The following is a 57,036-nucleotide window of genomic DNA, read 5'->3' as shown; positions in this document are numbered from 1 at the left end:
TGTTTGCTATGCCTATTTTTATTACTAACTGCTCTCTTAACACAAAAATTATAGTTCGATATTACTTCATACAAATTCAAGTTTTACATATTAGTTTCCGTGACTACTCAAATCATCTATTTCATCATAAACTTGAACTTGATTATATTTTGGATTTAATTGGATATAGAATATAGCTACTGAAACAGCAAGTATTCCGAATCCAACAAGCGTAAATGACGTAAATGCTGCAATTGAAAAACCAACTAAGAAGAATGGCATTAAGTATTTTGCTTCCATCATGTTAATTACCATAGCATAACCAACAACAACGATCATTCCACCAGCAATCTGTAATCCTCTTGTTATAGGTAGAGGTATTGCTGCTAGCATAGCAGTAACTCCACTAGTACCAGCTACAGCTGCTACTAGTGCTGCTGGAATTGCAATACGAAGACCTTGCAATAGCAATGCTCCAAAATGAGCAATTTCTATGGCTCTAAAATTACTGTCTTCAGCATATTTATCACAACGATGTTGAAAAAATATTGTTATAGTCCTAACAAATATCGTTAGAACTTGCCCAGCTGCTGCGATTGGAATTGCAATTGCTATACCTGTCCCAATTGGCTGATTACCTGTTATTACCAAGATAGTTGCAATAACACTAGCAAGTGCACTATCTGGTCCCATAGCGGCCCCAACGTTCATCCAACCTAGAGCTAAAAGTTCTAATGTACCACCTAAAATAATTCCTGTTTTCATATCCCCTAGGACAAGACCAATTAAAGTACACGCTATAATCGGTCTGTGTGTTTGCATACTATCAAGCACACTTCCCATGCCTGTTATCATAGCGACAACAAGTACTAAAATAAATTGAATAGTAGTCATAAATAACCCTCCTTTTAAATTTATAAATCCTTTATTTTACTCATTACATCAATTTTCGAATCACTTGCAATTTTTCTTAGTTCAAGTTCAATTCCCAATTCATGTATTTTATTTAAGGCATCAACATCTTCAGGTCCAAGAGAAACTGCACCACTTATCTGTGTTCTTCCAGTTTTAAAACACATTCCTCCAAGATTTACCGATTTCATAACCATACCACCTTCAATAAGTCTTAAAACATCTCCAGGATTTACACATAATATTAATGCTTTAAAAGAATCATATTTTGGGTTTTTGTAAACCTCTAGTACCTTGTCAATAGGTAATACATACGCTTTTACTCCTGGAGGTGCAACTTTTAAAAGTAATGTTTTTCTTAATTTATCTTTAGCAACCTCATCACTACACACAAATATTTTATTACACTTTGTTTCTTTTACCCATATACTTGCAACTTGACCATGTATTAATCTGTCATCTATCCTCACAAAGTTTATTTCCATTTTTAATTCCTCCCGTTAATATTATAATAATTCTTCATCATCTGGCTGAGAAAGAACTTCTCTTAATGATTTTATTCCTTCAGCTCCTGCTTTTTTACCTATACTAACTAGCTCTTCAAGGTTAGAACACTCTCTAGATCCATAAATTTCAAGTAGCATCGGCAAATTAATACCAGTAAGAACATCCATGTTATCGTTTTCTATTACTATTTTACTTGCTGCATTAAATGGACTTCCTCCAAACAAATCCACTAAAAAAAGTATTCCGTCTTTACAATCTAATTTTTCTGATTCGCTTTTATACTTTTCTACAAGATCTTCAAGTCCTTCACCTGTCTCAAAAGTAACTGATGAAACATTTTCTTGTTTGCCAAATATCATTTCAGATGATCTCAATATTTGTTTTGAAAAACTTCCATGCGTTCCAACAATAATAGCTACCATGTTAACTCCTCCATTTCCTAATACAATTTTTTACTTAACACTTATTACTAGAGCAATTACCCCTAAACAATAATATTGTATAATTATATTTTATTACAATAAAAATGTTTTTTATCAATTACTTAAGCTATCTTATTCAAATATGATAACGTTATCAATTAAGGGTTAATGATCTATGTCTTAAATATATTATGAACTAATTTTACATTCACTTCACCTACATTTTGTCATTTAAATCATGACAATTGTCACCTGTAATGTTACATTTGTCATTTAGGCTTTTATGACTATATTATTTCAAAGCAAATAAAATTTTATAAAAAAAATATACCCATAGCTTTATGGGTACACCAAATTTGACTTATTAATTAGTTTTACAGGTACGTTTATATCTTTTTCAATTTTTATTCCTTTTAACTTTTTTAAAGCAGTATTTGCAGCACTCCTTCCAATCATATCTGGAGATTGAGAAACAGTTGCTGTGAGTTTACCTTTTCCAATCATCGCTATTGCATCATCAGATCCATCAATTGAATAAATATATGCTTTATTATCTATTTTATTGTTTTCAAAGGCTGCAATAACACCTAAGGCTGTTGGATCATTAAGACACATAACAGCATCTATGTGTTTATTTGTTTTAACTATACTATCCATAACTTCCATAGCAAGTTCAAGTTGACCATTTGAAGTCTTCCTAGCAATAATCTTAATTCCACTATATTTCTTTATTATATCCTCAAAACCTTGAATTCTTTGAATAGCTGATTTAGCAGTTGGATGTTCAATAATAACAACATTTCCTTTGCCCTTTAACTTCACTACTAAATCTTTCGCGCATAACACTCCTGCATTATAATTTTCAGAGGCCACCGTACAATCAACTAGATTATCATCAAAAACAGGAGAATCAATAACTATAACAGGTATTTTAGCTTTTTTTGCAGCTATTAATGCTGGCTTTATTCCTTTCCAATCTACAGTATTTAAAAATATAATATCAACTTTTTGAGCTATAAGATCATCAACTTGAGATATTTGTTTTGAAACTTCAAGCTGTGCATCAAGTGAAATGAGTTTTCCATTTTGAGCCTCGACAACCTTTTTTATACCCTCATTAAGCTTAACACAATATGCATTGTTCATATTCATATAGGTTGCACCAAACTTTAATTTTTTTTCTCCAAAAGGGAAATCTTTATTAAAGCTCATAAACACACTGAGTACACCCAAAAATAAAATCATGAAAATAATTAAGATTATTGCAATAATTTTTTTAGACATTTACTTCCTCCTAATATTTGTCTAAGGTTTAAGATATGTATTTAATTTATAATTCAGCTTACTTAATGTTTCTTGTACGTCTCCTCCACTATTAATTAATTGAAATATATCTTTATCCGCAATATCCATACTTGCCTCATATTTATGAAAACTTGGAGTTACAATAGATTGTTCTACTACTTCACTTAAAACCTTCTTATTAATAAAATTTTTTCCTTCTAAATTGTACTTAGAGAGTTCTTTGTCAGTTTCCTTTGATTCCACTACATCTTTTAATACGGGCATCCCATGAGAATATTTAAATACATCCAATTGAACATCTTTATCATTAGTTAGAAATTTCAAAAATTCCCAAGCTTCTTTTTCATGTTTTGTTCTTGAACTTATTCCCATAAGTAAACTATTAAGCTGTCCAGCATTTTTACCCTCTGGTCCTTTAGGTAATTTTATGCATTCCCATTCAAATTGTCCATATTTGATTACCTTATATGGATATACGTTATACGCTCTATATGTTGAAAATGGAAAAGGTTTAAAGGCAACGTTACCATTATCAAAATCTTTTAGGCTTACTACATAATTTTGATTTAACTTATTAAGCTTTATAATAAAATTTATTGCCTCCTTAACACCATCATTATCAAATATAGCTTTGTTTCCATTTGCGTCAAAAAGCTTTTGACCATTAGTATAAACAGCTTGTTTCCAGTCAAATCCTACAGCTCCAAATTGATCTATCTTACCATCTTTATTTTTATCTATGGTTACTTCCTTACATATCTTGTAAAAATCATTCCAGGTCCAATCCACACTAGGTAACTTTATACCTTGTTTTTTTAGCAAAGTTTTATTTACAAACATCAATTCAGGATCAACTTCCTTTGCAATTGCATATTGAGAATCTTTATATTTTCCTGACTTTATTGCAGTTCCATACTGCTTAGATAAATCTAAAGTTTTATCATTTTTGATTAAATTATTTAGATTCGTAAGTTCTCCAATAGATGCAAAAGTATTAAAATCACCAGGTAAAACGCAAAATAAATCTGGCTCAGTTCCTTTTAATATTCTTTGAGATAATTGCTCTGAGTAATCAGTTTTTAAAATACCACTTTTATATTTAACCTTTATATGAGGATTCGCCTTTTCAAACTTACATATTGCATCATCTAAAGCCTTATAAGATTGAAAGTCAGGTACATCATACATACTTCCAACAAATGTACCAAACTCTAATACTACCGTTTTATTTGTACATTTATAATAAGCAAAACAAACAGATATTATTATTGCTATAATTAGAAATATAACAAACCTAGACAGAATTACTTTTGCTATTCTAATTTTCAATCTTTTTCAGCTCCAATCTAGATTGAATTGCAAATATAGCTATTTGAGTCCTATCTCTTAAGTTTAGTTTACTTAAAATATTACTTATGTAATTTCTAACAGTCCCCTCACTAAAATTAGTTTCAAAAGCTATTTCCTTGTTTGACATCCCCCTCCCTATTAATTTCATTATTCGGAGTTCGTTTTTACTTAAATTACTAAATTCTAACTCATCTACATTTATTTTATAGTCCATCTTATCGTCCTCATGGAAAAATTCAACTACCTTCATTGCAATATTAGGGTTTATAAGAGCCCCTCCATTAAATACAGTTCTAATAGCCCCCACTAGTTCTATAGAAGAGAGACCTTTTAACAGATAGCCGCTTGCCCCATATTTTAGAGCATCAAATATATATTCATTATCATCAAAGGTTGTAAGTACTATAATCTTTATTTGTGGTAAAATTTTTTTAATAATCTTTATACACTTTACTCCATCTATTTCGGGCATACGGATATCCATTAAAATTATATCAGGAATTAATTTTTCAGCTAATCTAACAGCTTTTTTGCCATCCTCAGCAAGACCTACTATTTTTATATCAGATTTATTTCCAAGGATTATTTCAAGACTTTGCCTTATAAGTTCTTGGTCTTCTGCTATTAGTATTTTAATCATTTTTTGATTTCCTCCTTATAGGTAGGTTTGCAGAAATAATAAATCCTCCTGCGCTATTCCCAGCAAAATTAACTTCTCCCCCTAGCATATTTACTCTCTCCTCAATATGCCTTAATCCAAAACCTTCTTTAATTTCACCAACTCCTATTCCATCATCAATTATTTTGATTTGCAAATTATTTTCTGCAAATTCTAAACCCACAATAATTTCACTTGCCTCTCCATGACGCACTGCATTTGTTATTCCCTCTTGAACTATTCTATAAACAGTTTCCTCTTCATCCGCTCCCATTTTAGGAGCTTGTCCTGTAATTTGAATCTTTACCTTAGTATTTGTACACTCATTTATATCTTCAGACAACTTAGAAATTGCTTCAATTAGCGAAAATCTTTCAAGTGCATCTGGTCTTAGCTCATTCATAGATCTTCGAACATCTAAGAGTCCTTTTCTTGCAAGTTCTGATATTTTCAACATCTGGATCTTCATCTTACTAATATTGAATTCCGATAATTCTATACATGCCTCCAGACCAATAGCTATAGCCGTAAGCGTATGTCCAATAGTATCATGAATTTCCCTTGCCAATCTATTTCTTTCCTTAATTTTAGCTGCTTCTTGAGATTTTCTAGCGTAATCTTGTAATTGAATATTTATAACTTTTAATTCTTCTGAAGATTTGTATACCTCGCCATATAGCTCAGAAATTTTCTTGTTTTCATCCTTCGCACTTTGTATAACTTGAATCATAAACAATATAAAAATAATTTCATTCGTAGAATTAAGTATATTTTTAATACTATAATAATAAATTCTTTGCAATGATGTATAGTACTGAGCATAATCATTTATATTAAATATATTAACTTTAATAGACAAAATATTATAGTCAAGTATTATATAAATAATAATTATAACTAAAATGAAGACACTTTTTCTTTTTTTACCATCAATATAAGTAACTATATTAGCTATTGCTATAAATAATATTCCTTTATAATCCATATTAAGATAACCCATTATTAAAATGCATAATAAAATGTCATAAATGCAAAAAATATATAGTACGAATTGATTTTTCATAAAAAATTTTTCTCGAGCAATAACACCTAAACTAAGCATAAATAAAAGCAACATAGCAAATACAGGCATCTTCCATGCAACTGTGGGAACAGTTCTGATTTTTTCAATAAATTCCCTTGCCATGCTATTTTCACATATAAGACCTATTGTATTAGAACTAATTATAGACATAAATACAATCATTAAAAAATTTATAACAAACAATGTAATCCTAGTTATAGATGTATTTTCCCACCTTTTTGTATCTACTTTCACCATAATTTTACCCCCGTAACAATTGTTTATCCTTTTATTAAGTCTTCTAATACGGCTTTTATAATGTTTCAATATCCTACCTTGATTTACAATGTTACACTTTTATTGTAACACCTTATATTAGTTATTTCCACAAAAAATAATTGCATATAAGTGATAATTCATAATTTTCTTTCTAACTCAAAAAAGCACCTAATATAATATTATTAGATGCTTTTTAATATTTAAAAATGGAATAATTTCTTAAGACATAACGAATTTTTCTATAGCCGCAGCTACACCATCATTATCGTTTGATAAAGTTACGTAATCCGCATATTGTTTAACTTTGTCTGGAGCATTCCCCATAGCAACTCCAATACCTGCAAATTCAATCATATCGATATCATTATAATTATCACCCATAGCAATTACCTCTGATTTTTGTATATTAAACTTTCTCATCAAAATCTCTATAGCTGAAGTTTTTGAAACATTATTGGGCATTATTTCTAGATACGTAGGCTTTGAAGGATATACATTTAAACCGTTTGAGTGAATACTTTTAATTTTTGCATCCAATAATTTTATATCATTAGGCTTTCCCATACATAAAATTTTATTAGGTCCTGAATTTTCACATTCCCATTGATTAAACAAGTCAGTAAACCCCTTAATATTTGGCGATATATTAGTTATTTCGCTCTCCTGTTTTGCCCAATCATCTAACTCTTCAACATACCATTCATCGCCTTTATACAAACTCATATGCACATTTAATTCTTTAGCAAAACTATATGCCCTCTTCACATCTGAAGTTGCTATACCGCTATTTGATAAAATATTAGCTTTTTCATCTATAACTAAAGCCCCACTATAGCAAATAATTGGTTCATTTATATTAAGCTCTTTTTGCAAAAATAATATTCCCTTTGGCATTCTTGCAGACACTAGTATTACTGGAATTTGTTTTACACTCGCAACTATTCTGATTATATCATTTGTATTTTGTGAAATCTTATGTTGTGAATTAAGTAATGTACCATCAATATCTAAACATATCATTTTAATTTTATTCATAAATTATATTTCACACTCCTTATTCTATAATATCTAACTCAATATTATGCTCTCTAATAATGTCTAAATATAAAGTTGGTGGCAAACAATCAGAAATAATGATATCTATTTGATCCCAGTTTAATCCTTTGTAATAGGTAGTTTTCCCATATTTATAAAAGTCTGCAAGCAAAATCACCTTATCAGATTGTTGTGCGGAGGTTTGTTTGATAAAAGCATCTTCCTTGTTGGCGTAATAAATTCCATCAACCGTTATGGCAGCTGCGCCTAAAAAAGCAATATCAAAATGAATTCCAGAAAGCGAATTCTTACAGTCTATATCATAAAAAAAGCGATTATTTTTATTAAGAGAGCCACCAATACAATAAGCAGAAACCTGTTCATTTTCTGAAAGTATCTCAATATTATCAAGAGAGTGAGTAAATACTGTAACGTTTTTGTTTAGTCCTTTTGCTAGGTAACTTACAGTTGTAGATACATCGAAAAAATAATGTTCATTTTCACTAATATACATTAAAGCTCTTTTGGCTATTTCTTTTTTTTCCCCTGAATGTGCTTCAAGTCGTTGCCTGTAATTTCGAATTGTATCTATTAAACCAGGCCGAGTAATCCCTCCATGAGTACGAATTACAGTACCTTTATCTACAAGTTTCACAATATCTCGCCGCGCTGTATCCCTTGATATAGCAAACATCTTACATATTTCATGAACAGATAGGTTATTTGCATAATCTAAGTATTCAAGTATTTTTACAAGCCTCTCTTCTTGATACACATAATCACCTCTAAAATAATTATAAGTATATGTAAGTATTTTGTCAATATATTAAGTATATGTAAGTATAAAATATTAATGCCCTAGTTATGTGAACACAACTAAGGCATTTAAATTTAATTTTTAGTGATTAGTTCAATAAAACAACCTCCCACTTTCCATTATTATCTTTTAGAACATTTATATTTACTAATCCATCTTTATTAAAGTCACACGTAAATTCATTACTAAGAGTACTTTTGTTGTTTTTATCTTCAAATTCAACTTTATAAGTACAATTTTTCTGCACACCCATATCAAAATAACAATGCTGATTCTGCTTCAAATCATTACCAATAATTTCACTCTTGCCAACTCTTTGAATTGCTATATTACTAATGATTTCAGAACTTTTATTTCCTATAATGAGATTATTTTTAATATTTTTTTCACCACAAGCAGATATGAAAATTGCAGTAATTATGCAACCCAATAAAATTATATATGGTATTCTTTTCACCTTAAATCACTCCTTGAATTAAATCATTTCCCTTTAGATAATACCTTAAGTAATAGTTTAGATATAAAATATCCAATAATAGTGAAAATAACAAACCCAATCCCAAATCTTCTTAAATGATCACTCCCAAAAATAGCACCAGCCAAAAGCCCAGAACATATAGCAACGCCCCATATAAATACAGGTTCTAAATTTTTAAAGACTATTAGTCTTAAATTATATTCTATGTTTCTCTTTTTATAGGCAACATAAGCTAAAAACAAAAATAAACAAGTTAATAGAAAAAGTACTAATAACTTTGATTTATAATAACGATAATAATAAAACGTGCCTGCCACTTCATTTATTGTTATATTAACAAAGTTTTGCTGAGGTAAATTATAGCTATAAATACTTAACCAAGTGTAAAGTTTATCAAAAATCATATATCTGCCTTGAATATATCCATAGCTTCTTACAGTTAAATTCTGTACTACCATTGTTATAAATAAGGGTACCACAAGGATTATTCCACCTACTATAGTAGAGACTATGCTATTTCCCATTACTGCCTGAATAAGCATCAGAAAAGTGAAAATGCAAATATACTGGAATGTGTCCATAAAAAACCATCTAATTATATCAGAATATGGACTTAACGCTCTATCAATGCCTTTAATGTTTGCAAAATAAAATAGGCTTAGAAATACATATGTTACTAGAAAACTTATTAGTAAACCTGATACTCCAACAAACCATTTATTAATTATTATTTCTTTCCTTGTAAAGGGCATAGAAGCCATAAAGCCTTGAGTTTCACTAGTTTTTTCACCTATAAATAAAGTTATGGCGAGCAATATTATAACAAATAACATTATAAAAATATAGCCATCTTGTGAATAAAGCCCATTATTAAACCAATAATGACTATCTACTTCTCCTTGAACTTTTTTGTAATTTAACGCCCACATAACCCCATAACCCTTAGTGATTAAAATCATAGCAATAGTTAAAAGTGTTACCCAGCGTACGTTTATCCATTCCTTATAGAAAAGAGCCTTATTTACAATCTTATTCATTTTTATCCTCCTCTTCTACGAAATATATAAACATATCCTCGAGACTCATATCTACAATTTCTATAAATTCAGCGCCCATGTCATAGAGGTTTTTTTCAAGATCTTTCGAGTAATTTTTAGTAATTATATAATTCACCCTACCTATAGTTTCGACCTTAATTACACCATTAATAGAAGCTAATCTCTCATTTATATTAGCTACATCTTTAAACATCACTTGAAGTTTTTTCATACTATTCTTAGCGTCTTCCATAGAGCTTTTAAGTTTTATTTCGCCATTTTTGATGATCGCGATACTATCACATATTCTCTCAATATGATCCAAATGATGTGATGAAATAAATACAGTTACATCTCTTGATGCTACTTCATCCACAATAATAGACATTATTTCTTTTTTAATCACCGGATCAAGTCCAGATGTTGGCTCGTCAAGTATTAATATATCTGGCTTTATGCTTAAGTTTAAAAGAATAGAGGTTCTCATCTTCATACCTTTGGAAAGTTCTCGTACTCTGCGGTTTACAGGGATTTTAAATTTTATATTAAGTTCATCAAATCTCTCTTGTGAAAAATTAGTATAAGTTTTCTTATAAAATTCTAAGAGCTCCTTTACTTTAAAAGATGAAAAGAATTGATTCTCATCAGACACATAACCTATCCTCTGTTTTATTTTGTTATTATCGAAAACTTCTTCACCATCTATTAAAATACTACCTTCATTAACTCTGTAAATACCAGTTAGGCATTTAATAAGAGTAGTTTTCCCAGCACCATTTTCACCAATTATTCCAAATATACTTCCCTTATTTACATGCAAATCTACATTTTTTAAAATGTATTTATCATCTATCTTTTTGCTCATATTTTTTATATCTATCAAGCTAACACCCCTATTTTAGTATTTCTATTCTAATCATTTCCTTTTAGATAATACATTAAGTAATACTTTAAATATAAAGTAGCCTATAATGGTAAAAACAACAAACCAAATTCCAAACGAATTTATGCTTTCCCCCGCAAAAATAGATCCACCCAAAATGCCTAAACATATAGAAATGATGATTATAAACACAGGTTCTAAATTTTTAAAGACTATTAATCTTAAATTATACTCTAAGTTTCTCTTTTTATAAGACACATATGCTAGGTACAAAAATAAGCAAGTTAATACAAAGAAAATCAATAATTTTGATTTATAATTTGTATAATAAAAAGTCCTATACATCTCCTTGCCACTATTTGATTCTGTATTAACCCAGTTCTGCTGAGTTATATTATACATATAAATACATAACCATTTGGTAACTTTACTCGAAAAGAGCCTTGTTGATTGGATAGCCTGGTATTTTAAAGCTAATGAGTTTAAAAATAATGGAACTACAAGTACTACTCCACCTACTATGCTAGAAACTATGCAATTTCCCATAATGGATTGTGCAAACATCATAAAAGTAAAAATGCTGATGTACTGGAAGGTATCCATAAAAAACCACTTAACTATATCAGAATATGGATTTAATGCTATGTCAAGGTCGTTAATATTTGCGAGATAAATCAGGCTTAAAATAATAAATGTTACTACAAAACTTATAAGTAAACTTACCACTCCAACAAACCATTTATTAAGAATTATTTCTTTCCTTGTAAATGGCATCGAGGCTATAAACCCTCCAGTTTCACTTGTTTTTTCACCTAAAAACAAAGTTATGGCAAGTAATATTACAAGAAATAACATAAGGTATAAATAAACATCCTTGACATATAGTCCATTATTGAACCATCTATCAGTCCACACGGTGCCATTAAGTCTCATAGAGGTTTTATTATGATTTAGCTCTGTTATAACCCCATCAACCTTAGCATAGAAAAGTATAATAATAGTCAAAAGTGTTACCCAGCGTACATTTATCCATTCCTTGTAGACAAGGGCCTTATTTATACCTTTACTCATTTTTATCCTCCTCCTCTACGAAATATATAAACATATCCTCAAGGCTCATATCTACAATTTCTATAAATTCAGCCCCCATATCATAAAGTTTTCTCTCAAGGTCTTTAGTGTAATTTTTAGTAATTATATAATTCACCCTACCTATAGTTTCAACTTTAATCACTCCAGCAATAGAAGATAATTTCTCATTTATATTAGATGCATCTTTAAACATCACTTGAAGTTTTTTTATACTATTTTTAGCATCTTCCATAGAGCTTTTAAGTTTTATTTCGCCATTTTTGATTATTGCGATACTATCGCATATTCTCTCAATATGATCCAAATGATGTGATGAAATAAATACAGTTACATCTCTTGATGCTACTTCATCCACAATAATAGACATTATTTCTTTTTTAATCACCGGATCAAGTCCAGATGTTGGCTCGTCAAGTATTAATATATCTGGTTTTAAACTTAAGTTTAAAAGTATAGAAGTTCTCATCTTCATTCCTTTAGAAAGTTCTCGTATTCTTCGATTTAATGGGATTTTAAATTTAATATTAAGCTCATCAAATCTCTCCTTAGAAAAGTCATTATAGGTTTTCTTATAAAACTCTAAGAGTTCCTTTACTTTGAAAGATGAGAAATATTGATTTTCATCTGATACATAACCTATCCTCTGTTTTATTTTGTTATTATCAAAAACTTTTTCACCATCTATTAAAATGCTTCCTTCATTAACTCTATAAATACCAGTTAGGCATTTTATAAGAGTAGTTTTGCCAGCACCATTTTCACCAATTATTCCAAATATACTTCCTTTATTCACATGCAAATCTACATTTTTTAAAATGTATTTATCATCTATCTGCTTGCTCACGTTTTTTATATCTATCAAATTAATCCCCCCTTTAATATTTCTAATTCCTAAAACTCACTATAAATCTCATTTAATATATCAATTAACGTATCTTTATCAAGACCTATATAATGTGCTTCTATAATTATTTTCTTCATATGTTCTTTAATTTCTTTCATTTTATCTTCGTCCATAACAGGTTTAAAATTTTCTGATACAAATGTCCCTTTTCCCCTTATAACCTGGATTGTCTTCATTCGTTCAAGCTCCATGTATGCTTTACTTATAGTATTAGGATTGACCGTTATAACTGCTGCGAGTTCCCGTACAGAAGGCAGTTTATCTCCTGGTTTTAATATTCCTTTTATTATGTTCTCCTTTACCTTCTCAATAATCTGTTCATAAATAGGTTTACTGCTTCTGCTATCAATATTTATCATAGCATCACCTTCTTTCAGTCCATTAATTTTTTTACTACTTGCATAATGTGCACTATGTGTACTACGTCGTGTAGTACACATATAATATAATGCTTTTTATTTATATTGTCAAGTTATGGTTTAAGATTTAATATTAGGAAATATATTTCCAATATATATTGACATTTTATTAAATAATGTTATTATAATACATAGATTAACTATGTATAGTACATCTATGTATAAGGAGGTTTAAAATGCCAATAAATAAAGAACTTTTAAAAGGAAGTACTGTAATTCTTATTTTAAAACTAATAAATAAAAAACCAATGTATGGGTATGAAATGATAAGAGAAATGGAGGAAAAATCAAAAGGGGTATTTGCATTAAAGGAAGGGACTCTTTATCCAATTCTCCATACATTAGAAGCAAAAGGATTGGTGGAGTCATATTGGGATGAAGGCTGTTCAAAACGTAAGAGAAAATACTATAGGATATTGGAAGCTGGTAAATTATCTTTAAAAGAAAAAGAAGAAGAATGGTCTACCTTCAGATCAGCTGTTGATAATATGTTATTGGAGGCAGTGATATGGGCATAAAAAACAATTCTAAAATTAATGAATATATAGACAATATATGTTTTTATGTGAAATTTAAGGGAGCTCATAAAGAAATAAAAGATGAATTATTATCACACATAGAAGATATCGTAGATGAAAATAATGAAAGAGGATTATCAGAGGTGGAATGCTAATAAGTATATTTAAGAGAAGACATAATAAACTTCTCTTAATTTAAATTTTATAAATATTTAGATCCTATCTATTCCGTTAGTTTAATCTCATACATATTAAGCATTTTCTCAACTTGCATTTGTTGTTTTAATACCCACTCAATCACATTTATGAACTTGTTACCATTTGTAGCTTCTATATATTCTAAATAACTTTGACTAATTTTCTCTAAAAAATCTTTACTTACTCTATCATAAAAAACAAACTCTACATTTAGTCTTTTTAGTTCACGCACTATAAATTTTAATTTACTTTCTAAAGTCTCTCCATAACCTAATGAACAATCTAAATTTTCTCTATACCTTGATGATGCAAATAATGATAATCCATTATCATACAATCTATAAAGTTGTAAAATTCCATTTGATTTATAAAAAGAAAAATTAGTATAATTTCTATCCATTTGCCTTGTAATGACATCAAATATCCCCATTTTTAACACATCAAGTTTGGTTTTTCTAGGTGATGGAATTTTTAGAAATATCTTATAAAAATCTTCAAAACTCCCTTGATCTAACCCAATTAAAGAATTTGCTGGAATTAAGTCTTTAGTTTCATCTATTACTGAGAAACATAACCCATTTGGCAATACTCCTGCTGGCGAACATTCAATACCTAACCGCTTTGATATTTCGTAAACTAATTCTTCTGATATATTATCATATGAATTATTTTGTAATCTTTCTTTAACCACACATAAATTTCCTTTAATTCTTGCTAAGTCCTTATTACATGCTCCATCAATATTTAATTTTGTCTTTGTAGCATTTAAATTTATTAAATCAAAAGAATGGTTTATCACCTTACCATCATCTATGATTATCGATGCCCAAGGTGAGCATTCCTCATAACTTTCATCTTCATAAAATGCTAACCATAGTTTGTCTTTAACGTTTATTCCTCTAGTTGCTACAAAAACCTTAAAATATAAATCTTCTTCATCTTCTTTTAAGGCAAGTGATGTTAGAAACGAATTAAATCCAACTTGACTCACAGGCCTTATTCTATTCATAATCCATTTATTAAGCTCAACAGAACTCATTATATTTTTATTTATTTTATCAAAAAACAAATCTAAATTTATAATTTCCATTGTTTTATTATCTATATCAATTTCAGCAACTGTTTTATCATAATATTTTAGGAAATAGTAATTACTCATAACATATATCACTCCTTTTACAATCATTGTATTTATTTCATATATTATATTTTGTAAAATAAATCAACTTAGTTACGCTTCAGATTTAAAATACAACTGTTGAACCTGCCTTACAATTTTATCTGTTTGGTTTGTAATTTGAGAAATAGAAAATCCTATAAATAATGGAGATGTAATAAATCTAGGTATAACTTTACAAATTATTTTACCCTTCCAATCATAAAAGAAAAGATTGAAACTACTACATTTCACATAAAAATCATTTAATATATAACGAACAATTTTTTGTATATTATCAGCCATTATATCTAATTTATTAATATTATTTATTATAATATTAAATTCAGTAAAATCTACCTTGGGTTTGGTTGAAATATTAAGTACACATCCATCCAACTCGTTAATTACTATTCCCTCAAAATACTCATCCCTTAAAGATTCTTTATAATCTATAGTTTTTAATCCTACAATCTGCATATGTGCATGATTAATAGTCCCACCTGAATAAGGACCATGATTTTTATAAAAAATTACAGATTTAAAATCACCACTTTTATCCATATCAATCCAATGACGAACTCCGAATTTTAACAAGTTTCTCATATATTCTTTATCATACATTGCAATATCAACATCGCAACTACTTGTTTCTATTAAAACTGTCATAAGTGTATTTTCTAATGTAGGAAATTTGTTTTTAACTAAAATAAATGGTCCTTCTTCATCTATAATACCTGTTAATCCCTCTCTGTTACAAAATGGACATGGAGTCTTCTTGTTTTTAATGCTGTTTGGTTTATCTTTACTTATATTTGCTAAAAACTTTAAATATCTGTTAGAACTCATTTTATTCACCTGCTCCAATGTATATTTTTCAATCAAATTTAAAGTTAAATATCATTTTCAGTTTTATTCTTATCTGGCTTGTTTTTAAATCCACCCATTTTTGAGCTTACTTTGGATACTAGTCCTGGCACCATTTGAATGAGATTTTCAAGATTACCTTTGTCTTTTATAGAAAGCATTGTTACATTTCCATCTTTTATAACTAAAATAGCAGTTGGAGTTATCTTAGCTCCTGCACCAAGTCCTCCCCCATTACCTTCGCCATCCTTAATAGTATTCCCTGTTCCGCTACCTGTTCCGCACCCAAATGAAACTGTAATAAGTGGTATTAGTGTTGTTTCTCCAACAATTATTGCCTCACCAACTACTGTTTCTGTCTTTAAGAATCTTTCAAGGTTTGTAAATAATGCATCAGCATTTTCTGTCATATTCATTGTAATTTATTCCTCCTTATATTTTAAATTTAATTGTTTATTTATTTATTACGTAATCATTATTAACTTTACACTTAACAATACACATAAACCATTAATAAGTTTCAGGATTTTTATATTTTTTTAAATATTTTTTCTCTACTATTTTTCTTGAGTATAAATTTTAGTGTTTTTATTATAGCTGATAGCAAAGAAATCTTGCCATGAATATCACACTCGATTTCAATTATTTCATCATCAAATACTGGTTGCAAATTAATATTACTTTTAGGAATAAGACTTGATATTAGAGGTATAATCCCACAAATCATACCCGTAAGTGATGGATCCTCAAATCCGTAAAAACCATTTATTTTGACTATTTTTGGCTTTACGATGTTTATTATATCTTTAAAATAATTTATTAAATCATTTATAAATACCTTCTCGATATAATCCCTTATATTAAAATTACTCCGTTTCTTTTTCTTACTCTTCTTATTACTCTTTTCGTTTTCATCTTTTTCGATTTTTATATCAGGGCTTTTTATTTCTTTTCTAATAACACCTAGTCCCATAAATTTTAACATAAATACTTCTTTAGTGTCTTCATGTTTCACCATTATCTTTATAATTTTTTTAAAAAATAATAAGGTTATATCTACGTTAATTGTTTCATCAATTTTTGAGCTTATATAATACTCCAAAGGAATTATTAAAAACAATAAGATAACACCAAATATAAATATTAATAAATATAGGAGTATCTTTAATATTAAGAACAAAATAAACAAACTAATACCTCCTTTCACTCCCAACATAGAAATTAAAACATCTTTTTATAATATACACATAATTATTGAATAAAATTTCAATTTAATAATATTATACTACAAATAAAAAGCTAATGATGCTTCCGAAAGTTACCCTTCGTAGGACATCATTAGCTTTTACGTTTAAGCTCCTAGTGATACATTATCTTTCTTTTTATCATCTTCAGCTTCATTTTTAACAATAGTATTTACGAGCTTCTCTCCATATGGGAGGCATAATTGTATGCACGGACCTGTAAGCAATGCAGATATTATTGTACCAATACCAAATACTCCACCGAGTATAAATCCTATTATTAAAAAGCTAATATCTAATGCCATACGTATCCAACGATACTGAAAATTAGTTTTATCTTTTATAATAAACGGAATAATATCATTTGGCGCAACTCCTATATTACTTGCTGAAAGTATAGAAAATCCAATTGCAATTAGGACACATCCAAATACAATTAAAAGCATTTTTGTACCAATATTCAAAGATGATATTGGGAAAAACGAAACAGCCTTTACCCCAAGGTCTATAATGGGACCAACTCCAACAACGCATATAATCGTTCCTATCTTTATACGTTTTCTGTCAACCAAAAGTATTATGCAAAATAATACAAATAATATAATCATATTAGCATTTCCAGGTGTTTTATTTAATAAAAACGCTAGTCCTTGAGTGAATAAAGTAAAGGGATCAGACCCAATATTAGTCTTTAAAAACAAGGCTACTCCAAACTGTATTATGCTCATTCCTACAAAAAACAGAATTACTCGTTTAAATAAATTTATTTTCTTAGTCATATTTTCATCCTTTTCTTTAGTTTTATAGTTGCTCTTTATAAGGTTTTCATAATCTCTATTATAAACTGACAAAAGAGCAACTTTAATTATACTATGACACGAATTTTTATACAAGTATATATTATTTCATTATTGTTTCTTACCTTAGTATTAATAACAAATAAACATGAATCCTTAAATATAGACCTCATGTTTATTCCATTAATTACTTTTTTTTAGATGAAAATTACTTTCTATTGTTGTTTGAATTCTGACCAAATTGAATCGTACACCTTAGATGCACTACCAGCATCCTGTAAATGTTTAGCTTTACTAAATTCAGCTTTAGGTATATAGATGGCTTTGTTATTAAGCACCGCTTGTGGCATGAATTTTTTGGCTGCTGTATTAACATTGATATATTCTATACTAGTTGTAATATCACTGCTTGCTTTGCCCTCTAATACAAAGTTTATAAATTTCTGCGCATTTTCCTTATGTGGTGCATTAACAGGCATTATTAAATTATCCTCTTCAAATTGCATCCCCTCTTTTGGGTAAACAATTTTCAACTTTTTATTACCTTTAAGTGCTGCCGATACCTGCGATCCCCACATAACTCCAATATTTGTATCTCCATTGATGAGGCTTGTCATTGGTGTATCTGCATCAAATACTTTAACATTTGGTCTAAGTTTTGCAAGTTCTGCTTTCGCTTCGGCAAGTTTTGCTGGATCTGTCTCATTGATGCTATAACCAAGCTTTGTTAATGCCATACCAATAACCGATCTTGGGTCTTCGAGTAAAACCTCGGAACCTTTCAATGAAGGATCCCATAAATCACTTATTCCTTTAATATCTATCTTAATTTTATCTGGATTATAAACTATCATTTCACTTCCAAGTGAATAAGGCACTGAATACTTATTCGTCTTATCATAATATTGACCTAAATAAGCTTTATCTATATTTTTATAATTAGGAATAGCAGCTTTATCTATAGGTTGTAATAATACGTTTTTCTGTTTAGCCATGATCTGTACCATATAATCCGCACAAATTATTACATCATATGTTCCACCTTTGGCTGCCTGTAATTTTGAAAGCATCGCTTCATTAGTAGAAAAGTTACTATAATTAACCTTAATTCCTGTCTTATTTTGAAAATCTTTAACAACATTAGCTGGGACATAATTTGCCCAGGTGTAAATGTTAACTACTTTTTCAGTATTAGTCTTTGATGCATTTGATTTTCCGCACCCTACAAATGTTGAGCCTATAACTGAAACTGCAAGTAAAATTATTAAAGCTTTAAATCTTTTTTTTAACATATAAATCCCCCCTAATTTTTATCAAGTAAAATCTATTCTAAATGTATTCTATTTTTCCTTTTTTAGTTTTATGACCTGTGACAATATTAAAAAGGCAAAAGTTATCACTAGCATTATTGTACACAATGCGTTTATTTCAGGTGAAAGCCCAAATTTTAGCATTGAGAATATTTTAATTGGAAGTGTAGTACTTGCTGGTCCACTCAAAAAAATATTTATGATTATATCATCCAGTGACAGTGCAAAAGCTAGCATAGCTCCTGAAAGCACTGCTGGAAAAATCATTGGAAATGTAATTGTTCTAAACACCGTAAGTTTTGATGCGCCCAAATCCATCGCTGCTTCTTCAATTGACAAATCAAACCCAGCAAGTCTTGATTTAACATTTATAAATACAAACGGTGTACAAAAAGTTGTATGTGCCAACACTAATGTAAGTATTCCAAAATCAATTTGAAGAGTTGAGAACAAAATTAGAAGTGATACTCCCATAATTATCTCTGGAATTACTATTGGAATATAAACTAGTAAACTTATTACCGATTTACCTTTGAAATTATGCCTCTTTAGTCCAATTGCTCCAAGTGTTCCAATTATTGCTGAAATTATTGTACTTAAAGTTGCAATAGTTAAACTATTTACAAGTGCTGTAATTACATCCTCATCACTAAATAATTTAGTGTACCAATCAAGAGTAAAACCACTAAAAACTACGTTTGATTTAGCATGATTAAAAGAGTACATAATAATTATTGCTATTGGAACATACAAAAACGCAAATATACAAACCATGTATGTTCGTTCCAGACCTTTTGATAATTTTGAATCCATTAGAACACCTCCGTGTCTAACTTTTTATCAATAATTTTTACGTAAACCAAAATTAAAATTAAGGATATAAAAATCATTACTATTGATAGTGCTGCTCCGAAAGGCCAATCATTTGATTCCATGAATTGATTTTCAATTAGATTTCCAATAAGCATAACATTACTGCCACCCATTAGATCTGGTATGAAAAAGAGTCCTACAGAGGGTACAAATACTAAAATACAACCAGCAACTATTCCTGGCATAGTTAGAGGCACCGTAACGGTTCTAAATGTCTTCCACTTACTTGCCCCAAGATCTTTAGCTGCTTCAATATAAGCTTTATCCATTTTATCTATAGAATTATAAAGTGGAAGTACCATAAATGGAAACATTGTATATATCATTCCAATCATTACTGCTCCATAAGAATATAACATCTTTAATGGTTCTTTTATAATTCCAGTTATAAGTAATGCATGATTTAATATCCCCTCGGTACTTAGAATTACAATCCACCCATAAGTACGTATTAATGAATTAGTTAAAAATGGTGCCATTATTAAAAGCATTATTAAAATTTTATATTTCTTTATTTTAGTAGCAAAATATGCAAACGGATATCCAAAACCCAATGTAAATATTGTTGTAGTAAAAGCCACGAGTATTGAATCCCAAAACACCTTAACATATAGAGGCCTAGCCATTCTTGTATAATTTGAAATTGTTGCCACATAGACTATACTACCATCATCACCCCTTTGCATAAAACTAATAAATACAATATACAAAAGGGGGATAGCAACGAAGAATAACATCCAAAATGATATTGGAACTATCGTCAAAACCTTTGAAATATTTTCTTTCATGTTTTTCATTTTCTCACCTAACCTTCTTCAACTATAACTACGTCTTCTGGTTCAAAGTACATCCAAACATCGTTACCTATACCTATTAAGTCTTTTTTCTTATCATAATCACAAACTATAATTTCCTGTCCGCTTTCAATTTCCATAGTAGTTTTAATAATCGATCCAATATAACTATGTTCTTTTATTGTTGCTTTAATTCCAAACGTCGGTTTTACCCTAGTATATTTTGTGTTTTCCGGTCTGATTAAAATATAGCTTTCTTTGTTTTTAGAATTATCATAATTTTTATAATTCAAGTTCATCTCATATTCACCAATTTGGACTGATATTTTTTCTTCATCAATTTTTTTTATTTTTGTCTTAATTAGATTAGACTCTCCAATAAACCCTGCTACAAATTTTGTCTTAGGCCTTTCATATATGTCTTCCGGACTTCCTATCTGCTCTATAATTCCGTCGTTCATTACGGCTATTCGATCGGACATATTAAGTGCTTCCTCTTGATCATGAGTAACATATACAAAGGTGATTTGTAATTTTTTTTGTAGTCTTTTAAGCTCAACTTGCATTTGCTTTCTAAGTTTTAGATCAAGTGCACCTAACGGCTCGTCCAAGAGTAATATTCTAGGTTTATTTATTAATGCCCTTCCTATTGCGACTCTTTGCTTTTGACCACCACTTAATCCATCTATTTTTCTTTTCGCGTACCCTTCGAGTTGCACTAAACTAAGCATTGCAATAACTCTCTTTTTTATTTCCACCTTATTAACCTTTCTAATTTTTAACCCATATGCTATATTATCAAACACATTCATATGTGGAAACAATGCATAATTTTGAAATACTGTATTTACATTTCTCTCATTTGGCTGCTTATTTTCAACATGTATACCTTCAAGTAGAACACTACCACTTGTTGGCTTTTCAAACCCTGCTATTATTCTAAGAGTTGTTGTTTTACCACAGCCACTTGGCCCTAGTAATGTTAAAAACTCACCTTTATTTACCGCGAGCGATATATTCTTGATTACTTCCTTATTTTCAAACTCCTTTATTATATTATCTATTTCTAATATAATTTCTGACAATTTTAAAAAACTCCTCTCATTTATCTAATACTAAAAAAATATTCTTAAAAAATTTCTATTCTAATTATACCATAATGTTCATTATTATAATGATATATCCTAATTATACAATGCGATTGCCTCCCTTTGTTTACATTATTTTTCTTATTTGTCAATCACCTTTTCTTTATTAACCATCCATATACCTATACATACTAATCCAAGCGCAACTATATTTTTATATTCAAATATATTTTCATTTAAAAATATTGCTGAGAGTATTGATCCGAAAATGGGTATTAAAAAATTAAAAATAGATACTGGACCTACCTTATTATATTTTAGAAGTAGATTCCACAATGAGAATGCAGCTGATGACAATAAAGCAAGATAAATTAATAAAAGTGAAGAATGCATTGTAAAATGATAAACTCTACCACCTAAAATAATGCCAATTACTGTTAACATTAATCCTCCTATAAAAAGACTATAACCTGTTACTACCATTACATCCATGCTTTTAGTAAGTTTTTTAGCATATATAGCACCTACTGCAAAAACAAATGCCGCAATCATTAAAAATCCTTCGCCATTAAACCTAAAAGAAAAATCTAATAGATCTAAGCTAAAATTCACAATCATAACCCCTATAAATCCTATAATACATCCCATTATTTTCTGCGTATTCAATTTATCATTTACATATATATAATGAGCTAAAATAACACTAAAAAATGTACTAGTAGAATTCATTATAGATCCTTTAACCCCTGTGGTATTGGAAACTCCAATATAAAAAAATATATACTGAACCGTAGTTTGCATTACCCCCAAATAACTTAAATCCAGAGCATCTTTTCTAGAAATATTAAATATTTTCTTTCCAGAGCTTTGAGCGATAACAAGTAAAACTAGCCCTGCTATAATAAATCTATAACCTGCAAAAACAAGCTTTGAAGGTATGTCACCTGCAGAAATATTAAACATTATATATCCATTTTTAATCGCTGGAAATGCACTTCCCCATAAAAAGCAACAAAATGTTGCAATAATAGCTACAACTTTTTTATTTGTAAAAATGTTTTCGTCTTTCAAAATAATCAAAATCCTTTCTTATCTATTTATTTAACAACATTTTGGAAGCTTCAAGTCTGCCATCTTCTATAAGTGGCAGTTGTCTAGCCTAGAAAAATTGCTTTGGTGGCAGTCTAAATCTGCTTCCAAAGTTGTTAATATTTCAGCTCCGCAGGAGATGATTTAACACTAATCATTATACATTTATACTCCATTCAATACCAATGTCAATTCTCATTATCTTATTTAATAATAACTTTAACAAAATGACCCTATTAATAATATTATATAGTATGTTGCTTTATATATATTAAAATCTAGAATAAGAAATAAAGGAGGAGATTATATGCGAATAACTAATACCAATGACTCAAGTTTTTCTAAACTTGCGTATTTACATTCCAATTATAGGGACATAGCCTATCCTGCTTTAAAAGACATGTTTGAAAGCTGCATATCAAGCCGTGAATTAAGTGACGAGCATGATGAAATTTTGGACGTTACTGCTTCACTTTTAATAAAGACTCACAATGATAAAACAATTTTACCTACTATAGTAGATACTATTTTTTCTAGAAACAGAAAAGGTCTATTTAATCATGACCTAATATGGGCTTTTTTTCAAGCAAGAGATCCACACAGTTTAATGTTAATTGCAAATTACTTAGATTCAGAGGACATAGCTGATGTTAAATTAGCTGGAAAGCTTCTAGACTTTGTGCCTTCCATTGATATTACGCGTGGAGAATATATCAAAGACAACTATATATCTTTCGTTTGCTATCTTAAAGAAAACTATCCCTTTTTATATTTTACAGGAGAAAGTTTTCAAAGAGAAAGTAATCCTAAGCCTTATTGCCTAGCAATCGATGCCAAATATCTATGCAAACGGGTATCAGTGAATACTGGTATTCCCTTCATACCATTAACACAAAAGGAAACCAGCTTATCTAATTATTTTAATAAATTAGATTATGACAACAAACAACTATTATCAAACTTCTCCCTTAAAATTCATTATGAAAATAAATATTTATGGAGATCATGGATTAACCAATCTATAATTAAGCAAATAAACACGGCGGAGGTTAGGTTTGGTTTTTTATAATTTAATAACAAACCCAAAGATAGTGTTAACACTATCAAGAATCTTAAGGAGGTTAGTAGATGATAATAATTTCTGGAAATGTTGTTAATGTTAATACTTTTATACAAGATTATAATCCAAATGATATTGAAAAATATATTATAGCTAAAATGGATTTAAGTAAATCCACATATGAATATGGCTCATTGACTCAATTTAAATTCGAGTTAAATCTTCGATATAGTATTGTTATTGCTGCTAAAAATATGAATAAAGGATATATGGAATTCAGAACCTTTCGTAAATCGATGTGTAATCCTAATTATTGGAGACGTACTAATGAAGGTGGTTTTATATTAAAAAAAGGAGTAACTCCTAGTGATGCTATTAAGGATATCTCTATAAATAGTGCTAAATATGGCACTGAATGTGCAACAGCAATGATTATTATTTATTATCAAGCATTACTTAATATATATGCTCCCAGTCTTTTTAATAAATTGTTTCCAACTATACAATTAATGAATTGGCATTATATAGATACCCTTCTTGAGGATGTCGGATATATAAAAAAAAGGAGTGATTATTTCCCAGGAGATAGAAGATATTTTTATAATCCAGATGTAGATCCAGTAGAACCAGAGTGGCAAGGGGAAAATGTTATAGACCTAAGTAATGGTCTTTATTTTGGACATGGCATTGGAATCGGAGATGCTGATGAAATGATTAGTGAATTAAATAAATTTAGAATAAAAGACGCAACTACATCAGCTTACTTACTAGACTCAGCTGCACGCCCAGATTTTAAAACTTTAGCTGACATAAAATAAACTGCTTCTAAAGGTAATTATTTACCTTTAGAAGCAGCCATCACTTAAAATATGTATATTAAATTCATATTAATAGAAGCTATAAGAATTACCACCTTTTTTCTTAGTAAAATACATGGCACTATCCGCATTATGAATTAACCCTTGCGTATTGTCTGACCCATCAGGATAAATAGTAATTCCTATGCTTATATGTACATTCAAATTGACATTATTCCATTTTACAGGTTTAACCACAGACTTAAGTATTCTATCTGCAATCATTAAAACATCCTCTTTGCCTTTTATAAAAGGTTGAATCACAAGAAACTCATCTCCACCAAGTCTTCCAACTATATCTGTATTTCTTACAGCTTCTTTTAGCCTTTTTGCTACTTTTTTCAAGACTTCATCCCCTTCATTGTGGCCATGCATGTCATTTATTAATTTAAATTTATCTACGTCAAAAAGTAACACTGCAAATTTAGATTTATTTATTTTTGATTGGTTTAATATTTTTTCAAATTGATACATAAAAAAACCTCTATTTGGAATCTCTGTTAAAGCATCATAATTTGCAAGGTACTTAATTTTTTCTTCAGATTCTTTCCTTTGCGTAATATCACGAATAATATGAATTCGAAACAATTCACCATTTATTTCTGTAGTTTGTGAGCTTACTTCTACAGGGAAAATTGTACCGTCCTTTTTAAGATTGAGACCTTCATACATTATTCCTTCTGAAGCTGACATCTCCATTTGTGCATTATAATTTTTCATTGTTGAAGGCTCTCTTAATTGTTGTAATTTCATATTCAAAAATTCTTCACGTGAGTAACCATATTTTTCTACCGCAGTTTTATTTGCATCAATAATGCTTCCATCTGATTTAAGATAAAAAATTATATCCTTAGCATTCTCAAACAGTATAAAGTATTTTTTCAACACTTCATTAGCTTTCACAATGTCTGTAATATCATTAAATAAAACAATAAACTGACCTTTAATTGGACTAATAATATTAGCCTTAAAATGCTTGTCTAGAGTTTTAATATATATATTATGTTGTACACTTTTACCACTTAGTGCGACTCGCCCACATGTTTCAATCCATTTTGAATCTATATCAGGGTATACTTCATTAATTGTTTTACCTCTAATATCATCTCTTCTCACTCCAAATATATCTTCAAAAAAATTATTAGCTTCTAATATTTTAAAGCTTATGGGTATCCTATCACTTCCCAAAATAATCTCATTCATCAGAAAACCCTCATCCAAAGAGTTAAACAAATTATTAAAATATGCTTCGCAATCACCACCGCATACGTAACGTTTAAACATTTCTATACACTGCTCCCTTCATCATAATTATGTCTTAAATATATTTAAAATCAACAGTTTAAATTAGAAAAGGCATAACAAAACATCGTTATACCTTATTTTCTAATTATGTATGATATTAACTACCTAGTTCTTCCACTCTGTAACATATTCCTTAAGTATCTTATGTAGTACTCTTCCTATTTCACTGTAGTACTCATCATCAAGATTTGCGAGCGATATTCTAATTGACCATTCTGGTCCATGAAATCCACCACCACTAAGTAACACTATAGAAGATTCTTGTGCTAAACGAAAAAGGATATCCACAGGTTTATATTTTTTTTGTAAATACTGTGCAAACTCATTACCATAATAGTGGCGTGCCCACTCTAACAAATCAAATTCTGTATAATATGCTGCATCCAGTGGATCTCGCCTAAGCTCTAAACCCAAACCTTTGTATAAAAGCCCTTGCCTACGGTGGCAAATATCTTTAGTAAGCTCTTTATATCTATTTTCTTTATCCAGCAATGAAAATACAGAGAAAAATGCCATTTGTATTTGTTGAGGCGTTGATAAACCAGCCGTATGGTTTAGTGCTACTTGCCTACTATCTGCTACTATTCTATCAATAAAGGGAATTTGTTCAGGATTAGTTGATAATGTAGAATAACGTCTCATTGCCCTTTCTTTTTTGTCTTCAGGTAATTCTCTTAATAATTTATCAAATACATTGTCTTCATAAAGAGCAATAGTACCAAGGCGCCATCCTGTTACTCCGAAATATTTAGAAAAAGAATATACACCTATTGAATTATATGGCATATCAGCTACTAATGAACGGAAATTATCAACAAAAGTACCGTAAACGTCATCTGAAATAATCATTAAATTAGGATTATCTTTTTTAACTATGCTTTTTATAAGTTGAATTGTTTCAGGTTTCATTGCTACAGATGGCGGATTGCTAGGATTTACTATAAACAAAGCTTTTATAGATGGATCCCTAAGTTTTTCAATTTGATCATTAGGGTATTGCCAGGTATGCGCTCCATTAGAAGTCATCTCAGAAGCTAAAAGCTCCACAACATCAAAATTATAACGTGGTAAATGTGGAATCTCAAGATAAGGAGTAAATATAGGTGCCATTAAAGCAACTTTATCACCAATAGATAGTATATTATTAGCTATTAAGCTATCAAATATATAACACATTCCAGCCGTTGCACCTTCTACAGCAAATAGCTTGAATTTTCCAGCTGGTGGAGCCTTATAGCACAACTCTTGAACTAGGTAATCATGAACAACTTTCTCTACATGCTTAAGCATTCTATCAGGTTGTGGATAGTTATCTCCAATAATCCCATCTGCAAGTTCATGTACCCAATCATCCGAATTAAACCCTTTGGATATTATTCCATAATCAATAATTTTTTTGAGAAGCTCAGATCCTGGATAACTAGAATTTTTCTTAATAAAATCTTGAAATCTATCTGCAATTCCAGATTTTTCTGGCATCCCAGCAAGGTCGTCATTATTCCACACTCTACGTGTTTCTAAAACTGAAAAAAGACCAAAGGTAAAAAAAGCTTCTCGAGGAGTTGCTGCTGTCCAATTAGGATTACCTCTACCTGCATCTAGTAACGTATGTGTACCTTTTTCTTTTGAATCTTCTGCAAGGTTAATTAATTTATTTTTAAGTTCAAACGGACTTACCTTGCCATAGATATGTTCTATTTCTTTACGTTTAACATCGATTTCATCCATATTTTTCCTCCTAATGTAACAATAAAATAGTATTTTAAATTAATACTATTTTATTCTAGTATTTGTTATACTATTTTTTCCTTTGCTTTTTTTTAGTAGCCTTTACCTGCTTTTTTTTATTTTTACTTTTGCCTTTATTTAACTTACTAACACCTAACATAAATTGAGATTTAGGACTGTTATCTTTTTTAGCAAAACAATCCCAGCATCCTAGTTCTGCTATAGTATCATTAAAAAACGAATAACCTTCAGCCTTCAAATTCGCGAATTTTGTTATATCATGGATTTTAATAGCGCCCTCTACTTCCTCAAGTGATATACAATCCTCATCAACTAATTCGGACCCATAAGCTTTTTTTATATGTTCATATAATTCACTAGGACCTGCATCACACGAATCGTATATAAGCTCATTCCAAACTTGTGAAAATTCACGTTCAAGTTTTCCTTCAAATAAAGTCTTATAATATTCAATAACATCCTCTTGAGATATAATTTCTTCACCGAGTAGCGCAATAAAAGATTTAATAGCAGCACATCTAACATATTCATTAATGCTACTATCTTCCACTATTTTTTTTAATGGCTCTGTATCGCTACCACAAACAGATGCTAAAATTCTATGTAAATCCTCAGTAAGGTACTCACGATAAATATCATTTGATATTTCATTTGGTATGCTAATCAAATCTATAATTGGTTTAAGACTCCTCTTTTCTTTAAACTGTGCTAACAAAAATATTGCATATATATGTGCAAAATAATCAGGTTTTTCTAGTATTTCTTCATAATTTTCTTTAGCATTTTTTAATATTTCAAGTAAGTCAGGTATAAACTCATCCCTACGATTTATTATCTCTTTTAATTGTGCCTCTGGAAACTCACCATTATTATACTCAATTTCTTTAAGTAATTCTTTCATAAAATAAAACTCCTTCATCATTTAATTTGTTCACTATATTATATCTTATTTTCGACTAAAATTTTTAATAATATATACAAAGATGTTACCTTGTTTACACCTTATAAAAATTGTAGTATATTATATACTAACTACAACAATTTTTAATTATTAAAAATTTATACGAAGGGGTGATAACCATGGAAGATTTTACAACACAAAACTATACTCACCTTGAGGATACTAACTTTACTATATCCGACCTAGAAGCATCATATTACGGCGGCAGTCAATATTGGTTCCCCAAAAAGCTTAATCAGCTTAGTGGTTGTGGTCCAGTTGCTGCTGCTAATATAACTGCATATCTAGCTAAAACATCCCCAGATAAATACGGTAATCTATACCCTTACACGGGTATTATTAATAAAAACGATTTTATCCTGCATATGATTGAAATCAGGAAATACGTAAAGCCAGGAATCTTTGGGCTTACTTCTGTTCAGCAATTTTCAGATAATGTTTTAGCTTTTGCTAAAAAAAGAGATGTTTCTTTAACCCCTCATATTTTAGATTACAGTGCTAATAGTATTGATAAAGCTGTGAACTTTATTTTAGATGCATTATCTCAAAGACTTCCAGTAGCCCTCTTAGTTCTTAAACATCCAATAAAGGAATTTAAAGAATATACTTGGCATTGGATGACTATAACAGGTCTAGAACTAAGCTTAAAAGACAATATATATTACATCTCAGTATCCACCTATGGTGAGCATCGAAAAATAAACTTAGATACGCTTTGGAATCAAAGACGTACAAAAGATATAATTAGACTTGCATATTTCAACTAAGAGTTAAATTTAATAATCTCATAAGACTTATAACTTAAAATAAGTCCTATGAGATTATTTTTGTGCTATAAATTATTATTATCTATTTTCATGTAATATCTATTTATCGTTAATCTTACTTTTAGAAAATGTTTTTGTTAAATATGATATAAAGAATCCAAAAATTATAAATGCTACTGGTCCACCATAATTCTTTAGTATTGGGACTATTGCTTCTGAGAAATTCTTAGCTCCTGCAATATTTCCCCATCCAGCTCCAAAGAATGCAAGTATACCTAATATAAAAACAACAATTGAAGCTACCATGACAGCTGCCTTTGATTTTAACATTACAAAGGGAGGTACATTACCTTTAAGTCTAAATACTAAATATGCAGCTGCAAGAACAATATAAGGTATTGCAAGGCATAGACCTGATAATGTAGTTAATGTGTTAAAAAGAGTATCTATAGAATTTAATCCTATAAGTGGTACTATTATTAATACACATAGAATGATGCATTGAATCCAAAGTGCATTAACTAATGTTCCATCTTCACGTTTTTTTGTTAAAAATTCAGGAAATGTTCCAATGGGAACCTCTGAGAACATAGCTCTAATTGGAGATTCAAGCCATACTACAAAGGCTGCTATAGATGATACAGTTAAAATAAAAGCATATATTCGAACAAATATTTTACCATTTAATCCCCAGTTTTCTGCTAATATTTTATAAACAACATAACCGGCATCCTTGACTCCTGCTTCATTTATTAATTCAGGTGATGCAACTAAACATATTGCAAGTGATCCAAGTATGTATGCTCCAGCTATAAATGCAGTTGCTATAAGAACAGCCTTTGGAAAAACTTTTTTAGGATTTTCCACATCCTTAATATAAGTTCCTGCCACCTCAGCCCCTGCAACAGCAAGAATTAACCATGAAAATGTTGAAAAATAGTCAGCATCAAATTTTGGTATAACTGTGCCTGCTGTGAAAGATGTAGCAGATGCTTGTTTTCCAAGCAATACTCCAACAATTGCAAAGAATATAAATATAACTGTAACTGCTAAAGTTAATTTTCCACCTAAATCACTGATTTTCGAAAATCTTTTAACTCCAGTTGTAGCTATGTATGTTAGTGCTATTGCCAGGCCAAAGCCTAACCAAGGCAGTAAATATGCATTAGCATCGTTGAATCTATTTTCTCCAAAAAGAGTCCAAGATATCATTACTGGTATTCTTGCAAAAACCATTTGCAAATAAAATAAATTAGCAACAAAGTAAGACCAAGTACCAATAAATGCCCATTTGGGTCCAATTGAGCATTCTATCCAAGTGTATAAACCTCCCTCTTTGTCTTTATTAGCAGAAGAAAGTTCTGCTATCATTATTGATAACGGTAAAAAGAATAATAATGCAACTATAAGCCATGACGGAATAGCAGCGGGTCCAAGTGTCACTGCATTTGAAGCAATGTTTCCAAACCCGAATGTTGGAACAAAAATTAACATTACCAACGTCCATAAACCAAGTTTTTTTGTATCTTTCATAATTTCACTCCTTAATTTTTGCATCACCCTATATTATTCTACAAAATAAGTTAAATTCCTCTAATTAAATACACAAAATAAGAACAGGTGAATTCTAAGAATTAGCCTGTTCTTATTATAATTTATAAGAAATTTATAATCTTATATGTTCCATCACTATTATCTTCCACCTTATCTTTTTCACTTCTACCTTTACTCGTATTTTCTAATGAATCATTTTCAGAACGCTTTTTAATAAGTTGATCTTTTATACTATGACTTTCTGCTATATTATTTAGAAACTCTATTGCATTATCCTTTTGGATTTTATCACTGTCTTCACTATTATATACATTGATGTTATGTGGCATATAAATTCCTCCTCATTTTTTAAAATCAATAGTATTATTTTGGCCTTTTTTCTTTCTGTAATACTATGAAATATTTGGATTTTATCTTAAAAAAATAATAAAGGCAATAAATTATTAATAATAATTTATTGCCTTTATACTAATTGTTTGATTTTTCCATAAGTGAAATTAATTTCTCCATACTGGGTATAATATAATCAGGCTCATACTTTCGTATGACATCTATTGGCAGTGCACTCCACCCAACAATTGCTGAGATAATCCCTGCATTTTTTGCACATAAGATATCAAACTGAGTATCTCCCACAAGCATAGTCTCCTCTGGTTTTCCATCCATTATCTTTAAAGCCATAAATGCTGGTGTAGGATCTGGTTTATGAAGCTCAGTATCATCAGCAGCTATAATCACATCGAAATAATCCATAAGTCCGAAAAGTTTTAGACCCTTAATCGCAGAATATCTAAAACGCGAGGTTACAATTCCAAGCTTATAGCCTAAACTATGAAGCTCCTTCACCCCTTCTTTGACTCCCTCATTAATACTAATCAACTTATCAAAGTTTATATTTTGAAAATCTCGATAGGTTTTAATTGCCACCTCACTTTTATCACCAAATTCTTTATCCATTGTATCATTTAAAATTTCTCCAAAATGCTTAATAATATCTTCACTATCCACCAGTCTATTTAAGTGTTTTTTATAAGTATATTTAAATGATTGTATAATTAGTTCATTTGTATCAAGTAATGTTCCATCCATATCAAACAAAATATTCTTAACTGCCATGAAAACTTCCCCCCTCATCTTCAACAGAGTGCGAACTCACAAAATAGAATTCACACTCTGTGAAGTTATTATAATACTTTCAATTTTACCAAAAAAATGCTTGTTTTCAAAGTAAAATAATGGTAGGAAGTTAATTGATTATTTTATAGTTTATAAATTTTTAGAAATTTTCTCTTCAGGTAACTCGCCATCTATTCCTAAATAATAGTGACGAATTGGCTTTAAATTATCATCTAATTCGTATACAAGTGGTACTCCGGTAGGTATATTCAAACTTACAATATTATCACTTGATATATTATCAAGATATTTTACTAAAGCCCTTAAAGTATTTCCATGTGCAGAAATTATTATCTTATTACCTGCTTCTATTTGAGGTAATATCTCTTGAAACCATTCTACCATAACCCTCTTTATAGTATCCTCTAGACTTTCTGTTGTAGGGATTTCATCTTCTCTTAATTCTTTATATTTAGGCTCTGATCCAGGATACCGCTCATCAGTAATTGAAAGTTCTGGTGGCCTTACATCTACGTATCTTCTCCATTTATGGACTTGTTCATCTCCATATTTTTGCGCGGTCTCCGCCTTGTTTAAACCTTGAAGTGCTCCATAATGTCTTTCATTTAACTTCCATGACTTATATACAGGAATCCACATTAAATCCATCTCATGCAAAGTAATCCAAAGTGTTCTAATTGCCCTTTTTAATACAGAAGTATATGCTATATCAAAAATATACCCATTCGCCTTAAGTATTTGGCCCGCCTTTCTGGCTTCAATTAGTCCATTCTCTGATAAATCCACATCTGTCCAACCAGTAAACCTGTTTTCTTTATTCCAAACGCTTTCACCATGTCTTATTAATACAAGTTTAATCAATATAATCACTCCCTACTTAATTAAATCTTTCTATTTTCACCCTATGATAAAATCCATCCTACTGCCTCTTTTTATTTTAAATATAACATAATATATTATGCTTATTATAACACCACTTGCTTATGACTTTATATGCAAAATATAATATAGTAAAAAAAATAAGCCAAAAGTTTTGACATTAAATAAATGCCATACTCTTAGCTCATATATTTTTACATTTAAATTATTAACCCTTAACACTACCTACTGTAAGCCCACCAACAAGATATTTAGACAAACAAATAAATAATATCATTACAGGGACAGCTGTAATTAAAGCACCGGCAGAATATATACCCCATGCAGTATTGAATTGTCCTTGCATACTTACAAGCCCAACAGGTAGCATTAATTTTCCCGCATCATTTATGATTACACTTGCTACTATATACTCAGACCAAGCTCCCATAAATGAAAATAATGCAGTTAATGCAACAGAAGGTTTTGCAAGTGGTAATATTATCTGATAAAATGATCTAAATATTGAAGCACCATCTACATAAGCACTCTCCTCAAGTGATTTTGGAATGGTATCATAGAATCCCTTCATCATCCAAATGTTAAATGGAATTGATGTAGATACGTAGATTACTGCCAATGCAAAATAACTATTTGTCATATTAAACTTAATTAACATTAAATATAAAGGTAACAAAGTCATAGCTAATGGAAACATCTGAGTAACTAATAACAAAGATAATCCCATCTGTTTACCTTTAAATTTAAATCTAGAAAAAGCATATCCGGCAGTAACTGAAAGCATTACACTAAAAATACAAGCAACACCTGATACAATCAAACTATGAATAAGCCAATTTAACATATCATATTGTATAAATGCTTGCTTGAAGTTATCAAATGTTGCATTCGCTGGAATTATACTTAAAGATTTGGTATATAATGCATCTGACGGTCTTAAAGATACTGTTAATATAGTTAAGATTGGATAAATGGAGCATATGCATGCAATTATTAAAATTGCATATATTAATGTTATTTTTAATGGAGAATCTCCTCGACTAAATTTTTCTTTAAATTTATTACTTTTCATGCCTTTCACCTCTAATCTTCTGATTTTTGAGCTTTAATAAAGAAAGTACTAAACGCTAACAAAATCAAGAATATAATTACCGAAAGCGCTGCTGATTGGCCATACCTAAAGTATTGAAACGCTCTCTTAAATACCATAGTTATTAAAATTTGAGACTCATCTGAAGCTGAACCACTAGTAATTATGTATATTACATTAACCATATTAAATGTCCATACTGTTCCAAGTACTATAGCAGGAGTGAGTATTGGTTTTAAAAGTGGTAAAGTTATACTTTTGAATTTTTGAAAACCCGTTGCTCCATCAAGATCCGCAGCTTCATATAATTCTTCTGGAATACTTGAAAGTCCACCAAGTGATATCATCATCATAAAAGGAATTCCAAGCCATATATTAGTTATTATACAACCTACAAATGTCCAACTTGGTACAGATAACCATGGGATGGCTGCCGCATTACCAAAAATATGTGTTAATATAATATTAACAGAACCGTATTCAACATTATACATACCTTTCCATGTCATAGCAGCAACATATTGTGGTATTGCCCAAGGTAAAATGAGTAAAACTCTTATAAATGCTTTACCTGGTAATTTTCTATTTAAAAGTACGGCGAAAAACAATCCAAAGGTAACATGGAAAAATAAATTAATAAACGTCCATAATATTGTTCTTATTAATGTAGAATAAAATAGACTATCAGAAAGTATATTTTTGTAATTATCAAGTCCAATCCAAGGATAAATCTGACTTTTCAAGTTTAGTAAAGTTACATTTTTAAATGAAATTATAATTTCATATATAAGTGGATAAGCAACAACAGCTAATAAAACTATAACAGCTGGTGCTAAAAAAAAGAAAGGTGTCATCTTACCCTGGCCTATTCCTAAACTAACATTACCTTTTTTCTTTTTTGTTTTTTTAACAGTTTGCATCATTTTGAACTCTCCTTTCTTTAAAATAAAAGAGGATTTCTCCCCTTTTATAAAGATATTTTATAATCCTAAAGCTTTAATTCCTTCAATAGCTTTTTTCTGCATAATTGCTCCTGCATCCTCAGGTTTTGTTTTTCCTGATAATACATCTTGCTGAACTGGTTTAATAGCATCCCAAATAGCTCTCATTTGTGTAATATTTGGCATTGGTGTTGCTTTAGACAATTGATCCTTTTGACCTACTATTAATGGGTTTCCAGTAATCTTAGCATCTTTCATAGCCTCTAGATTAGTTGGATATTGTTGATGTGCATCAACCATTTTAAGTTGTGCATCCTTTGAGTTCACAAACATAAGGAATTTTTTAACTGCAGCTAGTTTATTTGCATCCTTTACTCCTGCAGATACTGTATATCCTTTAACAGCAGAATAAGGTGCTGGTGATTTACCATTTATTGTTGGAATTGCCATTATACCTAAATCAATTCCTGCTTTCTTATAATCTGCAAAACCCCATGGTCCGTTAATTATAAATGCTGCTTTTCCACCTTTAAATAAGTTATCAGCAACTGTTGCATCAGATTCTTTAGCAATTAGACCTTCACTGTGTATTTTCTTCATGAAAGTCATCCACTGAGTAACTGCTGGTGTGTTTAATGTTGGTTTAGGTGAAGTCGCATTAACATCATCAAATACCTTACCACCAAAAGCCCCTAAGAATCCAATTGAGAAAAATGGTTCAACTTCATTAAATACTAAGCCGTAATCAACTTTACCTTCTTTTTTAAGTTTTAGTCCCATTGCTTCTAATTCCTCAAAAGTTTTAGGTGCAGTGGTAACTAGTTTTTTATTGTAAGAAATTAAAACTTCATTACCATTTCTATCTGGAATCATATATTGTTTTCCTGTAAACTTACCAGCTTCTAATGTTTTTTCATCCAAAGTTTTCATGAAATCTTCTCCAACAATAGTATCAATAGGTTGTACTAAACTACCTGGAACAAATACTCCAAGGTTATCATTTGGTGATAATACAACATCCGGTCCTGTTGTACCTAGTGATGCTGTTGAGAAATTCTTTCTTAAATCTTCAGTCTCATAATGTGTTCTTTTAACTGTTATAGTAGGGTTTGCAACGTGAAAATCAGCAATTAATTTATCAAGTGTCTTTTGCGCCGTCGGATCATCCTGTTCCCAAAAAGCTAAACTTACTGGCTTACTTGAATCTACTGATGATGTTGTTTTCGTAGGCGCCTTTGTACCACACCCTGCAAGCGTTCCTACTACCAATGTTGATATCATTGCAATAGCTAAAATTGATTTAATCTTTTTCATTTCTTTACCCCCCTAAATAATTTGAGAAATTTTAAAATCTATTAATGTTAATCTTGAAAACGTTTATAATTCTTATGCAACCGTTTGCCTAAATTTAGTTTACTATTAATTTCTTTATATGTCAAACTGAATTTCAAAAATTATAATTTTATTTTTTAAACTAACTTTACCTTGTTTAACTGTAACCATTGTACCATCCATAATATTAATATATTCACCATCAACTACGTCTAATTTTATCTCTCCCTGCTCAAGGCCAACATTAAATATTCCAATAAGTTTTTTATTTTTCATAAAATAGGATACCCAAATAACATCTTTATCATCAAGGGTGCAAATTTCATAAAAACCCTTTGCCATAATTTCTTTCTTCTTTATAGCCCCAAGCGTTTTTATTAACTCTACAAAGTCTTCATTTAATCCATTCCAATTAATCTTATCAATGTCAAAGAGGCTTGGTGTGGTAACATTTTGTGCCTCCTGGCCTGCATATAAGAGTGTACATCCCTTTTGGAAATACGAAAAGCCTGTCCAGATTTTTAATGCACAATCATCATGTATAAGGCTACTAGCCCTAGGCTGATCATGATTTTCTAAAAACCTTAGCTTAACATAATTATCTGGATATATTGATTCTTGAATCGATACTCTATCTATATATTGCTTTAGTGAATTTTGTCCACTAAAATATCCCAAGTATTCTTTATTAATATCATAATCATAAGTTATGTCAAAAGCCTGATATATTTCACTGTCTGATAGTCCAACAAAACCATTTTCTCTCATAGTAAGTATAAAGCTTGGATGTACAGTCTCAGAGAGCCATAAGGTGTTTGAATTGATTTTTGCTACTTCCTCTCTTGCACTTAACCAAAACTCTAGTGGTACAAGTGAAGCTACATCACATCTAAACCCATCTACTCCAAGGCTTACCCAATATTTTAAAGTTTCAATTTGATAATTCCATAATTCTTTATTATTATAATCAAGATCCACCACATCAGACCAATCTCCTACCTTGTTTCCAAGGTTTCCATCTGCCTTTTTATAAAAAAAGGATTTGTGGTTTTCTACAAGAAAAGAATCTGGCGAAGTATGATTATATACTACATCTATTATAATTTGCATTCCTAGGGAATGTATCTTACTAATCACCCTCTTAAAATCCTCTAATGTACCATACTCAGGGTTTATTTCCCTATAGTTTTTTATTGCATAAGGGCATCCGAGTTCACCTTTTTTATTTTTGATTCCAATAGGATGAATAGGCATAAACCATATAATATCTGTCCCTAAAGATTTAATTCTTTCTAAATCCTCTTCAACATCTTTAAAAGTTCCATTAATTCCATGATTCCTAACGTATATAGAATACATTACCTTGTTTCTCAAAGACACTTTTGTATTACTTGCCATAACTACCTCCACCTTTTTATTATCATTTTCGATCTTTTGTGCAAACGGATGCATCTAATAATAAAACACAACCCATTTTATAACAATTGGAGTATAAATAGCAAGGTTTTTTTAATATAGATATAAAAAAACTCTAGATTTCTAGAGTTTTTGGGTTGAGTCTCTTTCAACTAATTTTGTATTAATAATATAATTATTGATATCTTCATTCTCATTTTCTAATTTGTCTATTAATAACTTAACTGCATAGTAACCTAATTTTTCAGAATTGATATCTACTGAGGATAATGTTGGCTTACGAAAGGCTGCAATTGGAGTGTTATTAAAACCGATAATTGAAATATGCTGGCCCTCCATTTCACTTATGGCTTTTGATGCACCAAAAGCAATTAAATCATCAGTGGTAACAACAGCTGTAGGACTCCCTTTGCTTAATATTCTTTTCATAGCATCATACCCACTATCTTCAGTAAACTCTGCTACTTGAATCATGTTTTCATCTAATTTTTCACCAATATTCTCCATAGCTCTTGAGTAACCTTCTAATCTATTTATAGTTACATTAAGCGTAGGTGATCCTCCTATAAATGCTATTTTTCTTTCACCCTTTTGTATAAAATAATTAACAACACTGTACATGGCATGAAAGTTATCATTGTCAACCCATAAAACCCCGCCTGCACTTTCTGGTTTACCTATCACTACAAAAGGATAATCCGCTTCTTTCAAATAAGCAATGCATTTATCATCCTTTCGAGCTACAGCCAAAATAATTCCGTCAACTCTTCCACTATTTATTAAACTTGCTATGTGCTCTACCTCTTGATCTTCATTATTACTGTAAGTATACATAATATAATATCCCTTTTTCTGAGCATAATGGCTTATTCCTCTCATAATTTGGATAAAAAAAGGATTAACAAATAAATCCTCATCAGTATTAGGCAGTATAAGTCCTATAGTCTTTGTTGTTTTACTAACTAGGCTCCTAGCTATTGCATTAGGATGATAATCTATTTCTTTCATTGCTTTGTAAACTCTTTGTTTTGTTTCATCACTAATTCTAGGATTATCTGCAAGTACTCTTGAAACCGTAGATGGTGATACATTTGCAATCTTTGCTACATCTTTTATAGTTACTGACATAAAAACTTCACTTCCCAATTCATAAAAATATATTACGTTTATTATATTATTAATTTTGATATTTATCAAGGTTACTTATGCAACTAGTGCCACATTTTAAAACAAGTAAACCACAAGATATTTTATATATATTAAAGTAATAATCCCGCTAATAAAAAATAATTTAAATTATTTTGTGCAAACGCATTCACAAATGCATGATTTTATATTATTATATAAATATAGATGTCATTAAAGTAAAAATAAAGGAGAGCTATATGAAAAACATAGAGAGTTATATGCATAACATTAAAGCAATTATATTCGATTTAGATGGCGTATTAGTTGATACTGCTAAATATCATTATTTAGCATGGAAAAGACTAGCACAAGAATTAAACATTGAGTTTTCTATAGAAGACAATGAGAGACTAAAAGGTGTAAGTAGAATGAATTCACTAGAAATCATTCTTGAGATAGGTAATATTACATTAGACGATGATACAAAAATTAAACTAGCTGAGAAAAAGAATATCTGGTATGTAGAATATATTTCCAAATTAACTCCCGCTGATATTTTACCTGGAGTTATAGACTTTATAGAAAGCATTAAAGCAAATGGGCTGAAAATCGCCTTAGGATCTGCAAGTAAGAATTCTATGCTTATTCTTACTAACTTAAAATTAACTGATTATTTTGATGCTATAATTGATGGCACAAAAGTTTCTAGCGCAAAACCAAATCCTGAAGTTTTCTTAAAAGGAGCTTTGGAACTAAACATACCGCCTTGTCAGTGTATTGTATTTGAAGATGCACAGGCTGGCATCGATGCTGCTATTAATGCTGGAATGTATTGCATTGGGATAGGTTCTAAAAATAGACTAAAAAAGGCTAATTTAGTCCTTTCGGGATTTTCTAATATGACTTTTGATAAATTAGGACTATAAAGTAATCAAAAAGAAAGCTAACAAGGAGGATTTTAATGAATCATTATTATGAACTTAATGAGTGGAACATTATTGAAAAAGGTTTTAATTCTGATAATAACGAAATATCTGAGAGTATCTTTAGCTTAGGTAATGGTTATATGGGTCAAAGAGCAAATTTCGAAGAAGATTATAGCGGTAATTCTCTTCGAGGAAATTATATAGCTGGAGTTTATTATCCTGATAAAACAAGAGTTGGTTGGTGGAAAAATGGATACCCAGAATATTTTGCTAAGGTTTTAAACTCAACAAATTGGATTGGAATAAATATTAAGATTGATGACATTAGTTTAGATCTTGCTAAATGTGATGTTCGCGAATTTAAAAGAGTTTTGAATATGAAAGAAGGCTATCTAAAAAGAAGTTTTGTGGCTACACTAGAAAATGGGAATGAGATTGAAGTAAATACTAAAAGATTTATAAGTATGACTCGCAGTGAAATAGGCGTTATAAAGTATTCTATTAAACCCATAAATTTTAGTGGTAAATTAGAAGTTTCCCCGTGCCTTGATGGAAACGTTGTGAACAGTGATTCCAACTACGATGAGACATTTTGGGATGAAATCGCAAAAGGTGTTAAACCATATGAAGCTTATGTGATGTTAAAAACTAAGAAATTGGATTTCCACATATGTACAAGCATGACCTTCGAGTTAACTAAAAATGGTGAAATAATTGAACCAATTGTAACACTTAATGAAAGTGAAAAATATGTTTCAAATACCGCTTCAGTGAACTTAAATAAAAATGATGAACTTATAATTTATAAATATGTTGCTAATACCTCATCCAGATACTATAAAATACCAGAATTAATTAAAACAACTAGAGAACTTGCAAGCATTGCTAAAAAAGATGGATTTGAGATGCTTCTAGCGGAACAATCTAAGGCTTGGAGTAAAAAGTGGAAAGAAAGCGATATAGTTATAAAAGGCGATGTATCCGCTCAGCAAGGTATTCGATTTAATATATTTCAACTAAACCAAACCTATACAGGAGAAGATTCGAGGTTAAACATAGGACCAAAAGGTTTCACTGGTGAAAAATATGGTGGTGGCACCTACTGGGATACTGAGGCTTATTGCATTCCTTTCTATTTAAGTACAGCAAATGAAAAAGTATCAAAAAATCTTTTATTATATAGATACAATCAATTAGACAAAGCAATAGAAAACGCAGAAAAATTAGGTTTTAATAATGGCGCAGCATTATATCCAATGGTTACAATGAATGGAGAAGAATGCCACAATGAATGGGAAATAACTTTTGAAGAAATCCATAGAAATGGTGCCATAGCTTATGCTATATATAATTACGTAAACTACACTGGTGACAAGTCTTGCCTTTGCGAATTTGGTCTTGAAGTTCTTATAGCTATATCAAGATTCTGGGCTCAAAGAGCAACTTTTTCAAGCAGTAAAAATAAATATGTGATTTTAGGTGTTACTGGTCCTAATGAATATGAGAATAATGTAAATAATAATTGGTATACTAATAAAATTGCCTGTTGGACAATGCAGTATACCCTAAAGGTTATAAATTATTTAAGTGAACACGAAAGTAAATCATTAGATGAAATAAAATCAAAGGTTAATTTTAAGGATAGTGAAGTAATTAATTGGAAAAACATTATTAATAACATGTACTATCCGCGTGATGAAGAACTTGGGATTTTCCTTCAGCAAGATGGTTACATGGACAAAGAGCAAATATTAGTTAAAGATTTAGATGAAAAAAATATACCAATAAATCAAAACTGGTCATGGGATAGAATACTTAGGTCATGCTTTATAAAACAAGCTGATGTACTTCAAGGTATTTATTTATTTGAACAGGAATATGATGTAGCTACAATTAAAAGAAATTTTGATTTCTATGAACCAAGAACTGTACACGAGTCGTCCTTGTCCCCTTGTATTCATACAATACTCGCTGCTAAAATTGGGAATTATGAAAAAGCTTATGATATGTATTTAAGGGCATCTAGACTTGACCTTGATAATTATAATAATGATACAAAAGATGGTTGTCATACAACTAGCATGGCTGGGACTTGGATGGCAGTAGTACATGGTTTTGGTGGGCTTCGAGTTATTGATAATAAATTAATTTTGAACCCATTTATTCCAGAGCATTGGTCTTCATTTTCCTTCAAAATAATGTTTAGAGGTGCACTTTTAAATATTAATTTTACTAAAGAGTCCCTCAAAATACAAAACGAGAGTGAAATACCTGTAAACTTATTAGTATATGAAAATGATTATTATTTAAATGGAAATGATGTATTAGAAGTTAATGTGATCTAATATATATAATTTGATTTTTATAAAACAGATTTCATCAAAGAAAGGTATAGCAAACCTCTGCTATACCTTTTCTTTAATTTTACTTCCCTTATTAATCTTATATTAAAATTTTAGTGCTACTTTTCTTGCTTCGTTTATAGCATTTATCTTTATTTCCTCTGCTTTATCTGGAGTAGCATTCATACCTTCTACAATAATTGATTGTTTGTCTGTAATCCCAATAAAACTTAATATTGTATTTATATATCTGTCTCCTAATTCATAATCCATAGCAGGTCCAACAGAATACACTCCGCCTCTAGCTTGAATATGAACTGCTTTTTTATCTGACAAAAGTCCAACTGGTCCATTTTCTGTGTATTTAAACGTCTTATTAACTATACATATATTATCTAAATATGCTTTCATCATTGGAGGTATTGTGAAATTCCAAAGTGGTGTAACAAATACATATTTGTCAGCAGCTAGAAACTGATCTAATAGATTATTCATAGCAACCACTTTAGTTTGTTCTTTTGAATCTAATTGCTCAAAGGTAACTCCAGCTCCAAGCTTTCCCCAAGCACGCAGTACTACCTCATCAATAAATGGAACCTCTGTTTTATACAAATCTAAAATTGTTATCTCATCATTTGGATTAGAACTTTTATAAGTTTCTAGAAATTCATTTCCTACAGCTAAACTAAATGAATTTTCCTTAGTCTTTGGATTTGCAGTTATATATAATACTTTTGACATTTTACATTCCCCTTTTCATTCTTAATATATTTTTTTAATTTAAATACATAGTGTTGTTTTAATGTTAATTTTATATACTCTGATAACTTGTTACATAAAGTAACTTATATACTTTTTATAATTCAATTACTTTATGTTGTTATAATACATTAACATACTTACTTTTGTCAAGTAAGTATGTTAAAATAATTATAGGAGATGATTTAGTATGGATAAATTTCATTTATGTCCAAGATTTGAGGCAGCATTTCAAATTTTAGGAAAGCGATGGACCGGATTAATTATACGTTCCTTATTAAGTGGTTCAAAAAGATTTTCAGAGCTACAAGAAATTATTCCAGCTCTAAGTTCTCGTGTACTTACAGAAAGGTTTAAAGAATTAGAAGAACTAGGCATTATTACTCGTAGTGTTTACCCAGAGATGCCTGTACGTATAGAATATGGACTTACGCAAAAAGGCAAAGACCTGGAAAAAACTATGGATGAAATTCAAAAATGGGCTGAAAAATGGTCTGATAAGTAATTGTTTTTGATGTACCCTCTATAAAATTAGAGGGTATATTTATTTTTTGATTATATAAACATACCAAACATATCATTTTATTAACAACTTTATATAAAAAACATAATTTGTTATTGACTTCATTAAATTAACAAAGTAGAATGGTTTTGATAATCATTATCAAATAAGAGATTAACAGAGGAGTTTTACATGATTTTTGTCTATTCTTTAATTTTCGCATTAGTTTTATCGTTATTTTTTACATCGAGCATTAAAAAAAATTATATAACTTATTATTTAGTCTCCATATTTATCGGATTTATTACTACTGTTTATGAAGTTTTGAGGATTACTTCTGGCGCTAAACTTTATGGCTTTCCTCTATACTTAGAAAAAATATTTATGAGAGGTCATATCTCCATAGCCTTCTTTATTTTAGTAATGTTTGCAGGTGCTTTAAATTCCAAATGGAAAATATCAAGAAAACTACTTAGCATAAGAGCAGAACTGGCTATTATTGCATCTATATTTATAATTCCTCATTCACTCATTTATTTTGTCCGATTCATAGCACTTAAACTTCCCGAAATGATTAACATAGGTATGATACCAACTTTATATATTGGTTATATCATTGTTGGAATTATAGCATTTATTATAATGATTCCCTTGTTTATTACCTCATTTAAAAAAATCAGGCGCAAAATGCAAAATGGGCAATGGCGAAAATTGCAAAAACGGGCATACATATTTTACTTTTTAGCTTACATACATATCCTACTAATATTATTAAGTAAAAAAGAAATTGATTTGTTAAAATTAAGTAGTTACACAATTATATTTGGCACATACACAATATTAAAATTAATAAAATACAAAAGTAATAAAAAAGCTAAATTAAATTATAATTAAAAAATAAAAATGCGATTACCTATATATAGGTAATCCCATTGATTCTAAATAATTTAATATTATATTTAGTTATTAGTTTTCTCCATATGATATGTGTACCATTTGCTAATTAATACTTTAAAAGAAGCCGCAACTGGTACCGCTATTAACATACCTATAAGCCCCCCTACACTTCCACCTATTATAATTGCAAGCATAGTAAATACTGGATGTAATCCTACACTATCTCCAACAATTTTTGGTGCAAGTAAGTTATTATCCACCTGCTGAACTATAAGCATGCCAACAACTGCCCATACAGCTTTAATAGGTTGTCCACTTAGTAGTGCAATAATTACCGCAAGAATAGTTCCAACAACCGGGCCTATATATGGTATCATATTACAAATGCCTGCAATAATTCCTATTACTAAAGCATAATCAATTCCAATAAAATACAATACGATAGCTGATAAAACTCCTACAAAGCAAGCCTCTAATAATTGACCTCTTATATATTTATAAAAAGTACTATCTATAATTGATAATATTTCTTTTAATTTATTCCCTGCTTTACTTTGCCTAAATATGAGATTGAAAGTTTTTTCCCATAAATCTATAAAGTACTCTGAATCTTGTATTAAGTATATACTCAATACCAAAGCTATAAAAAATGAAGCTATATTGCCTCCTATAGATAAAACAGAATCTGTCATTACTCCTATACTTGTCGTAAAATATGACTGAACATAACCTACAATCTGAGTAATTTTATCGTTTAAATTTCCTAACATTGTAATGTTTGAGCTTTGTAATTTCTTAGTAATTGAACTAACTGATAATGTTGGGTTATTTAAATATTTAGTAAGATAGTCTGTCATATTAGTTATAGTTATATTATTAGAAAGCTTTCCACCAATCATAATATATATTCCACTAACAAGTGCCACCATAGCAGCTATTACCAATAAATAAATTGCTAAAATACCAACTAATCTTCTAGGCGCAGCTCTTTTAAATATCTTTCTCTTTTTTAAGAAATTTTCAATAGTTTTCACTCCTGGTTTCAATAAGTACACCATTACTAATGCCATAAGAAGTGGTTTTACAAGTCCAATAATTTTTCCTATTATGCTTGATAAAAAAGAAAATATACTCCCTATATCATTAAAAATTGTTATGCACATATAAATTAAGAGTACCGTTCCTGCCGCATACAGACAGTAATTTAATAATTTTTTATCTATTTTCATTTTTATCCCCTTATTAATTATCTTTTATTTTATATTTCTTCTATGTTTACCTTACATTATAATAAATTTATGAGCAATGGTAAAGGTTAATATCAAATTTTGCTAACATATTATAATTTCAACATAAATCCAACATAAATTCATTGTTTTTATTTTAAAACCTTTAAAACCCAACTATATTTTAGTATAATATCTATTATAAAGCTTAAAGAGGAGACGGTAATTTATGTATTGTTCAAAATGTGGTTCTCAAATAAAAGATGGCGCCAATTTTTGCTTTAAATGTGGTAATAAAAGCACAAAACAAAGTATAGTAAATCAAGAAAAGATTTCAACTATTCCTTTAACCACTAGTTTAAATGAAATTAATGATTCAAATGAAATGAGTACTTCAATGGCAAGCATCACCACTCAACCTACTACTAAAAGATATATTATACTTGCTGTTGTAATTGGAGTATTATCAATAGGATTAATTAGCTATTATATTTCACTTTCAAAATTTTCATCCACAACTACTAAGGCTTCAGACACGACTTCTATAAAAAACAAAGTTATTCCAAGTAATACGGGTACTAATAAGACCTCTAGTACAAAATCAGAAAACTCAACATCTACAAATAAAATTAATTCCGCTGATTCTTATATTTTTTCTAAAAGTGGTAGTAAAAATCTTTTAGAATCTAATGTATCTACATTAGCAAAAGAAGATTTATCTTTAGCTAGAAATGAAATCTTTGCAAGACATGGTTTTGTATTTAAAATCGAACCATTTAAGAGCTATTTCAATAATAAGTCTTGGTATAAACAAAATCCCCTTTTTAAGGGAACTGATCCAGAATTAAATGCAAAAGAACTATATAATGTACAATTAATTTTGAAATATGAAAACAAATAACAAAATTCAGAAAATATAGATAAAGTTATCCACATTTTCTGAATTTCTTGTGCTTTAAAAATAGATTATAAAAATTTTTTTATTTACAATAATTCTATATCTTATACTCCTCTACATTACCTATACGATTTTGATTATCTATAATAACTTCGATAAAAGAATCCGCAATTTCCTTATCAAACTGCTTACCACTACATATTTTAAGCTCTTCAATAGCTTCTTTATAAGTTTTTCTTTTATTATACGGTCTAGAAGACGTCATAGCATCAAAACAATCTACCACCGTTAACATCCTCACAAGATAAGGTATGTTATTTCCTTTTAAATTATCCGGGTACCCTTTACCATCATATCTTTCATGATGATGCAATATTAGAGGAGCAATTTCCTTAAGCGATTCAACAGATTTTATAATCTCTACTCCATTTACTGAATGCTGTTTCATTATTTCCCATTCAGCTGAAGTTAATGGCATATTTTTATTTAATATTTCCTTTGGAATATTTATTTTTCCAATGTCATGCATATAAGCACCATATATTAATTCTTTCTTATTTTTTTCATTTAATTCAAGTTTATCAGCAAGTAGCCTACTATAGATAACTACCCTTTCAACATGGCCATATGTATATTTATCTTTAGCATTAATAACACTTATCAGAGTTTTTATTGAAGTAATAATATCTATATGTTCATCTTTTGTATCAATTTTCAATTCTTCCAATATAGAAGTATAACTCTCAACCCTATTTTTATCAAAAAACTTAGCCCTATAAAGTGCATCATCCGCGCTTTTAAAAAGTTCAGTAGCATTTTTAGCTTTACTTGGATAAATTGATGTTCCTATTGAGACAGTCAAATTACCATTCGGCTGATTTTCTTCGCCATTAAAGTAGGTTGTTTCTATCTTTATTCTTAATCTTTCAGCTAGTTTAATTGTATCTTCTTCAGAAGTATTTGGAAGAACTATTGCAAATTCTTCTCCCCCATACCTTGCAACTACATCATCTTTTCTAAAACTACTTTTTAATATAGAACCAACTGACCTAAGTACCTCATCTCCCATTTGATGGCCGTTTACATCATTATAGATTTTAAAATAATCTATATCTATTAATATCATTGAAACTAAATTATTCTCTTTTTCACAGGTTTGCATTATTCCTTCTAATGCATCATAAAAAAACCTATGATTATAAAGCCCCGTAAGCCCATCCTCATTTGCTAATCCCTCCAGCTTTCTTATATGTTCATTTTCTATCCTCACATAAAACCCCAATGGCCATGCAGTAAGCATAAAAACTCCAGATAAAATTAAATCATTCTCAAAAATCAGATTAACTTGTACATTAGGTGCACCCATAATAAGATCTAATGATAATATAAAAGTCGAAGCAATGCAAGCAACTATCATACCTTGCATCATGCCCTTTTGTATTGTAGATGTAATTATAATAAATAAAAATATAAATTTATAATCACTTGTATTTTTTCCTGAATATAAAACAACAATCATAAAAAATAAAACAAATATAATATTTTCAATTGATTGTATAATTTTTATATATTTAATATTTATTTTTTCAACAGTTGAAAATGACCATAAAAAGTATATTGACAATAATATTAATATTAATACAAAAAATGAAACAAAACTATAATTAGTTTTTACTGTGACATCTACCATGGTACTGCCATTAAAAAAATATCTTAGAAATACCATTCCTGAAAATAGCAAGGAGGCTAATTTTACTATTGACACAATTTCTCGGATTTTTTTCTGTTTGTCATTTTCTAAATTTCCCATAATATCACTACCTCATCAAATTAATTATAATAAGATAATGAGGTCAGTAAAACTGATCTCATTATTTTTATTATTTTTCTCTTAAACATTTTGGTTCTACAGGCTGATATGAAGCCCACCAACATGCTGAAGAAGCTACAGAAGTTGCCGCAAGTGTAGTTACTACTGCAATTAAAGTAAATAGGTGTTTCTTTAAAAATTTCATTTTATTATGCCCCCTTTTTAATATATATGATTTAAAAAGCGATCTACTTTCCCCACTACTAAGTGTCCTGGAGTCGTAAGAGTAAATACTTGCCATACTATGCCCGAATATAAACATAGAACATAAAAAAGAAGTTTGCTTTCACCACTACTTATATACAACAGGATAAGAAATACTGTTATAGCTAAATAAACACTTAGAAGTATTATAGACCCTTTCTTCATCCGCTTTCTTTTTTCCTTTTTTACTATAGGTTTTGCTATACTGTCCACTGGAGCTAACTTATAAATTGTGTAATATGACCATATGAATATCACAATTCCAAATATTATAACTAATTTAAAATTACCCACAAAGCTTATTAATAATGATATTGTTATTGCTTGTCCTACACATACAATTGTACCTATGAAAGTGCAAATCCATGGTGAACTTGCATGAACCCCCCCAGAGTATTTTCTAAGTATAGCAGCTGTAAAAGAGATTATTAGAGCTTCAAAAGCAACATGAAACAACACTCCGAATAAAAATACAAATATTATAGAAAGAGACATCTGCATCAAGGCAAAGGTCCCATAGGCAATTACTTCTTTATTATCATTATCAAGTGATAACTCTAATGCTACTTTCTTCGCAATATTATTAGATAACTTCTCCATCTATTACCTCGCTCAACTTCTTTTTTCTAACCAAATAAAAGTAATATGTAAATGCTATTGCTGCGAAAATCACTAGTGATGGAATACCATATAATATTTTTAATGAAGTATTACTTAATATATTAATCACATTCACTTTAAATATATGTTGAATTATAAACATATTAATTCCCTCACAAATAAATTCTAGAACCATTGCCATGATACTTGCTTGTATGGCTTTTATTATGCTGATTTTATTTATACTAATTGTTAATACAATAATAGCTATAATATTAAGAATAGTATGTACCCCATATTGAATTGGTAATAACCTTATTATATAAACTGCAATAACATATATTATAATTGATAATATATATCTTTTTACATTAATAACAGTTTTAGAAAATGCATAAACTGCAAAAATAAGTAACATTGCTTCTGGCAGAGCTCTTAAAAACACTTCTAATAAAGTCAATCTTAACATCTTCTATTTCTCTCCTATCACCCTTTTGAATAAGTATGTATATGTTATCAATTATATCATTAATATTACAAAACAGGATATATTTATTAATATAATTAAGTCAATATTAGATATTATTCCTTCAAGGTTTCATCCATAATTTTCTTTGTTTGATTAATTACTTTTATTGTATTAAATAAAATGATAAAAGCAAAAACTCTTATACATATATCTCCAATACTCATAACACAGTAACCCACATCAACTATATCTGTTAAAAACTTCAGCTTACTTACTCCACTTCCTAAAATGTGTATATCATTAACCTTTATAAAAGAATCTGGTTTTGCATAACCAGTTAAATAAGATAAAGTTGGAAATACCGGCATTTTACCATTATTAGCAGCTATAACAATATTATTTAAGACACTTCCAATAATAATAAATATTGACCCTATAATTGCGCTAAAATTAAGTTTATATTTAATAATCAAAATTATAAATGTCAAAAGATAAAGGTAATGAAAAGTACTGGTGTACTTTAGAAATGTATAATTACCATTAAATATCATAACCTCTAAAATTAAATATATTAGTATAAATGTTAATATTGGGTATATAGCCCAGGTCTTAAACAGTGGTTTTATTTTGTAACCTTTTATCTTCGCAAAAATAAATGCTAAAAGTATTGGCTCTATCATAAATATTCCTCACATTCAGAATTTTTACATTTAATTTGTTCCTATTTTGATTATACTAATTTTTAGCATATTTTTCTACCTTTTTACAAAAATAATTATCTTTTACAAAGAAAATAAATAATACTCAGCAACACCATTACAATATCTTTAACGACATAAATGGCTTGCTGGGTATTTTAATAATATATAATAAACAGATTCAATTTTAAAATTATTTTAAATGTCGTAATGCTATTTCCTTATATAACCTAATAGAATCAATATATTTACTTGTTACTACATATTCGTTTGGCTTATGAGCTTGTGTTTCTTCGCCAGGTCCACAAACAATAACTGATAAATCATTGTTAAAACTTGGTACAAATATAGATGCATCTGTGCAATAAGTTACACCTTTGCCTTTATATTCACTTCCAAACAATTCTGTGGCTGTCTCTAGTGCTAATTTAATAAATTGATCATCTGATTTATTTTTTAATGCCACTTTATCATTAAAAACTTTCACATCAAATTTAGCATTAGAATCTGCCTGGATTTCTACTAATAATACCTTAATATCTGATATAATTTCCTGATTATCTTGCCCAGGAACGGTACGAATGTCAATTTGTAATTTGCACATATCAGGTACTACATTGGCTTGAACACCGCCAGAAATAGTAGCAACATTTAAAGTTGGACCTCCAAGTAGAATATCCTCTTTATATTTGAATTTGAATTTATCATGCAAAGCATTAATAAAACATGTCATATTATCAATGGCATTAATTCCATGTTCAGGCATTGATCCATGAGCAGTTTTTCCATATGAAATCACCTCCAACCACAAGGCACCTTTGTGAGTAACAAAAATTTCGCCACCACTTGGCTCAGCAATAATCATAGCTCCAGCACCACTTAGACTCCCATCTGCTACCATTGTATTTGCACCAATACAATCAACTTCTTCACCTGCAGTTGCTGCAAAGATGAGATCACCTTCAAGTGTTATTCCTGATTTAGAAACTTCAATCATAGCCATTATTAAAGCGGCTAGACCACCTTTCATATCAGAAGATCCTCGCCCATAAATCCGACCACCAATTTCTTCTGCCCCAAAAGGTTCGTGTTCCCATGGAATTTCTCCCACTGAAACAGTATCCATATGTCCGCAAAAGACCAAACTTTTTTTATGTCCTAATCCTTTTATCCTAGCGACCAAATTGGCACGGTTGTTACCAACCGATTGTATTGTAGATTCAATACCACTTTCTCTTAACTTCTTTGCAATAGCCATAGCTACCAGTATTTCATTGCCAGGTGGATTACTACTATTAATTCTTAAAAGATCTTTTAGAAAATCAATCGCCTCTTTAATTTATAATCACTCCTCATAACATCACTTATCTACCATATCTTTACTATCTCGTATATTTATATTCCCTAAAGATTATAGTATATTCGATAATAAGTAAAAGTGATCCTTTTTGTAATATAATGTATCTAAATTACATGTTTTTTTAGTATTTATCTATTTTCAAAATCATATCATACCATTTAGCGCCCCCATGTACAGATTTAGATACACCCATATTTGCATATCCAAACTTCGAATAATAATGAATAAGCCTATCTTTACAGGTTAGAATAACACCTTTACGCCCCGCTACTTTTGATACTTCTATCATATAATTCATAAGTTGTGCTGCAATTCCTTGATTACGATACTCTGATACTACGTCCAGTCCAAAAATAGTCTGATACTCTCCATTTGGGATATGAAGCGTAGAATCCTCATAAAGCTTGTCATAGATAACAGTTCCATTAATAACACACCCATTAACAAATCCAATAATTTTTTCATCTACTTCTGCTACAAAAAAGCTTTCTGTGAATGTCTTGATCCGATCTTTTAAAGATACTCTTGTAGCTGCTTCAGCTTCTGGAAAACAGCTTGCCTCCACTTTTACTATTGCATCTAAATCACCAATACATGCTTTTCTAATTTTAATTTTCATAATAATTCCCCTTTCGTTACCATTCAATTTAAATTACTTTGTTCAATTATACTACAATACAAAAAACAACTTGAAAATTTATCAAGTTGCCCTTATAACCATCCTCTTTAATTATTTAACAACATTTTGGAAGCTTCAAGTCTGCCATCTTCTATAAGTGACAGTTGTCTAGCCTAGAAAAATTACTTTGGTGGCAGTTCAAATCTGCTTCCAAAGTTGTTAATATTTCAGCTCCGAAGGAGATGATTTAACTTTCCACTACGTCCTCAATATACTCAGCGTTTTCCAATTCCTCAAAAGCATCTTCTACCGATATACTGTCTAAAATCCTGCCAGTTAAAATTACACCTTTTTTTACATCTTCATCCCATTGGAAATCAGTCATTACACTATCTATCCCTAAATCATAAGCCATATCTTTTGCACTAATATCCTGTCCTTTATAGTTGTCTAGACCATCTTCACTAATTATAATCTCGTAAATTTTATTTTTCTTTGTCATTCTTATTCCTCCCTAAACTATAATATAATATTTAAAAATACTACATATAATATTCTACAAAAAACCGAATAATATCCATCTGTTTTTTATTTAGGGTATAAAATAATGTTGTATTATCATAAAATATCCATTTAAAAGTTAATTTTAAACAACCTCTTTAGACTAGATTATATTAAATCTTAGGTCTTGATAAAAGTTAGCTTTAGCAGTCTCATAGTAAGGAGTAATCCATAAAAATCCTATACCAAAAGTTATTATTCCTAAAATAAACCAGCCTATATAGCTGCACCATAAACCAAACAGTTCAAATTTAAAGCCATTCATCATGCGTTTACTTCGGTCTAAAGCATCCGAGGCACTTAGTTCAGGATTATCCACCATAATATAGTATGACATTGAATATCCTAGTGAAGCAATAATTCCTGGAATGATAAGAAGCAAAGTCCATAAAAATGTAAAAAGCCCCATAAGAAAATTTAGAACAAATGATTTCACAAAAAATTTAAAGCCGCTAAACATATTTTCAATAAATGGGCCTTCATTCCTTGTAAGCTTAAGAAAGTAACTTGTTACCCCAAGAGTTATCGGTCCAGACAAAACAAAACTCACTAAACTTCCAAAACCATTGGGTGAGTTTCTAATTGGTTCTCCATTTTGCCAAATGTTTTGAAAGGACTGTACTGCATTCCCCCCTGAAAATGACATTGTAACTAACCAAGCAATAAAACACACAATTCCAGCTTGAAGCCATTTACCATTTAACTGTTCCCTTGCCCTACATTTTAAATCTGTACTTTGTTGTGGCATGTTTTTACCCTCCCCTTCATAGTCTAATTAATAATTCTTAATATAATAGACTATTAATATTGTTCTATATTAATACTATGCATCTATTACATTAAATAACCCTAAAAAATTGTTTTTACTCTGATTCTCCTCTTTACTTGTTAATTCCCATAATAGTATCTTTTTATAAAATATAGCATTTACATGATTCAATGTCATTCTACAATTTACCTTTAAATTTCCTAGGAAATATAAAAAAACCACTACTCCTACAAGTAGTGGTTACATAAATGATATATATTTTAATCCTTAAAAGAAAGTGTATGTATAAATCTATCAGAGCCAATAATAGTGTTTATAAAAATGATTTCTGCTCTATCCTTATACTCCAAAGGCATCAGCATTGAAGGACTAAAATGTGTTAATAAAAGTTCCTTTACTTCTCCGCCTAAAGCAAGCTCTGCTGCCTCGCTAAAAGTCATATGTTTATTTCGTATAGCCTTTTCAATATCATTTTCATCTCCATAAGTACCTTCACATACAAACAAGTCGCTCCCCTTAATAAATGTTTTTATTTTAGAAAGTGATCTTGTATCAGTTATAAAACTGATTTTTATTCCTACTCTTTTCGCTCCAAGGACCAACTTTGGAAAATATGTTTTTCCATGGTCAATTATAATCTCATTTTTCTGGAGTCTATTCCAAAATTCCTTTGGTATATCATTTTTAATTGCACTTTTAACATCAAATTTTGGTTTTCTGTTAAAATATAGGCTATAACCTAAACAATTAGTTGAATGCTCAAGTTCCAATGTTGAAATTATCAAATCATTAAATTCTCCTGCCGAAGTTTCTGTATCATTTAATGACGCTTTTATCCTCACAGGTTCTTGTGGATTCTCTACGATATTAATTTCATAAGGAAGATAAGGTGCTACAACCCTTAATCCTTTCACAATATCCGTAATGCCAATAGGTCCAATTATAGTAATTGGATCTGTTCTACCACTATTACCAATTGTTAAAAGTAGCCCTGGAAGTCCCATAATGTGATCTGCATGTCCATGAGTTATACAAATCACATCTATTGTCTTAAATCCCCACCCAAGTATTTTCATAGATACCTGAGTACCTTCTCCACAGTCCATTAATATCTTTCTTCCCTTATAACTTATGAGAAGTGAGGATAAATATCTTTCTGGAATTGGCATCCCTCCTCCACATCCTAAAAGTGCTAAATCAACCAATTAAATCATCTCCTTGGTCGCTGCAATATTAATGACTTTATCTATATCTTTTTAACAAATTCAGATTTTAGTTCCATAGCTCCAAAACCATCGATCTTACAATCAATATTATGATCTCCATCGATCAATCGAATATTTTTTACTTTTGTACCTTTTTTTAAGGATGTTGGACTTCCTTTTACTTTAAGGTCTTTAATTAGTGTTACAGAATCACCATTGTTTAATACATTTCCATTTGCATCTTTGATAATTTTTTTCTCTTCTCTACTTTCAGTTTCTGAATCTAAAGTCCACTCATTTGCACATTCCGGGCAAACAAAAAGACTTCTATCCTCGTATGTGTATTCTGAATTACATTTTGGGCAATTTGGCAAATCAGCCATAATTTCATTTCCTCCATTCATTATTGTTTTTAGTGTATATTTTCTTCTTAATTTCAATATTACAACTTTATAAAAATAATAGTTTCAACTTGAATTTCATAAAAAATATAGAGAGTTTCTTATTCGTTTATATACTATCATAGTCTTGTGTTATCCACAAACCTTTAAATATTATTATTATAAAGATTATGCCCGAAATAAATTTTAATGATGAAATGATCTTACATTTGAACAAGCCATTGCTATGCTATATTCGTTACATGCCTTTATTACTATATCATCTCTTACTGAACCACCAGGCTCTACAATATATTTCACACCACTTTGAAATGCCCTATCAATATTGTCTCTAAATGGGAAAAAACCATCTGAGCCTAAAGACACACCAGAAAAATTAGATATCCACGTATCTTTTTCTTCCTTTGTTAATTTAATAGGAATCTCATTAAGCACTTCGCTCCAATCTTTCATTTCAACTAAAGCAGTATCATCCCGAATATATTGATCTATAACATTGTCTTTATTAGGTCCTGTAATTCCTTTTTTGAATGATAAATTAAGAACACTGGGATGCTGCCTTAAAAACCATGTATCTGCTTTTGATCCAGCCAATCTTGTGCAATGTATGCGAGATTGCTGTCCTGCACCAACTCCAATTACTTGACCATCTAAAACAAAACAAACTGAATTTGACTGAGTATACTTTAATGTAATCATTGAAATAAGTAAGTCCCGTTTTGCATCATCCGTAATATTTTTATTATTAGTTACTATATTATCAAGCATATCTTTTTTTATAAGACTATTATTTCTTTTCTGCTGAAAAGTTATACCATATATTTCTCTTTTTTCAATATCCCCAGGTTCATAATCTGGATCTATTTTAATGATATTGTAATTCCCTTTTTTCTTTTTCATCAAAATTTCTAGGGCTTCCTTTGTATACCCTGGGGCAATAACTCCATCAGAAATAGATTTTTTTAATATCATTGCAGTAGGTAAATCAACAATATCACTAATAGCAGCCCAATCACCAAATGAGGACATCCTATCTGCACCTCTTGCTCTTGCATATGCGCATGCTACAGGCGATAGCTGCATCTCTTCAACAAAATACGCTTTCTTTAATACATCACTTAATGGAATTCCTACTGCAGCACCTGCTGGACTTACATGTTTAAAAGATGCTGCTGCCGGTAATCCTATTGTTTGTTTTAATTCTTTAACTAACTGCCATGAATTAAAAGCATCCATAAAGTTAATATAACCTGGTTTACCATTTAGAATTTCAAATGGTAATGCTTTATTCTCCATATAAATTTTTGCCGAACCTTGATGTGGATTACACCCATATTTTAGTTTAATTTCTGATTTTATCATTGCTTATACCTCCTTGTATAATCTAATTATAAGTTTGATAAGAAACTGTCCCTAAATAATACGAATGATTTCTTACTTATCTTTATTAATGTTTATGTTTATCCATTTCTAAATTTAA

At 29.8% G+C, this 57,036-nt stretch carries 61 protein-coding genes; 10 read left to right on the top strand and 51 right to left on the bottom strand.

Annotated elements, in window-relative coordinates:
• Positions 1-90 precede the first annotated feature (90 nt).
• From KPL37_RS09815 to KPL37_RS09745, 15 genes are all read right to left on the bottom strand, one after another.
• The gene (locus KPL37_RS09815; protein ID WP_216148741.1) at positions 91-873 is read right to left on the bottom strand and encodes a PTS mannose/fructose/sorbose transporter subunit IIC; all 783 of its coding nucleotides are present in this window, start codon (positions 871-873) and stop codon (positions 91-93) included.
• Positions 874-893: 20 nt separating this feature from the next.
• On the bottom strand, positions 894-1,376 hold the full coding sequence (locus tag KPL37_RS09810) for a PTS sugar transporter subunit IIB (RefSeq protein ID WP_216148739.1): 483 nt from the start codon (positions 1,374-1,376) through the stop codon (positions 894-896).
• Between the two features lie 21 nt (positions 1,377-1,397).
• Positions 1,398-1,820 carry a mannose/fructose/sorbose PTS transporter subunit IIA gene (locus KPL37_RS09805; protein WP_216148736.1) on the bottom strand — a complete coding sequence of 141 codons (423 nt, stop codon included), beginning with the start codon at positions 1,818-1,820 and terminating at the stop codon, positions 1,398-1,400.
• Between the two features lie 339 nt (positions 1,821-2,159).
• Complete coding sequence (locus KPL37_RS09800; protein WP_216148733.1) at positions 2,160-3,104, bottom strand: sugar ABC transporter substrate-binding protein; 945 nt, start codon at positions 3,102-3,104, stop codon at positions 2,160-2,162.
• A gap of 21 nt (positions 3,105-3,125) precedes the next feature.
• Positions 3,126-4,454, bottom strand: a complete 1,329-nt coding sequence (locus KPL37_RS09795; RefSeq protein WP_216148730.1) for an ABC transporter substrate-binding protein — start codon at positions 4,452-4,454, stop codon at positions 3,126-3,128.
• The gene (locus tag KPL37_RS09790) at positions 4,444-5,115 is read right to left on the bottom strand and encodes a response regulator (protein ID WP_216148726.1); all 672 of its coding nucleotides are present in this window, start codon (positions 5,113-5,115) and stop codon (positions 4,444-4,446) included. Before KPL37_RS09790 ends, KPL37_RS09795 begins: the two co-directional genes overlap by 11 nt.
• A complete protein-coding gene (locus tag KPL37_RS09785; protein WP_216148722.1) occupies positions 5,108-6,454 on the bottom strand; it encodes a sensor histidine kinase in 1,347 nt (448 codons plus the stop codon). The genes KPL37_RS09790 and KPL37_RS09785 overlap by 8 nt, the downstream gene beginning before the upstream one ends.
• A gap of 240 nt (positions 6,455-6,694) precedes the next feature.
• On the bottom strand, positions 6,695-7,510 hold the full coding sequence (locus tag KPL37_RS09780; RefSeq protein ID WP_216148719.1) for a Cof-type HAD-IIB family hydrolase: 816 nt from the start codon (positions 7,508-7,510) through the stop codon (positions 6,695-6,697).
• Between the two features lie 19 nt (positions 7,511-7,529).
• Positions 7,530-8,285: a DeoR/GlpR family DNA-binding transcription regulator gene (locus tag KPL37_RS09775; RefSeq protein WP_216148716.1), complete on the bottom strand. Its 756-nt coding sequence runs from the start codon at positions 8,283-8,285 to the stop codon at positions 7,530-7,532.
• A 130-nt stretch (positions 8,286-8,415) separates the two neighbouring features.
• A complete protein-coding gene (locus KPL37_RS09770; protein ID WP_216148713.1) occupies positions 8,416-8,784 on the bottom strand; it encodes a hypothetical protein in 369 nt (122 codons plus the stop codon).
• 23 nt (positions 8,785-8,807) lie between these two features.
• Entirely contained in the window at positions 8,808-9,842 is a 1,035-nt protein-coding gene (locus tag KPL37_RS09765) for an ABC transporter permease subunit (protein ID WP_216148710.1), read from the bottom strand.
• Positions 9,835-10,725 carry an ABC transporter ATP-binding protein gene (locus KPL37_RS09760; RefSeq protein ID WP_216148707.1) on the bottom strand — a complete coding sequence of 297 codons (891 nt, stop codon included), beginning with the start codon at positions 10,723-10,725 and terminating at the stop codon, positions 9,835-9,837. The genes KPL37_RS09765 and KPL37_RS09760 overlap by 8 nt, the downstream gene beginning before the upstream one ends.
• 33 nt (positions 10,726-10,758) lie before the next feature.
• A complete protein-coding gene (locus KPL37_RS09755; RefSeq protein WP_216148704.1) occupies positions 10,759-11,796 on the bottom strand; it encodes an ABC-2 transporter permease in 1,038 nt (345 codons plus the stop codon).
• Positions 11,789-12,679: an ABC transporter ATP-binding protein gene (locus KPL37_RS09750; RefSeq protein ID WP_216148701.1), complete on the bottom strand. Its 891-nt coding sequence runs from the start codon at positions 12,677-12,679 to the stop codon at positions 11,789-11,791. Before KPL37_RS09750 ends, KPL37_RS09755 begins: the two co-directional genes overlap by 8 nt.
• Before the next feature lie 29 nt (positions 12,680-12,708).
• Positions 12,709-13,080 (bottom strand): GntR family transcriptional regulator, encoded by a 372-nt coding sequence (locus KPL37_RS09745; protein WP_216148697.1) that lies wholly within the window; start codon positions 13,078-13,080, stop codon positions 12,709-12,711.
• Between the two features lie 236 nt (positions 13,081-13,316).
• Here KPL37_RS09745 and KPL37_RS09740 point away from each other — a divergent pair, with 236 nt between their 5' ends.
• On the top strand, positions 13,317-13,658 hold the full coding sequence (locus KPL37_RS09740) for a PadR family transcriptional regulator (RefSeq protein WP_216148694.1): 342 nt from the start codon (positions 13,317-13,319) through the stop codon (positions 13,656-13,658).
• Positions 13,649-13,813, top strand: a complete 165-nt coding sequence (locus tag KPL37_RS09735) for a hypothetical protein (protein WP_216148691.1) — start codon at positions 13,649-13,651, stop codon at positions 13,811-13,813. The genes KPL37_RS09740 and KPL37_RS09735 overlap by 10 nt, the downstream gene beginning before the upstream one ends.
• A 68-nt stretch (positions 13,814-13,881) precedes the next feature.
• Here the strand turns inward: KPL37_RS09735 and KPL37_RS09730 are convergent, their stop codons facing one another.
• The 10 genes from KPL37_RS09730 to KPL37_RS09685 form a co-directional block, all read right to left on the bottom strand.
• On the bottom strand, positions 13,882-15,015 hold the full coding sequence (locus KPL37_RS09730) for a hypothetical protein (RefSeq protein ID WP_216148688.1): 1,134 nt from the start codon (positions 15,013-15,015) through the stop codon (positions 13,882-13,884).
• Positions 15,016-15,087: 72 nt separating this feature from the next.
• Positions 15,088-15,861 carry a DUF4931 domain-containing protein gene (locus KPL37_RS09725; RefSeq protein ID WP_216148685.1) on the bottom strand — a complete coding sequence of 258 codons (774 nt, stop codon included), beginning with the start codon at positions 15,859-15,861 and terminating at the stop codon, positions 15,088-15,090.
• Between the two features lie 44 nt (positions 15,862-15,905).
• A complete protein-coding gene (locus KPL37_RS09720; protein WP_216148682.1) occupies positions 15,906-16,295 on the bottom strand; it encodes a GerW family sporulation protein in 390 nt (129 codons plus the stop codon).
• A gap of 113 nt (positions 16,296-16,408) precedes the next feature.
• Positions 16,409-17,068, bottom strand: coding sequence for a DUF2953 domain-containing protein (locus KPL37_RS09715; RefSeq protein WP_216148679.1), 660 nt, complete (start codon positions 17,066-17,068; stop codon positions 16,409-16,411).
• Between the two features lie 162 nt (positions 17,069-17,230).
• Positions 17,231-17,902: a YczE/YyaS/YitT family protein gene (locus KPL37_RS09710; RefSeq protein ID WP_216148756.1), complete on the bottom strand. Its 672-nt coding sequence runs from the start codon at positions 17,900-17,902 to the stop codon at positions 17,231-17,233.
• A gap of 233 nt (positions 17,903-18,135) precedes the next feature.
• On the bottom strand, positions 18,136-19,212 hold the full coding sequence (locus tag KPL37_RS09705; RefSeq protein ID WP_216148676.1) for a polyamine ABC transporter substrate-binding protein: 1,077 nt from the start codon (positions 19,210-19,212) through the stop codon (positions 18,136-18,138).
• A gap of 48 nt (positions 19,213-19,260) precedes the next feature.
• Entirely contained in the window at positions 19,261-20,043 is a 783-nt protein-coding gene (locus KPL37_RS09700; RefSeq protein ID WP_216148673.1) for an ABC transporter permease, read from the bottom strand.
• On the bottom strand, positions 20,043-20,900 hold the full coding sequence (locus KPL37_RS09695) for an ABC transporter permease (RefSeq protein WP_343216243.1): 858 nt from the start codon (positions 20,898-20,900) through the stop codon (positions 20,043-20,045). The genes KPL37_RS09700 and KPL37_RS09695 overlap by 1 nt, the downstream gene beginning before the upstream one ends.
• Before the next feature lie 8 nt (positions 20,901-20,908).
• Positions 20,909-21,982 carry an ABC transporter ATP-binding protein gene (locus KPL37_RS09690; protein ID WP_216148670.1) on the bottom strand — a complete coding sequence of 358 codons (1,074 nt, stop codon included), beginning with the start codon at positions 21,980-21,982 and terminating at the stop codon, positions 20,909-20,911.
• Between the two features lie 144 nt (positions 21,983-22,126).
• Positions 22,127-23,056 carry a DMT family transporter gene (locus KPL37_RS09685; RefSeq protein ID WP_216148667.1) on the bottom strand — a complete coding sequence of 310 codons (930 nt, stop codon included), beginning with the start codon at positions 23,054-23,056 and terminating at the stop codon, positions 22,127-22,129.
• A gap of 325 nt (positions 23,057-23,381) precedes the next feature.
• Here KPL37_RS09685 and KPL37_RS09680 point away from each other — a divergent pair, with 325 nt between their 5' ends.
• Together KPL37_RS09680 and KPL37_RS09675 are read left to right on the top strand one after the other, a co-directional pair.
• Positions 23,382-24,143 carry a hypothetical protein gene (locus KPL37_RS09680; protein WP_216148664.1) on the top strand — a complete coding sequence of 254 codons (762 nt, stop codon included), beginning with the start codon at positions 23,382-23,384 and terminating at the stop codon, positions 24,141-24,143.
• A gap of 59 nt (positions 24,144-24,202) precedes the next feature.
• Complete coding sequence (locus tag KPL37_RS09675; RefSeq protein ID WP_216148661.1) at positions 24,203-24,952, top strand: protein-glutamine gamma-glutamyltransferase; 750 nt, start codon at positions 24,203-24,205, stop codon at positions 24,950-24,952.
• Between the two features lie 69 nt (positions 24,953-25,021).
• Here KPL37_RS09675 and KPL37_RS09670 read toward each other — a convergent pair whose 3' ends face one another.
• From KPL37_RS09670 to KPL37_RS09660, 3 genes are all read right to left on the bottom strand, one after another.
• A complete protein-coding gene (locus KPL37_RS09670) occupies positions 25,022-26,275 on the bottom strand; it encodes a sensor domain-containing protein (RefSeq protein WP_216148658.1) in 1,254 nt (417 codons plus the stop codon).
• 126 nt (positions 26,276-26,401) lie between these two features.
• Complete coding sequence (gene aspD / locus KPL37_RS09665) at positions 26,402-28,024, bottom strand: aspartate 4-decarboxylase (RefSeq protein ID WP_216148654.1); 1,623 nt, start codon at positions 28,022-28,024, stop codon at positions 26,402-26,404.
• A 70-nt stretch (positions 28,025-28,094) separates the two neighbouring features.
• Positions 28,095-28,946: a DUF1186 domain-containing protein gene (locus tag KPL37_RS09660; protein ID WP_216148651.1), complete on the bottom strand. Its 852-nt coding sequence runs from the start codon at positions 28,944-28,946 to the stop codon at positions 28,095-28,097.
• Positions 28,947-29,125: 179 nt separating this feature from the next.
• Here KPL37_RS09660 and KPL37_RS09655 point away from each other — a divergent pair, with 179 nt between their 5' ends.
• The gene (locus KPL37_RS09655) at positions 29,126-29,773 is read left to right on the top strand and encodes a hypothetical protein (RefSeq protein WP_216148648.1); all 648 of its coding nucleotides are present in this window, start codon (positions 29,126-29,128) and stop codon (positions 29,771-29,773) included.
• Between the two features lie 99 nt (positions 29,774-29,872).
• Here KPL37_RS09655 and KPL37_RS09650 read toward each other — a convergent pair whose 3' ends face one another.
• The 9 genes from KPL37_RS09650 to KPL37_RS09610 all read right to left on the bottom strand — a co-directional run bounded on the left by KPL37_RS09650 (position 29,873) and on the right by KPL37_RS09610 (position 39,250).
• Entirely contained in the window at positions 29,873-31,306 is a 1,434-nt protein-coding gene (locus tag KPL37_RS09650) for an amino acid permease (protein WP_216148645.1), read from the bottom strand.
• 122 nt (positions 31,307-31,428) lie between these two features.
• Positions 31,429-31,656 (bottom strand): hypothetical protein, encoded by a 228-nt coding sequence (locus KPL37_RS09645; protein WP_216148643.1) that lies wholly within the window; start codon positions 31,654-31,656, stop codon positions 31,429-31,431.
• Between the two features lie 139 nt (positions 31,657-31,795).
• A complete protein-coding gene (gene ppaX / locus KPL37_RS09640; RefSeq protein ID WP_216148640.1) occupies positions 31,796-32,443 on the bottom strand; it encodes a pyrophosphatase PpaX in 648 nt (215 codons plus the stop codon).
• A gap of 150 nt (positions 32,444-32,593) precedes the next feature.
• On the bottom strand, positions 32,594-33,325 hold the full coding sequence (gene gpmA / locus KPL37_RS09635) for a 2,3-diphosphoglycerate-dependent phosphoglycerate mutase (protein ID WP_216148637.1): 732 nt from the start codon (positions 33,323-33,325) through the stop codon (positions 32,594-32,596).
• Between the two features lie 226 nt (positions 33,326-33,551).
• Positions 33,552-34,415: a sugar ABC transporter permease gene (locus KPL37_RS09630; RefSeq protein ID WP_216148634.1), complete on the bottom strand. Its 864-nt coding sequence runs from the start codon at positions 34,413-34,415 to the stop codon at positions 33,552-33,554.
• Between the two features lie 11 nt (positions 34,416-34,426).
• A complete protein-coding gene (locus KPL37_RS09625; protein WP_216148631.1) occupies positions 34,427-35,356 on the bottom strand; it encodes a carbohydrate ABC transporter permease in 930 nt (309 codons plus the stop codon).
• Positions 35,357-35,413: 57 nt separating this feature from the next.
• A complete protein-coding gene (locus tag KPL37_RS09620) occupies positions 35,414-36,688 on the bottom strand; it encodes a sugar ABC transporter substrate-binding protein (RefSeq protein ID WP_216148628.1) in 1,275 nt (424 codons plus the stop codon).
• Between the two features lie 114 nt (positions 36,689-36,802).
• Positions 36,803-38,104, bottom strand: a complete 1,302-nt coding sequence (locus tag KPL37_RS09615; RefSeq protein ID WP_216148626.1) for an alpha-amylase family glycosyl hydrolase — start codon at positions 38,102-38,104, stop codon at positions 36,803-36,805.
• A gap of 141 nt (positions 38,105-38,245) precedes the next feature.
• Complete coding sequence (locus KPL37_RS09610) at positions 38,246-39,250, bottom strand: LacI family DNA-binding transcriptional regulator (protein WP_216148623.1); 1,005 nt, start codon at positions 39,248-39,250, stop codon at positions 38,246-38,248.
• Between the two features lie 257 nt (positions 39,251-39,507).
• On the opposite strand from KPL37_RS09610, the gene pgmB reads away from it, so the two are divergent.
• Both pgmB and KPL37_RS09600 read left to right on the top strand, forming a co-directional pair.
• Positions 39,508-40,176 (top strand): beta-phosphoglucomutase, encoded by a 669-nt coding sequence (gene pgmB / locus KPL37_RS09605; protein WP_246578215.1) that lies wholly within the window; start codon positions 39,508-39,510, stop codon positions 40,174-40,176.
• A gap of 35 nt (positions 40,177-40,211) precedes the next feature.
• On the top strand, positions 40,212-42,521 hold the full coding sequence (locus tag KPL37_RS09600) for a family 65 glycosyl hydrolase domain-containing protein (RefSeq protein WP_216148619.1): 2,310 nt from the start codon (positions 40,212-40,214) through the stop codon (positions 42,519-42,521).
• 102 nt (positions 42,522-42,623) lie between these two features.
• Here KPL37_RS09600 and KPL37_RS09595 read toward each other — a convergent pair whose 3' ends face one another.
• Positions 42,624-43,259: an FMN-dependent NADH-azoreductase gene (locus KPL37_RS09595; protein ID WP_216148616.1), complete on the bottom strand. Its 636-nt coding sequence runs from the start codon at positions 43,257-43,259 to the stop codon at positions 42,624-42,626.
• Between the two features lie 208 nt (positions 43,260-43,467).
• Between KPL37_RS09595 and KPL37_RS09590 the strand changes: the two genes are divergently transcribed.
• Together KPL37_RS09590 and KPL37_RS09585 are read left to right on the top strand one after the other, a co-directional pair.
• Positions 43,468-43,782: a winged helix-turn-helix transcriptional regulator gene (locus KPL37_RS09590; RefSeq protein ID WP_216148613.1), complete on the top strand. Its 315-nt coding sequence runs from the start codon at positions 43,468-43,470 to the stop codon at positions 43,780-43,782.
• A 189-nt stretch (positions 43,783-43,971) separates the two neighbouring features.
• Positions 43,972-44,673 (top strand): ferric reductase-like transmembrane domain-containing protein, encoded by a 702-nt coding sequence (locus KPL37_RS09585; RefSeq protein ID WP_216148609.1) that lies wholly within the window; start codon positions 43,972-43,974, stop codon positions 44,671-44,673.
• 65 nt (positions 44,674-44,738) lie between these two features.
• Here the strand turns inward: KPL37_RS09585 and KPL37_RS09580 are convergent, their stop codons facing one another.
• Positions 44,739-45,905: an AI-2E family transporter gene (locus KPL37_RS09580; protein ID WP_216148605.1), complete on the bottom strand. Its 1,167-nt coding sequence runs from the start codon at positions 45,903-45,905 to the stop codon at positions 44,739-44,741.
• 226 nt (positions 45,906-46,131) lie between these two features.
• On the opposite strand from KPL37_RS09580, the gene KPL37_RS09575 reads away from it, so the two are divergent.
• Positions 46,132-46,803, top strand: coding sequence for a YARHG domain-containing protein (locus KPL37_RS09575; RefSeq protein ID WP_216148747.1), 672 nt, complete (start codon positions 46,132-46,134; stop codon positions 46,801-46,803).
• 94 nt (positions 46,804-46,897) lie between these two features.
• Here the strand turns inward: KPL37_RS09575 and KPL37_RS09570 are convergent, their stop codons facing one another.
• The 12 genes from KPL37_RS09570 to KPL37_RS09515 form a co-directional block, all read right to left on the bottom strand.
• Positions 46,898-48,610 (bottom strand): HD-GYP domain-containing protein, encoded by a 1,713-nt coding sequence (locus tag KPL37_RS09570; protein ID WP_216148603.1) that lies wholly within the window; start codon positions 48,608-48,610, stop codon positions 46,898-46,900.
• A gap of 70 nt (positions 48,611-48,680) precedes the next feature.
• Positions 48,681-48,815 carry a cyclic lactone autoinducer peptide gene (locus tag KPL37_RS09565; RefSeq protein ID WP_216148600.1) on the bottom strand — a complete coding sequence of 45 codons (135 nt, stop codon included), beginning with the start codon at positions 48,813-48,815 and terminating at the stop codon, positions 48,681-48,683.
• 17 nt (positions 48,816-48,832) lie between these two features.
• Positions 48,833-49,474, bottom strand: coding sequence for an accessory gene regulator ArgB-like protein (locus KPL37_RS09560; protein WP_216148597.1), 642 nt, complete (start codon positions 49,472-49,474; stop codon positions 48,833-48,835).
• Positions 49,458-49,943, bottom strand: a complete 486-nt coding sequence (locus KPL37_RS09555; protein WP_216148594.1) for a hypothetical protein — start codon at positions 49,941-49,943, stop codon at positions 49,458-49,460. Before KPL37_RS09555 ends, KPL37_RS09560 begins: the two co-directional genes overlap by 17 nt.
• A 113-nt stretch (positions 49,944-50,056) precedes the next feature.
• Positions 50,057-50,623, bottom strand: a complete 567-nt coding sequence (locus tag KPL37_RS09550) for a DUF5317 family protein (RefSeq protein ID WP_216148591.1) — start codon at positions 50,621-50,623, stop codon at positions 50,057-50,059.
• A 211-nt stretch (positions 50,624-50,834) separates the two neighbouring features.
• Positions 50,835-51,968: an ArgE/DapE family deacylase gene (locus tag KPL37_RS09545; protein WP_343216244.1), complete on the bottom strand. Its 1,134-nt coding sequence runs from the start codon at positions 51,966-51,968 to the stop codon at positions 50,835-50,837.
• A gap of 154 nt (positions 51,969-52,122) precedes the next feature.
• A complete protein-coding gene (locus KPL37_RS09540) occupies positions 52,123-52,620 on the bottom strand; it encodes a GNAT family N-acetyltransferase (RefSeq protein ID WP_216148588.1) in 498 nt (165 codons plus the stop codon).
• A gap of 247 nt (positions 52,621-52,867) precedes the next feature.
• A complete protein-coding gene (locus KPL37_RS09535; RefSeq protein ID WP_216148585.1) occupies positions 52,868-53,122 on the bottom strand; it encodes a hypothetical protein in 255 nt (84 codons plus the stop codon).
• A 162-nt stretch (positions 53,123-53,284) separates the two neighbouring features.
• Entirely contained in the window at positions 53,285-53,929 is a 645-nt protein-coding gene (locus tag KPL37_RS09530) for a DUF975 family protein (RefSeq protein ID WP_216148581.1), read from the bottom strand.
• Positions 53,930-54,210: 281 nt separating this feature from the next.
• Entirely contained in the window at positions 54,211-55,155 is a 945-nt protein-coding gene (locus KPL37_RS09525) for a ribonuclease Z (protein WP_216148578.1), read from the bottom strand.
• Positions 55,156-55,196: 41 nt separating this feature from the next.
• Positions 55,197-55,538: a zinc ribbon domain-containing protein YjdM gene (locus tag KPL37_RS09520; RefSeq protein ID WP_216148574.1), complete on the bottom strand. Its 342-nt coding sequence runs from the start codon at positions 55,536-55,538 to the stop codon at positions 55,197-55,199.
• Positions 55,539-55,742: 204 nt separating this feature from the next.
• Entirely contained in the window at positions 55,743-56,918 is a 1,176-nt protein-coding gene (locus KPL37_RS09515) for a phosphoribosylaminoimidazolecarboxamide formyltransferase (RefSeq protein ID WP_216148571.1), read from the bottom strand.
• Positions 56,919-57,036 lie beyond the last annotated feature (118 nt).

Origin of the sequence: Clostridium frigoris (assembly GCF_018861865.1) — a bacterium.
In the GTDB taxonomy this organism is placed as follows: domain Bacteria; phylum Bacillota; class Clostridia; order Clostridiales; family Clostridiaceae; genus Clostridium_AD; species Clostridium_AD frigoris.
The sequence above is the reverse complement of the archived record's forward strand: the minus strand, read 5'-3'. Positions and strand labels throughout refer to the sequence as shown.

Coding starts and splice junctions, on each gene's coding strand:
- KPL37_RS09815 (WP_216148741.1), bottom strand. CDS start 873: ATGACTACTATTCAATTTATTTTAGTACTTGTTGTCGCTATGATAACA.
- KPL37_RS09810 (WP_216148739.1), bottom strand. CDS start 1,376: ATGGAAATAAACTTTGTGAGGATAGATGACAGATTAATACATGGTCAA.
- KPL37_RS09805 (WP_216148736.1), bottom strand. CDS start 1,820: ATGGTAGCTATTATTGTTGGAACGCATGGAAGTTTTTCAAAACAAATA.
- KPL37_RS09800 (WP_216148733.1), bottom strand. CDS start 3,104: ATGTCTAAAAAAATTATTGCAATAATCTTAATTATTTTCATGATTTTA.
- KPL37_RS09790 (WP_216148726.1), bottom strand. CDS start 5,115: ATGATTAAAATACTAATAGCAGAAGACCAAGAACTTATAAGGCAAAGT.
- KPL37_RS09785 (WP_216148722.1), bottom strand. CDS start 6,454: ATGGTGAAAGTAGATACAAAAAGGTGGGAAAATACATCTATAACTAGG.
- KPL37_RS09780 (WP_216148719.1), bottom strand. CDS start 7,510: ATGAATAAAATTAAAATGATATGTTTAGATATTGATGGTACATTACTT.
- KPL37_RS09765 (WP_216148710.1), bottom strand. CDS start 9,842: ATGAATAAGATTGTAAATAAGGCTCTTTTCTATAAGGAATGGATAAAC.
- KPL37_RS09755 (WP_216148704.1), bottom strand. CDS start 11,796: ATGAGTAAAGGTATAAATAAGGCCCTTGTCTACAAGGAATGGATAAAT.
- KPL37_RS09745 (WP_216148697.1), bottom strand. CDS start 13,080: ATGATAAATATTGATAGCAGAAGCAGTAAACCTATTTATGAACAGATT.
- KPL37_RS09740 (WP_216148694.1), top strand. CDS start 13,317: ATGCCAATAAATAAAGAACTTTTAAAAGGAAGTACTGTAATTCTTATT.
- KPL37_RS09735 (WP_216148691.1), top strand. CDS start 13,649: ATGGGCATAAAAAACAATTCTAAAATTAATGAATATATAGACAATATA.
- KPL37_RS09730 (WP_216148688.1), bottom strand. CDS start 15,015: ATGAGTAATTACTATTTCCTAAAATATTATGATAAAACAGTTGCTGAA.
- KPL37_RS09725 (WP_216148685.1), bottom strand. CDS start 15,861: ATGAGTTCTAACAGATATTTAAAGTTTTTAGCAAATATAAGTAAAGAT.
- KPL37_RS09720 (WP_216148682.1), bottom strand. CDS start 16,295: ATGAATATGACAGAAAATGCTGATGCATTATTTACAAACCTTGAAAGA.
- KPL37_RS09710 (WP_216148756.1), bottom strand. CDS start 17,902: ATGACTAAGAAAATAAATTTATTTAAACGAGTAATTCTGTTTTTTGTA.
- KPL37_RS09705 (WP_216148676.1), bottom strand. CDS start 19,212: ATGTTAAAAAAAAGATTTAAAGCTTTAATAATTTTACTTGCAGTTTCA.
- KPL37_RS09700 (WP_216148673.1), bottom strand. CDS start 20,043: ATGGATTCAAAATTATCAAAAGGTCTGGAACGAACATACATGGTTTGT.
- KPL37_RS09695 (WP_343216243.1), bottom strand. CDS start 20,900: ATGAAAAACATGAAAGAAAATATTTCAAAGGTTTTGACGATAGTTCCA.
- KPL37_RS09680 (WP_216148664.1), top strand. CDS start 23,382: ATGCGAATAACTAATACCAATGACTCAAGTTTTTCTAAACTTGCGTAT.
- KPL37_RS09675 (WP_216148661.1), top strand. CDS start 24,203: ATGATAATAATTTCTGGAAATGTTGTTAATGTTAATACTTTTATACAA.
- KPL37_RS09670 (WP_216148658.1), bottom strand. CDS start 26,275: ATGTTTAAACGTTACGTATGCGGTGGTGATTGCGAAGCATATTTTAAT.
- aspD (WP_216148654.1), bottom strand. CDS start 28,024: ATGGATGAAATCGATGTTAAACGTAAAGAAATAGAACATATCTATGGC.
- KPL37_RS09660 (WP_216148651.1), bottom strand. CDS start 28,946: ATGAAAGAATTACTTAAAGAAATTGAGTATAATAATGGTGAGTTTCCA.
- KPL37_RS09655 (WP_216148648.1), top strand. CDS start 29,126: ATGGAAGATTTTACAACACAAAACTATACTCACCTTGAGGATACTAAC.
- KPL37_RS09650 (WP_216148645.1), bottom strand. CDS start 31,306: ATGAAAGATACAAAAAAACTTGGTTTATGGACGTTGGTAATGTTAATT.
- KPL37_RS09645 (WP_216148643.1), bottom strand. CDS start 31,656: ATGCCACATAACATCAATGTATATAATAGTGAAGACAGTGATAAAATC.
- ppaX (WP_216148640.1), bottom strand. CDS start 32,443: ATGGCAGTTAAGAATATTTTGTTTGATATGGATGGAACATTACTTGAT.
- KPL37_RS09630 (WP_216148634.1), bottom strand. CDS start 34,415: ATGAAAAGTAATAAATTTAAAGAAAAATTTAGTCGAGGAGATTCTCCA.
- KPL37_RS09625 (WP_216148631.1), bottom strand. CDS start 35,356: ATGATGCAAACTGTTAAAAAAACAAAAAAGAAAAAAGGTAATGTTAGT.
- KPL37_RS09620 (WP_216148628.1), bottom strand. CDS start 36,688: ATGAAAAAGATTAAATCAATTTTAGCTATTGCAATGATATCAACATTG.
- KPL37_RS09615 (WP_216148626.1), bottom strand. CDS start 38,104: ATGGCAAGTAATACAAAAGTGTCTTTGAGAAACAAGGTAATGTATTCT.
- KPL37_RS09610 (WP_216148623.1), bottom strand. CDS start 39,250: ATGTCAGTAACTATAAAAGATGTAGCAAAGATTGCAAATGTATCACCA.
- pgmB (WP_246578215.1), top strand. CDS start 39,508: ATGAAAAACATAGAGAGTTATATGCATAACATTAAAGCAATTATATTC.
- KPL37_RS09600 (WP_216148619.1), top strand. CDS start 40,212: ATGAATCATTATTATGAACTTAATGAGTGGAACATTATTGAAAAAGGT.
- KPL37_RS09595 (WP_216148616.1), bottom strand. CDS start 43,259: ATGTCAAAAGTATTATATATAACTGCAAATCCAAAGACTAAGGAAAAT.
- KPL37_RS09590 (WP_216148613.1), top strand. CDS start 43,468: ATGGATAAATTTCATTTATGTCCAAGATTTGAGGCAGCATTTCAAATT.
- KPL37_RS09585 (WP_216148609.1), top strand. CDS start 43,972: ATGATTTTTGTCTATTCTTTAATTTTCGCATTAGTTTTATCGTTATTT.
- KPL37_RS09580 (WP_216148605.1), bottom strand. CDS start 45,905: ATGAAAATAGATAAAAAATTATTAAATTACTGTCTGTATGCGGCAGGA.
- KPL37_RS09575 (WP_216148747.1), top strand. CDS start 46,132: ATGTATTGTTCAAAATGTGGTTCTCAAATAAAAGATGGCGCCAATTTT.
- KPL37_RS09570 (WP_216148603.1), bottom strand. CDS start 48,610: ATGGGAAATTTAGAAAATGACAAACAGAAAAAAATCCGAGAAATTGTG.
- KPL37_RS09565 (WP_216148600.1), bottom strand. CDS start 48,815: ATGAAATTTTTAAAGAAACACCTATTTACTTTAATTGCAGTAGTAACT.
- KPL37_RS09560 (WP_216148597.1), bottom strand. CDS start 49,474: ATGGAGAAGTTATCTAATAATATTGCGAAGAAAGTAGCATTAGAGTTA.
- KPL37_RS09555 (WP_216148594.1), bottom strand. CDS start 49,943: ATGTTAAGATTGACTTTATTAGAAGTGTTTTTAAGAGCTCTGCCAGAA.
- KPL37_RS09550 (WP_216148591.1), bottom strand. CDS start 50,623: ATGATAGAGCCAATACTTTTAGCATTTATTTTTGCGAAGATAAAAGGT.
- KPL37_RS09540 (WP_216148588.1), bottom strand. CDS start 52,620: ATGAAAATTAAAATTAGAAAAGCATGTATTGGTGATTTAGATGCAATA.
- KPL37_RS09535 (WP_216148585.1), bottom strand. CDS start 53,122: ATGACAAAGAAAAATAAAATTTACGAGATTATAATTAGTGAAGATGGT.
- KPL37_RS09530 (WP_216148581.1), bottom strand. CDS start 53,929: ATGCCACAACAAAGTACAGATTTAAAATGTAGGGCAAGGGAACAGTTA.
- KPL37_RS09520 (WP_216148574.1), bottom strand. CDS start 55,538: ATGGCTGATTTGCCAAATTGCCCAAAATGTAATTCAGAATACACATAC.
- KPL37_RS09515 (WP_216148571.1), bottom strand. CDS start 56,918: ATGATAAAATCAGAAATTAAACTAAAATATGGGTGTAATCCACATCAA.